The sequence below is a fragment of the Dryocola boscaweniae genome (assembly GCF_025215095.1).
Taxonomy (GTDB): Bacteria; Pseudomonadota; Gammaproteobacteria; order Enterobacterales; family Enterobacteriaceae; genus Dryocola; species Dryocola boscaweniae.
The window spans coordinates 57,672-111,666 of the sequence record NZ_JALHAP010000072.1; the positions used below are offsets into that span (position 1 = coordinate 57,672).

A 53,995-nucleotide genomic window follows, 5' to 3' on the forward strand; every position below is an offset into this window, starting at 1 on the left:
ATGATTGAGCAGACCACTAAATCGCTTGCTGAAAGCCAGCGCACCATGCAGCGCTTACAACAAACGATTGATAGCCTGAACAAGTTAATGAACAACCAGTCAACCCAGTCGCTGCCGGAAAATATGCAATCAACGCTGCGTGAACTGAACCGCAGCATGCAGGGCTTCCAGCCGGGTTCCGCGGCCTATAACAAGATGGTGGCGGACATGCAGCGTCTTGATCAGGTTCTGCGTGAACTTCAACCGGTGCTGCGCACGCTGAATGATAAGAGCAATTCGCTGATCTTTGAGGCGAAGGATAAAAAGGATCCCCAGCCGAAGAGGGCTAAAGAATGAAAAAGTGGCTAACGGTTATCGCGGCGCTGGCGTTGAGCGCCTGTAGCAGCAGCGACGACGGCAAAACGTATTACCAGCTTCCTCAAAGCTCTATGCCTGCTATGCAGGCTGCAAGCCAGCCTGGAACCCATCTTTTGTGGGTAGAGCAGGTTGCGGTTCCTGATTACCTCGCCGGTAACGGCGTGGTTTATCAGACCAGCGATGTGCAGTTCGTTATCGCAACCAGCAATTTATGGGCAAGCCCGCTGGATCAGCAACTGCGTAATACTCTGGTAAGCAATCTCAGCAGCGCCTTACCCGGCTGGGTGGTCGCTTCTCAGCCGCTGGGCAACGATCAGGATATTCTGAATGTGAACGTCACGGGCTTCCACGGCCGCTACGACGGCAAAGTTATCGTCAGCGGCGAGTGGTTGCTCAATCATCAGGGACAACTGATAAAACGCCCGTTCCATCTTGAACTGAAACAGCAAGAAGATGGCTACGATGCGATGGTCAAAACTCTGGCCCAGGTGTGGCAGCAAGAGGCTCAGAGCATAGCAAGCCAGTTAACTCGTCTGAATTAATTTTGCCTTATCGCACAAAAAAGCTGCGTTCTTCGTTTTAATCGCGAAGCGCAGCTTTTCTTTTATCCTGAGTCTATTACCTGTGCGACATCACATTTTTTGTACAAATGATATCCCGCGTAGCTCACATTTATGACACTGGCGTGAATTTTGCGCATTGACGATGCCATCATTTACGGGTATTCGTTAGATGTGATTGCACATTTTGTAATCACTGTTTTCTTTCCACCAGATCCATTTGATAGATCAAGAAATGAGGGAAACGAGGCATGAAGAGACAAAAACGAGATCGCCTGGAACGGGCTCATCAACGTGGTTATCAAGCAGGTATCGCCGGACGCTCCAAAGAGATATGTCCTTATCAGGCACTAAATCAGAGGTCGTACTGGATGGGAGGCTGGCGAGAAGCCATGGAAGACAGGGCGGTTACCGCATAATCACTGTCTCTTTAGAAAAGAAACCTCCGCGCCGCGGAGGTTTCACGTTTTCGGGGATTAGAAAGCGGTGGTGTCTTTGAAGAGGCCCACTTTCATGTCGGTGGCGGTATAAATCACACGGCCATCGACCAGCACTTCACCGTCTGCCATGCCCATAATCAGGCGACGATTAATGACGCGCTTGAAGTGGATACGATAGGTAACTTTTTTCGCGGCAGGCAGGATTTGTCCTGCAAGCTTAACTTCACCCACGCCAAGCGCACGACCTTTACCTTCGCCGCCCAGCCAGCCGAGGTAAAAGCCTACCAGTTGCCACATTGCATCCAGGCCCAGACAGCCAGGCATCACCGGATCGCCGATAAAGTGGCAAGCGAAGAACCACAAATCTGGATTAATATCTAATTCAGCTTCAACGTAACCTTTATCGAAGTTACCGCCGTCTTCGGTCATTTTGACCACGCGGTCCATCATCAGCATGGGTGGCGCGGGTAAGCGTGGGCCTTCAGCACCAAACAGTTCGCCACGACCAGAGGCAAGAAGATCTTCTTTTGTATAGGATTCGCGTTTATCTACCATGTCTACAGTAAGCCTTTTTATAAAGAAGCACGCAGGTTAGCTAACACGTGTACGCTCAACAAGTCCGATCAGTTGTGGTTGAACCAGTTGAGCCAACGCAGCGGCCAGGGATAGCGGTGCCGAATGTCCTGAGCGGAGGCCTGAGCGATTCGCTCCTGGACCGCACGCATCAGCGTATTTTGTCCTTCGCCATCCCATGGCAAATTCGTTAATAAGGGTAGCGCATCTGCAACATCGTCAATGGCCCAAATAGTGAATTGTCCTTTTTCTACCGCATCCAGCACATCCTGATGCAGGCAAAGATGACGTACGTTAGCCACAGGAATAATAACGCCCTGTAGCCCGGTCAGCTCTCGCTGCTGGCAAATACGGAAGAAACCTTCAATTTTTTCATTCAAACCGCCAACCGGCTGTACCCGACCAAACTGATCGACGGAGCCCGTTACCGCTATATGCTGATAAATAGGAACGTTTGCCAGGGCGCTTATCAGCGCGCAAAGCTCGGCCATTGAAGCGCTGTCGCCGTCGACTTCGCTGTATGACTGCTCAAAAGTGATGGAAGCGGAGAAAGGAATTTGCTGTTCTAGCTGCAGCTCAGACATTAAAAACGCCTGCATTATCATCATGCCTTTGGCGTGGATGTTACCGCCTAGCTCAGCTTTGCGCTCAACGTCTGTGAACTCGCCGTCGCCAATATGTACGACGCAGCTAATACGTGAAGGCTCACCAAAAGCGCGGGGGTGGCCCGGGAATTCAATCACCGACAGCGCGTTGATTTGCCCAACCATTTCGCCTTCGGTTTCGATAAGAATTTGCTCAAGCAGAATCTCATCCTGCATGCGTTCAGCAAGGTAACCTTCGCGCCATTCGCGCTGTATCAGCATTTGTGTAAGTTGTTCTCCACTGAAGGTATCTTCCTCAGTGAAGGCGGCAACTTCACGCAACTGCCGGGTGAGCCACAAAGGGCATAATGGCAACGTTTCCTGATCGCCGGTATAACGCACGGCTTCGCGAATCAGGACGGTCCATGCATCCTGAGCAGGCGATGGAAGTTGCTTCGCTTGCGCAGTCGCGTGGATCCATTGGCGCCACAGCGCAATATCTTCCGGAGCGGTAATTTGCAGGTTTTCTTCAAACTCGCTGTAAATGGCCTGCTCAGCCAACTCAGGCTCCATATCCTGAAAATCAGCCAGAGATTCGCGTTCACCTACAAGAATAAGCTTCAACTCCAGCGGCAAAGAGGGAATGCTTACCGGCAGCGGACGCGTTTCATCAGGCGAAATCCAGTCGAAACGTTTCTGGGTGACCATTTGTTTAAGGCGTAACCAAAGCAGAGGTTGCGCCAGCACGCTGCGTAAAGAGAGCACCAGCACGCCGCCATTAGCACGGTGAATGACGCCAGGCGTCAGGTTTATCTCCCCGGCGAACTGGCGAACGCAGCCAAAAAGCTGCTCGGCTTCAACCCAGTCAGCAACGACAACGTCGCCATGACCTGTAAAGGCTTCATCATTTTCCTGCGCTGGACGGAGCGTGACGCGGCTGCCTTCAATCACATAATGACCGCCGGTCAACGTTTCGGCAGTCTGCCAGACTTCACGCGCGGCGGCGGCAATAAGGTTAAGGTACTCGGACTCTTCAGCGGCTTTTACCAGCATCAGATCAGCCGAGGCTACCGGTTGGCTCAGCTGTTCCAGGCCGTAAAACAGCCGTGACTGGACAGAGGAGAAGGGAGCAGAGTCGGTGTCATAAGGCTGCGCAAACAGTTCCTGATAACTCTCGGTATCGGGAACAAGGGCACGCCATTCAAGTCGATTAGTCGTCAAAGTCGCTATTTATTAATTAGATGTCAAAGGCGCGATTATACAAGAATAGGCCGGGCAGCACACGGTTAATGCTCGATTACAGGTTTACCCGGCTCACAGCTTTAATTTTTCAGGTGAGCGAAAGCGGTAAAAACTGTTATCCTGATGTAAGTTACACGGTCACACTGAGATCGCGATGAAATATCAACAGTTAGAAAATCTCGAGAGCGGCTGGAAGTGGAAATATCTGGTGAAGAAACACCGTGAAGGTGAGCTTATTACACGGTATATCGAAGCCAGTGCGGCAAAAGAGGCCGTAGATGCGCTGCTAAGCCTTGAAAACGAACCTGTACAGGTGCTGAGCTGGATCGGACAGCATATGAATCCAGTGCTTCATAATCGCATGAAGCAAACTATACGCGCCCGCCGTAAACGCTACTTTAATGCGGAACATCAGCATACTCGTAAGAAATCCATCGATCTGGAATATCTGGTCTGGCAAAGACTGGCAGGGCTTGCTCAACGTCGCGGTTGCACGCTTTCTGAAACCATAGTGCAGTTGATTGAAGATGCGGAGCGTAAAGAGAAATACGCCAGTCAGATGTCGAACCTGAAACAGGATCTGCAGGCTTTACTTGGCAAGGAATAAAACGTTTCCTGATCCATTTGTCGCGATTTTGCTTTCTTCAGATAATAAAAAACCCCGCCGAAGCGGGGTTTTTTTATAACGGTAACTTATGCCGCAGGCTGAGTTACAACGTCTTTGATACCTTTAACTTCGATCTCTACGCGACGATCTGGAGCCAGGCAATCAATCAGTTTAGCGCGTGGCGCTACGTTATCACAGGTGTTGCCAGTTACCGGGTTAGATTCGCCCATACCACGTGGGGAGATCTTGTTAGCCGGGATACCTTTAGAGATCAGGTAATCAACAACAGACTGTGCACGTTGGTCAGACAGTTTCTGGTTGTACTGGTCAGAACCGATACGGTCGGTGAAGCCCAGAACAACAACAGAACCATCTTTCGGATCCAGGTTGCTCAGCTGGGTGTACAGCTGATCCAGTGCCTGTTGACCTTCAGGTTTCAGAGTAGATTTGTTGAAGTTGAACAGAACGTCAGACTTCAGAGTGAAGTGCTTGGTCTGTACTTCTGGAGCTGGAGCCGGAGCTGGAGCTACAACTGGAGCAGCTTCTTCCTGACCGAAACGGTAGGAAACACCCAGGCTCAGCATGCCGTTGTCTGGACGAGTGCCAACAGTTTGCGCGTCACCGATGTTGTTAACCCACTGGTATTCCAGACGAGTTGCGATATCACGGGTAACTGCCCACTCAACGCCGCCTGCGAATACTGGGGAAACGCCAGTATCGTGCTCGCTACGGGTAACGCCGGTAGAACCGTAGTTGCCTTTAGCATCTGCACGCCAAACCATACCACCCAGACGAGTGTAAACATCCAGATCGTCAGCTACTGGGTAGCTCAGTTTAGCTGTCAGTTGAACGCCCTGAGCTTTGAAAGCACCGTTATCAACGCTGCCTTTGTATGGCATACGACCTAACCAGTCATAACCCATTTCAAAACCAACGTACGGGTTAACCTGATAACCACCGAAGGCACCTGCGCCCAGCTGGCTTTCATGGGTAGGGCCATTGTTGTTCTGGAAACCGTTACCGTAGAAGCCAGTATCATGGAACTGAGACCAGCCCAGTTTACCACCTGCGTACCAGGTATTATCTTTCGGTGCGGCCTGCGCTACGGTAGCGAAGCCAGCCAGTGCCACTGCAATCGCGATAGCTGTCTTTTTCATTTTTTGCGCCTCATTATCATCCAAATAGGCCATGAGCCTTAAACATCGTCAAAGCCCAGGGTTAAATCCTTCGCCCGGGTTTACGCTCAATTGTTACTCTACCGATTAGTCGGCGTTATGAAGAGCAACCCTGGCGAGCTAAAGTCTACAACGTAGTTGAAAACTTACAAGTGTGAACTCTGTCAGGCATATGAAAAAAAACGACTTGCATACACATTTAGTAACAGCTCTGCTTGTATTTCAGCCACGCCGTTTCGTTCAGAGTGGCGTCAGAAGCGGCTTGCGAAGGGGATTCGTGATAAATGACAAGGCGTTGTAATTTTCGAAGAAAAAATGCCTGGATTTATCTTAAATTTACTTAATGATACAAACTAGAATGAATTTTTAGACCTGTACGTGGTCTGCAACCGGAGCCAGATGCCCTGGTTGGTCTCATAATAAACCCGATCGCGTTGCCTTTTTCGGCTGCATTTGAGAAGCGAGAATACTCTTCATCAGTCAGTTCTTCAGATAACCAACCGATAACCACGCTGTAATTTCCTGTCTGCAGTGCTTTTACCATAGCATCAACTGTGAAAAGTGGATCTAACTGGCTAACCTGCATCACTTTTGTGAGAGGTAATCCCGATGCCTGCACCCACTGCCGACTTAATTTCTGTTGCGGCGTTAGCCAAAGCTGCCAGCGAGACTGCTGACCAAGCTGCTGCAGCAAAGGTAATAAAACCATTTGAGTCATCCACGGCTGATCTTCACTGTAAACCACTTCACTAATCAACCCTCTGGCATCGTTTCCTGCAAAGGATTCCGCAGGAGTAAGCGCAACGGATGAGCTGCTGGCAATATGAGTACGATAGTTTGGTGTATGCATAGTGAATCCCGCCTGATGGGTTACTGTATGTTTATACAGTAATGCCTGTACGAGCAAAGATCAATCTAAATTTCTGAAAGCAACTCGCAAAATTTTTATGAAGTTCCCGGAATTGCTAAATTGTGATTGCAGCCAGCAATCAGGTTAATTATTGTTCTGTTAGAGGAACCGGTAAATAATAAATCCGGTGTTTAGTTCATGATAATCAAGGATTTGTTCATGAAATTTAAATCATATGACAGGATTCATAAATCTCAGGAATACCTCGCGCCGCTGGGCGATATTGACTATCGCTCGCAGTTTGGCGGTTATAGCCTGGCTATCGGGAATGTCGTGTTTGCAATGGTAGCGGAGGGAGAGCTTTACTTACGAGCATGTGAGGATAGCGAAACATATTTCGTCAACAAAGCCGCTCCGCCGCTTATTTTCAACAAACGTGGGAGACCTATTGTGCTTAATTACTATCAGGTGGATGAAGAACTTTGGCAGGATCCGGACAAGTTGCTTGAGCTTTCTTCGAATGCGCTCGCTAATGCTCGTCGTGAAAAATCAATCCGTAAAACCCAACGGCGACTTAAGGATCTGCCTAATCTTTCAGTAAATATCGAGATATGGCTATGGGAGGCGGGAATCGCGGATTTACGCACCTTACAGGCATATGGTGCCAAGCGTTCATGGATAAAACTGCGCAGCGTTAAGAAATTTGTTGGGGTAAAAATCCTTCTCGCCCTGGCGGGCGCCATCTCAGGCATTCATGAAGCAGCGCTCCCGGCAGTGACCCGTCAGGAGCTGCTGGATTGGTATCATCGCTACGAGCAACGACGCAGACGTTAATCGATGTGGTGTGCAATATGCTGCTGGAGACGCGATATTTCTGGCAAGAGAGAAACCAGCAGGCCAATTTGCTGAAGCACAAGCGGCTCCTTTGTATCAGGGCACGGATCGATATGAGCAATTCTTTCCGATAGCCCCATGAGCGCCTGTTGCACTCGTTGTTCATCGGCGGGTAAATGGTGAAGCGCATCATCAACGTAACAGACAGCATCATCCAGCAGCAGCAGGATCTCATCATTATCGAGCTTTTCACGATGCGCCCCCAACGCTGACACATAGCTGTTAAAAGTATGGTTGAGACACAATAAACGAAATGCGGTTTCTCGAGTTTCAGGTGAGACACGGGGTTCTGAAGACATATTAGAAACCACCGACGCGAGATCCGCATCGCGGTTGTGAGCATCACGGCGCGCTATACGATATGCGAGGCGATTATCTCGTCCCTGATGGTATTGCTCAAGAATAGCGTCCAGATAACGGCAGTTGGCGTTAAACGCACGTTCTACAACCAGAGGAAGGCGGCGAAAACGCCAGTCTGGCCAGATAAAACTAACCGCAGCCCATGCGATCGCACAGCCAAGCAGCGTGTCAATCACGCGTGGAAACGCGACTTCGAAACCTTCCCCGAGCAGATTGAAACACAGCAGTACAAGCAGAGTGATGAACATGGTGGCATGCGCGTACTGGACATTACGAAACGCGAAGAACAATACGCCGGTAATGACAATCAGAATCAGTTGGCCTTCCAGAGAAGGAACAAACCACAGGATAGGTAAACCTATCGCCACGCCAACGAGCGTACCGATGATACGCAAAGCAAGCCTTCTGCGGGTGGCGTTGTAGTTCGGCTGGCAGACAAACAAACTGGTTAACAGAATCCAGTAACCGTGTTGCAGGCCCGTAAACTGGATAAAAGCGTATCCCATACAAAGAACCACCGACATACGAACAGCGTGACGGAACAATGCGGACTCAGGCGTCAGGTTGCGGGTAAGACGCAGCCAGATATCACCAAAGCCCGTAAGTTTGTCGTCAGCAAGCCGGTTCTCAATATCATTTTGTGGGGCGGCCAGAGCCTGCTCGGATTCGATTGTGGCAAGCTGTGCATCAATGGCGCGCAGGTTACTCATCAGGTAACCCAGCGCTTTCATTTCGCTCCCTGAAGAACCTGCCGCATTTACCCTTTCGATTGCCGCATCAAGGTGGGTAAAGGCCCGTTCGAACCTTGGATCGTGCTGATAGGGTACGCGCAGAAGTACAGAGCGTGAAAGCTGTTGGCAAGCCTGTGATTGCAGAGTTAACAGGCGTTGGAAACGGAACATAATGTCGCTGTAGCGAAATTTATCCCGCAGGGCCTGATACTGAATATGTGAAGAGCTGGCCCGCTCGTGGATATCCTGGGCGACAAAATAATAGTGCAGGGTGCGTCGGGTGCCTCGCTGCCCGCGATCGCCACGTAAGCGAGTCAACAGCGATGCTTTTGTTTGGTTCAACGTGGTCACTAGCTGGCTGTTAGCCATCGCCAGCTCCAGCATTGGCGCCTGACTTTCCTCTTCGATATCAGGGTCGAACAGCGTTGCTTTAATTTCCAGATACTGCGCCAGATGGTCATAGCAGCGGGCCAGATTATCCTGCAGTGGCCGTATCGGGAAGATAAGATGTCCGGCAAGCGTGAGCAGGTTGTACCACACGGCGCCAGCTAACAGGAGTAAAGGCTGCTGATACCAGTGCTCATATAAAGATATGCCGAGCATCGTATAAATAGCGATAAGCAACGCGCCAAAGGCTATCGTTGCGTAACGCTGCCCCAGCCCGCCCAGCAGAATAAAACCGCTGGTAGAAAGCATCAGCCCCAATGCGAACAGCCACGGCCAGGGGAACAGCAATTCTACGGATGCTGAAGCAATGAAGAAGCTTACCAGCGTAATCAACAGATTTCGCAGACGTCCGGTCAGCCGATCATCCAAATCCGCCAGTGCTGCTGCAACCACGCCAAGCGTCAAGGGAATAGTAAGTTTGACCTCACCCAGCCACCACGGCAGAGCAGCCGTACCGGTGAGGGCAATAAAAATACGTAGGTTGTAAAGCCAGGTGCTGTTCCAGGTGTAGCGGCGCAGTAAGGGACTAAGCATTAGCTCGTAATTTCCTCTGCATTACTGAAAACGACGCTGCGCATTTGCAGTTCGCGCCGCCTGTGCAGTTTCAACGGAAACTACGCGACGGCCGACAGGCCACAGGGCAATGGCGGCGATTTTAAAATTCGCGATTCCCACCGGAATGCCGATGATAGTAATACATTGCGCGATACCCGTGAGAATGTGCATCACGCAAAGCCACCAGCCGAAGAAGACCAGCCAGAATATATTCAATAAGGTGCCGCCCGTATTCATTATCGCACTTCTGCCCTGCGGGTTGAGTTCGTCGACATGAACAGCTTCATTGCCGTACGGCACGAAGGAAAGCTTAGTTATTTCCCAGCAGGAACGAGTCAGCGGGAGCGTGAAAATAAAGATAATACTGACGAGAGTGGCCAGTAACCAGGAGAGGGTCGTCAGGAAACCACCCAGCACAAAGTTCAACACATTAAGGACTGTACGCATAAGCACTCTTCGTTGGTAAATGTCATAAAATAAATAACCGCAGCAATTGTAACGCGTTTTTACTCTGGAGCGTCATTCCTTCGGCGGGTAAACTTAGCGACAACTTCTTTCCTTGAGCAGACAAAGCGTAATGGAACTCAAAGCGACCTCCCTAGGCAAACATTTAGCACAGCATCCTTACAATCGCGTGAAATTACTGAGCGCGGGCGTAGAGGTAAAGGGCGATCGTCACGAATACCTCATCCCATTCAACCAACTGGTGGCGATTAACATCAAACGCGGCCTGGTCTGGGGGGAACTGGAATTTGTGCTGCCGGACGATAAAGTTGTGCGCCTGCACGGTACTGAATGGGGCGAAACCCAACGCTTTTATCATCATCTGAATACGCTATGGCAGACATGGAGCGTAGAGATGAGTGAAGTTGCAGCGCAGGTGCTTAATGAACAACATACCGAAATTATCCGTCGCACCCAGCAGGAAAAATGGTTTAAGCGCAGCGATATGGAAGCATTACAGCGCAACGTCAGGGCTGCATTTGCGGCTTTACCTCTGCCCCTGGCAAGGCTTGAAGAGTTTGATAACTGCCGCGAGGCGTGGCTTAACTGCAAGGCGTGGCTGGAACAGGGCGATTGCCGCCGCGACGAGCGCAACGCGACGTACACTGAACGCATGCTTGAAAAGTATGCCGATTTTTTCCAGCAGGTAGAAAGCTCTCCACTGAATCCTTCACAAGCGCGCGCCGTGGTAAACGGCGAAGATTCCGTATTAGTCCTGGCGGGAGCAGGGAGCGGCAAAACTTCCGTGCTGGTAGCTCGGGCAGGTTGGTTATTGCAACGGGGCGAGGCGACGGAAGATCAAATTCTGCTGTTGGCTTTTGGTCGTCAGGCGGCCCAGGAAATGGATCAGCGAATTGCTGAACGCCTGCATACAGATGCAATAACCGCGCGTACTTTTCACGCGCTTGCGCTGCATATCATTCAGCAGGGCGGGCGAAAAGCGCCGCGCATCAGCGAGCTGGAATCGGATACAGCCGCCCGGCATCAGCTTTTAATTGAAAGCTGGCGACAGCAGTGCCGTGAGAAAAAGGCCCAGGCAAAAGGGTGGCGCGAATGGTTAAGCGAAGAACTGGAATGGGACGTGCCCGAAGGCGAATATTGGCAGGATGAGCGTTTAGCCAGGCGTCTTGCCAGCAGGCTTGACCGTTGGTTAGGGCTCATGCGTATGCATGGCGGTTCGCAGGCAGGAATGATCGCGTCCTGTCCGGAAGAAGTACGGGACCTGTTTTCAAAACGCGTGAAATTGATGGCTCCTTTACTGAAAACGTGGAAAAGCGCGCTTAAAGCCGAAGAGGCGGTAGATTTCTCCGGCCTGATTCATCAGGCGGTGAACGTGCTGGAAAAAGGGCGTTTTATTAGCCCATGGAAGCACATACTGGTGGATGAATTCCAGGATATTTCCCCGCAACGCGCGGCATTGCTGGCGGCGCTACGCCGGCAAAACTCTCACACATCTCTTTATGCTGTAGGGGATGACTGGCAGGCCATTTACCGTTTCAGCGGTGCCGAAATGGCGCTTACAACGGCATTTGCGCATCATTTCGGCGAAGGCGATCGGTGCGCGTTGGACACCACCTATCGCTTTAACGATCGCATCGGTGAAATTGCTAATAGTTTTATTCAGCAAAACCCCAACCAGCTTGCTAAGCCTTTAAATAGCCTGTCAAAAGGGGATAAAAAGTCAGTTACGCTGCTGGCAGACGACAGGCTCGACAATCTTCTTGATAAGCTAAGTGGCTACGTTAAGCCAGAACAGCGCATTCTGGTGCTTGCCCGTTACCATCATTTGCGTCCGTCAAGCCTCGAAAAAGCGGCGACCCGCTGGCCAAAACTCAATATAGATTTTATGACCATCCACGCCAGCAAAGGGCAGCAGGCCGATTACGTTATCGTGCTGGGATTACAACAGGGCAAAGATGGCTTTCCGGCAGCGGCCAGGGAATCGGTTATGGAGCAGGCGTTGCTGCCGCAACCGGAAGACTATCTGGATGCGGAGGAGCGGAGGTTATTGTATGTCGCGATGACGCGTGCACGTCATCGCGTTTGGCTGCTCTTTAACAAAAAAGAGCCTTCTGATTTTGTCGATATTCTTAAGCGCCTGGGCGTACCCACGGCCAGTCGCCCTTAATTATTTCAGCCTTTCAGAAAGATAACGCTGATAGTCGGGAATGAGGATATCTATTTCCTGGTTAAAACCCGGCGACTGGATAATAAAATCAGCGGTGGACAGATTAGTCGCTACCGGAATATTCCAGACGGTGGCAAGGCGCAGAAGGGCCTTTACGTCCGGATCGTGCGGTACGGCGTTAAGCGGGTCCCAGAAGAAGATCAGCACATCGATTTTCCCTTCTGAAATCAACGCGCCCACCTGTTGATCGCCACCCATCGGGCCGCTAAGCATGGCATTTACATCCAGCCCGCTGGCCCGTTGAATCAAATTACCCGTGGTGCCTGTTGCATACAAAACATGCTTAGCCAGGGAAGGTTGATGACGTTCAACCCATTTCAGCAGTGCTTCTTTACAGTGATCGTGCGCCACCAGCGCAATGTGCTTCCTGGCCGCGAGAGTACGGGTAGTTGATTCCATGGAGAAAATCCTGATTGATTAACGTTGGCTACAGCTTACTGGAAGCCGCTGATGCTGCAAGGGAAGGCAATCAAAAATATGCTTAAAAATCGTAAGAATTAAGGTGAAGGATGCTCCTTTACCCATTGTAAGAAACGTTCGCGAGTCGTTTTGTCAGCCTGTACGAACCAGTATTTCAGCCGCTGTTCCGTCAGCGTTTCAGAGGGCAGAACCGGCGGGTCGAGTTCAGACGTTCTGGAAAGCAAAGCGCTGTCATCCGCCATCATAATGGCAAATTGCGGCATCGAGGCAAGGTTGCCTGCTTTGTTATAGCGCTGAGTATCATTTTCGTAATCAATCCCCTGCGGCGTAGTATTGACGGTTAAGACATCAAGCTTGACAGGGATAATTACCGCGCTGCCGTCAAGAAGCTGGATATGAGGGGCGCTGTCGAAAATCTCACTTTCTTTTTCGTTTTCAATACGTGGCAGATTAAAATTCACCTGGCTTATTTCTTTGGTATTAAAACTCACCACCAAAGGCGCGGAAATATAAAGTCTTTGTTCACGCACGCTTGTACGGATGTTTTTTTCGACGCGAAAAACTATCTGATGCGCACCATTATCCAGCTCTATGCTGTCCGCTCCTTTTAAGAGCGAGCTGGAAACTTTCTTGCCGTCAAGCACCAGCAAATCGATATCGGTAGAAAGCCGTAAAGTGGTCGCCCACCCGGACGAAGGCAGGAGAAGGGCGCACCAGAGCAACATGTAAGGCCCAATTTTCATTCTTTTCTCCTGCGCCACAGCGGCCTGAATTATCTGTTCCCGAATGTATCAAAAGTTTTCACAATAATGGTCCATTAACATATAGACATATTCTCAATATTTGCTCTCATACATCCGTATGGGAAAGATGGTGAGTCAGTAACGTATGACTTACACTTTTGATTACTTCATCAAGGCGGAGAGCGTCATGAAACAGATGGATATTGAAAATATTTTAAAAAATACGCATACCATCGCGCTGGTCGGCGCCAGCGATAAACCCGACCGCCCGAGCTATCGGGTAATGGCATATCTGTTAAATCAGGGCTACGAGGTGATTCCCGTCTCGCCAAAAGTGGCGGGCAAAACGCTGTTGGGCCAGCAGGGTTATGGCAGCCTTGCGGAAATCCCTAAAAAAGTGGATATGGTGGACGTGTTTCGCAATTCCGAAGCGGCATGGGATGTGACTAAAGAAGCAATCGCCATCGGGGCGAAAACGCTTTGGCTGCAGCTTGGCGTCATTAATGAGCAGGCGGCGGTGCTGGCCCAGGATGCAGGTCTGAACGTTGTGATGGATCGCTGTCCGGCGATTGAGATCCCACGGCTTGGACTGGCTAAATAAGAAAACCCCGCGGCGCGGGGTTTGAGACCATTGACAAAGTATCTTACGCTTAAAAGTTCGTTGATCCTGACTAATAAAAACAAAGGATTATGTCTTCTGGTTTATCTCAAACATCCGAAAACCACGTTTTTCGGATGTTTGTCATCAATCTGAAACCCCGCGGCGCGGGGTTTTTTCAGTTACGCAGGCGAGGCGCCTGAAGCTGTTGCCGTATTGACGCCGCCAGTTCATCCATTGAAGGCTGCTCAGGATGTTCATCCTGCGACTCCCAGCTTAGCTGGGCTTCAGCAAGATAAGTATGCACGGCCTGGCCATCATCATCTTCCATGACTACGTGATACCAGGGCGCGGTACGCAAAGCGTCATTATCAGCCAGTTCATCCTCTGCTGGTTCATCCAGTGAATACTCAGGGTCGATATCAACCACGACACCTAAATATCCCAACAGCGAATGGCGTACTTGCTGACCAATTCCGAATTTGCTGGCAATCATAGTCACCTCCCGGGAAACGTTACTCTGCAGAGTGATATGCGGGCAACTTTCCGATTTTCAAGCTACATGACGCGACAGGCAAACCCTTTCAGATAAAGACCTTCCGGATAGGTTGCGATCACCGGGTGATCGGCCGCCTGACGGAACTGTTCTATAAATTGTACATCACGCCCGGCATCTACGGCGGCATCGGCAATGATTTTCTGGAATAAATCTGTGGTCATCAGGCCGGAACAGGAGAAGGTCATCAGGATGCCGCCAGGATTCAGCAACTGGATGGCAAGCATATTAATGTCCTTGTAACCACGGCATGCGCCCATAAGCTGGTTTTTATTTTCCACAAACTTAGGCGGGTCCATCACGATGACATCGAACTTCTCGCCTGTGTCGCGGTATTTACGCAGCAGCTTAAAAACATCGTCGCGCAGAAATTCAGCTTTGCTGAGATCCAGTTTATTGAGCTCGACGTTTTGCTTTGCAACATCCAGAGCGTCCTGCGAGGTATCAACGCTCACAACCTGGCTACATCCGCCCATCAAAGCAGAAACCGCAAAACCGCCGGTGTAGGAGAAGCAGTTGAGTACTCGTTTATCTTTCACATACTGGCGAGTGGCGAAGCGGCTGTCGCGCTGGTCGAGATAATAACCTGTTTTATGTCCACCCTTGATATCCACCAGCAGTTTCATGCCGTGTTCTTCAATAGGCAGCAGGTCTGGCGGTAACTCACCGCTGACCGGGCCCTGCGTCAGTTCCATGCCTTCCTTTTTGCGCACGGCAACGTCTGAACGGTCATAGATAGCGCATTCCGGATAAAGGTTTTGCAGCGCCGCAACCAGGGCGGGACGCTGGTACTCTGCGCCAGCCGAGAGCAGTTGCAGCACAAGGAAATTGCCGAAGCGGTCGATTGTCACGCCCGGTAGCCCGTCAGACTCGCCGGCAATCAGGCGGTAGCTGTCCAGCCCGTCGCGCTTAGCGAGCCATTCACGCCACTGCTGCGCCTGCTGCAGACGACGAGTGAAAAAGGCGATATCGACGCTTTCATTGGCGTCAAAGGTCCACACGCGGGCACGAATTTGCGAAGAGGGGGACCAGGCTGCACGAGCTAACCACTTACCCTGGCTGTCGATGATATCAATGGTTTCGCCTGAATTGGCTTTTCCTTCCAGGCGAGCCACTGCACCAGAAAACACCCACGGATGACGGCGCAGTAGAGATTTTTCGCGCCCTTTGGTTAACACTAAACGGGGAAACCTTGTAAAATCTTTTTTTTGGCTTTGTTCTGAACTATTCATTAGGCGCTCCCATGGAAAAACGCAAGCTATACAGTTATATACGCTGGTCAAGTGATAAACAGGCTAAAGGTTCATCACTCCAACGCCAGCTAGAAACGGCGCGTAGGGTAGCACATGAGAATAGCCTGGAGCTTGTTGAAATCATCGATGCTGGATTATCTGCCTTCAAATCTAAGCATCTTGAACATGGCAATTTAGGCGCTTTTATCGCAGCGGTAAAAGCTGGACAGATTGCTAATGATTCATGGTTAACCGTCGAAAGCCTGGATCGCATTAGTCGCGATGAAATCCTGAAGGCCCAAAGGCTCTTCATGGAATTACTTGAATTGGGTATCACCATATATACGGGTATGGATAACCGTATATACACCAAAACAAGCGTGACGGATAACCCGATGGAATTGATGCTTTCCATTATGACCTTTTCACGGGCAAATCAAGAAAGCATGGTGAAGTCGCAGCGCCAGAAATCAGCCGCACAACTGAAAATCGATAAATTTAAAGCTGGTGGGCGTGCTGATAATGGCTACCCGTTCGCTATCCGTAGTTCTGGTGCGAGTGTTTTTTGGTCTGACGTTTCAGATGGAACAGTAAAGCCTCACCAATATTACTTCCCAATAGCAAAGTTGATAGTATCGCTGCGGTTGAAAGGTTGGGGTTACGTGCGGATAGCTAAGCACCTCAACGAAAATTTTACGCCACCTAAGGGGACAGCGAAGCGGAAGTATTTCAAAGATATGTGGTCTCCGAAGTTGGTATGTAATTTCTTACAATCCAGAACTCTCATGGGTGAGAAATCAATTCGGGTAGATGGTGTTGAGCACATTCTCAAAGACTACTATCCGCAGGTAATGACTGAATCGGAATTCTATGGTTTGCAAAGCGTAATCAATAGAAAACTGACAAACGAACCGCGAGACTACATACCATTGCTTTCAGGTATAAGGCGGTTTAAATGCGTATGTGGCGCTCCTATGGTTGCTTTTTATCAGTATGATAAAATTCGTTACCGATGTGATGGAATGAAGTCTTTAGATAAGCGTATGCATTGCGGGGCAAAATCTTTTAACGGTGCAGCTATTGAGAATGCGATTGTTCAGATTTGCGCTGATAAAATATTCAAGGATATAAAGCACCACGCTTCAAATGTCGATGCTATACAAGCAGAGCTTAACGATACCCAGAAGAAATATAAAAGAGGTATGGATATGATCTTGGAGGATAATGCTCCGAGTGGGTTAAATATTATGCTTGTTGAAATTGAGAAGAAGATAGAAGTGCTTCAACGTCAGTTGAACGAGGAACTAGTCAAAGATACGGAGGTTGATACTTCTGTTAGTTGGGATGCTGTGCCGGAAAATTATAAGGACGTTAGCAATATTGAAAGATTAGAAATCAAACAGAAAATTCAGGCTAGCACCCTATCTATAATTTGCAAGACAGCTAAAGCGAAAGGGCATCTTTTTGATATCACATTTAAGGATGGTGATTTGATTCGTTTTTACTGTGATAAAAAAGTTGTACATGTGGATTATAAAAGTATAAACAATGCTGCTGCCATGAGGGCAGAGGATATCGTGCTACATAATCACTTCGATATCTTAATTGACAAAGATAAATTTATCGAGCGTGTACAAATGGAGCATAAAATAGCGAAGTTGCTAAAAGAGCGTACTCTGGAGGATTTATTTGATATATGATCTTCTATTAATGATGAATAATCTGTCGCAATCTGTCGCAATCTGTCGCAATCTGTCGCAATCTGTCGCAATCTGTCGCAATCTGTCGCAATCTGTCGCAATCTGTCGCAATATGTAGCAACTTTAATCGCTTTCAAAAGTGGGTTTAAGCAAAGAAGATAAATTTACCTTAAGGAAATAGGGCATTTTTTTGACTAATAACTATAAAGCAATGTGATTCATAGGGATGCGGAAGAGTTTTTTGATTAAATGACAATGGAGAAAAAGGCATTCATATGAGCAATAAAGATTTTATTGGAATTTTGCGATTCACCTCCGAAACATACGCAAACGAACTAATTGCAGGACAAGTTTATTTTGGTGCCGCAGAAAATTATCGGCATCGTGAAGATGGAAATTATATGCCTGGGATTACAGATTTCAACGAAAGCTGTATTTTTAGTTATCGTTCAGATAGAGATTCTGAGCCATTTATCCTTGAGTTCGGCATACCTAATTCTGATGGGACAATTCCAGAAGTACTTATTCCTATAAAAACAGTAACAAAGTTTGATTTTAAAAAAGGTAGCAATGACTACTGGTTATCATGTTGGTATTCTTTATTTATAAAAAATGATAACTTGGAAAAATCTATTGAACAAGCTCAAAAAGAAATAAATGATATGCGGCATGAATTTGGGGTGGTTCCAGTATTTATTTTTAGAGATGATATTTTGAAATTAGTTGATTTATTAAAAGATAAGGTTGATATTCGTTATGGATTTGTCAAGTATACAAGTAATGATTTGGAGTGTGATGTATTTACTAAACGTTTGAATTTCAACTACCAAAGAGAATATCGATTTGCGATTGCAGGTTGCCCTTCCAGAAGCAAAGAAAACAAATTTGTTGATCTTAGAGGTAAAGCTGATGGTTTAATTAAAAAAATTAACAGGCTCATGATTAAAGACGGAGAAATATTTTATATGTAACTTTTATAGCTCTGGTTGTTTAGCGATGGAAATATATTATTATCAGAGTAAAAATATTCTTGATAAAATGGTTTTCTATAATCTTTTCTTTTGCCAAGTATTCTTCTATTTTCCTTGGCTCATAACTCGAGTTACTCTTAACCAAGATAACCACTCGCTGCATTTTAACGCGTTTTATCTCAGTAATTCCAATGCCTACAACTTGCAACATTTCATGATTTTATTTTCCTCTAAAAACATCCTACTTTATTTGCTAAGAACCTCATGTAGTCAGGCTTGTAGCCATTCCCCTCATTAACACTCACCACGTTTATTCTACGGGTTATTAAATAATATCTAAATGATCAAGCTTTAGGAAAATCCTTGGTTACTTGTTTATTTTTTATTCATTCATTAGCTGCACCAACAATTGTTCGGCGTGGTGTGTTTGTTCTTGGGATTGTTTTGATATGTGTGTATTTTTAAAGAAAAGAAAGTGTGTTGAGCTCATTGAGTCAGGGCTCTATAACCATGAGGGAATGGTATTTAATGTCCATACTAAGAAAGGTAGCAAACTATCTCCGCTTAGCACTGAAATATTAAGTAAATTCGTCGATGAAATACTTGCTATGCGTCAGATCTATAGCCGTGTCTGCGCTATTAGATTCGATTTACGTGTGCCTGAAGGAATGCCGGTTATACAATCAAATATATTGATCAGTAAGTTCTTCGCAAAACTGAAAGACAAGTTTAAAGCGAAGAAATGGGACAACCAGCCTATTAAACAGTTTGTTTACGGCTGGGTCTGGGAAATAGAGACAGCGGCACAAGCTCATTATCACCTCTGGATTGCGCTGCCGGGTAATCAGGTCAAAAATGCAGGGCACTACGATTATGGTATTTTCAGTCTTATAAAAGACATATGGTTTGAGTTAACCAATGAAGACGGACTGGCCTATTTACCCAAAAATCCAGACTATATGATTAGAAGGGATGATGATGCAGAGTTACGAGAATTTGTTTACCGCAATTCTTATCTGGCAAAAGAAAAAGGAAAGTACTCTTTAGGAACGAATACGAAGTGTTTCGATGGGTCCAGGCTACATAACGCGATGAAGAAAGCGGAGTCCCTGAAACTTGCTGCATAACTCCCTCTGTTTACTACTGCTATGGCATTGAAGAAAGCAATGCATCTAAAACGCGCTGTAAGACGCGTAGAGAAGCTTTCACTCTCCAGCAATGCAAGTGCCTTCACTTTAGCGAGAAAAGCTCTTGTAAGTGATTGTGTGAAGCCTGGGGTGGGGTTGTGGTTGTCACTTCCAACTATTATGAAAGCTTACAGGTAAAATAATGCCAGAATAGCGTCATTACTAAAACGCTCTGTAATACGATTTAAGCCACGTTAGCGTTCAGGCAATAGGTAATGATGTCTTTTGTCTAAAAACGTCTCAGGTTCAATTCTGCGTAGCATGATAAAGCATTACACTGTGGTATCGGATTTGATAAAACCAAAATAACTAAAATACGGGCGTAGCCCGTTCCATCGTAGCGAAGCGGAGATGGATGGTAACCGTCAATGTCCATGTCCTATTTCCTAGTATATATATTATATAAGGGAAAAGTGGACATTTTAGTCTAAAAAGTAACCAAATTGGTTATCACTTGTTTGCTTCGCTCACTGCGTGAAACTTCGTCGCTCTGCGACTCGTAGTAATGGGTTTTTTTATTAAATTAGATCTGATTTTGCAGTTTCGTTACCCGGCTAATCGTTGACCTGGCTACGCCAGTTGTTTCATGAATATCAGTATATGACATGCCCGCAGCTCGAAGCTTTAATATACGCTTATGCATTTCAGTATCGGACTGGCGGCCACGGAACTTACCCTCAGCTTTAGCCTTGCTTATACCTTGTGCCTGTCTGCGCTTTCTGTCCGAGTAATCTTTACGTGCTATTGCAGCAAGCATATCCAGCATCATGCTATTGAGGGCATCCATCATACGGCTGGTAAATTCATCTCCATTCTGTATCAGCATATGTGAGGTAGGTAAATCCAGCGCCACCACGCGTATGCCCTTGAACTTAATAAGACTGGATAATTTTTCCCAGTCTTCAGCATTTAAGCGGCTCAGACGATCAACCTGTTCCACCAGAAGTACGTCACCTGGTTGAGCAACGTCGATTAGCCTGAGCAACTCAGGGCGGGCAAGCGAAGCCCCGGATTCATTTTCGATAAACCATTTCGCGATTGTAATGGATTTTTCATGAGCAAAAGCCTCTAGCTCAGATTTCGCTCTCGCTGCATCCTGCTCTTTTGTCGATGCTCTCAAATATGCGTATACGCGACTTGTCATACCATTATGTCTCTTTGGTAGCATTTAACTGGTAGTAATCATACCGGTAGCATAAAGATAGTAGCAATGATTTTTTTGTATGGATTTAGATAATGAGAAAGGCGGTAGCGTTGGTGTATACCTTAATGAATAGTCATTGAGCTTTCTGATTGGAGGCTTCTATCGTGGACAATTGTCTGATGACTTAGAAGGTTTTTTTAAGTGCGATGAATTACTGTTTGGAACTCGCTTTATATCTGAAGATTTTCATAGCAGATGTACCGCATTTTTAAACATGATGGGCCAAGCGATATTTTTTAGGCGAGTAGTTATGTTTTATTCAATGCAGATAACTATACAGCTCAGATAGATACCAATGTGCGTTAGACACAACCATATCTTACTGTGTTATGTAGCAAGGCAAGATTAGATCTGACCATCTGCTAAGAGCGAGGATCGGACGTAAAACAACTGTAAAAAAACTATTTAACTCAGGCAGACATGTCAAGATTCAGTGAAAATGTCTAATCACTGGCTCGTTAGAAATGCCCATATGTTGAAAAGGCCGCTGCAAAAAAGTCTCTCGCAGCGGCCTCTTTAATATAACGTCATTGTGTGCATCATCTTTAATTATGGGTTTAACTCAAATTGTTCCCCGTTTATTAATTTTCGCAATAAGTCAAGTGCCTCAGATGAGTATTTTCCGACACCACTTTTCCCAGATTTAATGAAAACATGATAATTGTTGTCTGATGCTTTAACGTTGAAGTCGGTTAGTTTTCTTAATTTTTCGAATTCTTGATTAACATAGTGCCACGATCCCATGTCGAGAATCCTTGCCAGATCAGTCATTGTATATGGGAAACTAGCATTTAGTGCCTGCCCATTATTGAGTTCAGCGATACCATACATTTTTGCTAATGCATCATCATGCTCTGCAATATTGCGGAACATCTCAAAATCGTATGGAAGCTCTTGTTTAACAAGGGATTCTGATGCGAATGTGTACGTTCTGGCTAGAAATGCACGCACAAGTTTTGGATTAATGCTAATTTCCGGTGTATTAGATGATAACGCATCAAAAATCCAACCAAAATCATTCGCGTATATCACCTTGATTCGAACGCTTTTATTCTCACCAACACCGATTAGTAATTCCTTCTGATGAGAACCAGTGGCCTCGCAGTCCTTACTGAAGGAGACAAGATAAATATTTGGAATCAATGCATTATTGGGAGCGATGATTTCATCTATATCAGAGAGAATTGCCTTTATGTTTTCATCATTGATACTGTACCCAAAGAAAAACAAGGGGTGTTCAGCAAAATATGTTAGCAACTTAGCACTGATATATTTCTTACGTTTATAGAAATCAACATAATCTTCATTTGTAATAACAATACTTTCAACTTCATGACTGCTACCATGAATTTTCATGATTTCGCCATAAGATGAATAATTCACTTTAACAACGTTATGACCAACTATTGCCTGATAATTGTCAAATATTTTTTCTAATGTGTCGTCATAATTTGTTGTGATTATTGCATGAGGTTTTACTTTCCTTAATTTCTGAACTTCCTCTGTATATTCCATGTTCGAGAAATCAACGGAGTTTGATAATTCATTCAGAATGGATGCAATTTCATGCTTAATATAAATATCTTTTGGAGTCGTTCCTTCAAAGTATGTCTCTGGATAGCGATCCTTGCCATCATCCCAAGCCCATTCAGCATAGAAGTCACAAAAATCGCTAGCAATCAATGGCTTGTTATCACCTTTTGTTTGGCTGTAGTAACCATAAGGGCGTTTGATCAAGGGGCATATTTCCGCTAGTTGCTTTAATAGACCTTCCCAGTCAGGCGCTTTTATATATCGTTGTGAAATACCTGCACCCATGAATAAAATGGGTTGGACTTGTAAGTTTTCAAGGCAAGATTTAACATCTTCGATTATTTCTTCTTGATATTCCGTAAAGTCCATATAGTTACCTCAGGGATGGGTGATTGCTATGTGATGCACCGCGAAACGGTTCGGGGCTTTGTGACACCCAAACTTTACCCCGGTTTACCAGCGTTTCCTTTGTATATAATATCATTGAAGTTAATTGCGTTTCTCAGAAATCTTCTTAGGATGTGATTGCAATAACGGCAACACAGCGCACACATCGCGGCTGATCAGTGAGTATGAAGTGGTTTACTGAATTTGGCCGCCTGAATCGAGAGACAACATGTCCGCTCCTGGCACAAAGCAAACAGGCTCGCGGACACCGTCCGTTATGAGCGAAGTATAGACTTTCACACCCTGAAACTTACGCTATTAGGTGATTCAGGGTATGCGCTTACTGGTTACGAATATTGAGCGAGAATCATGCGCTGGATGGCAATAAACAGGGAGTTGCAAGAATAACCTTAGCGGTTGTAACCTATGGTGTTTGCATTTGGGCCGAGCTGAAAAAATCCAAAGATGGTTTTTTAGACTGTGCTTTTAAGAACCTAAGAGTTTCATTTCCCAGGCAACTATATGACAGATGATTTTGGAGCGAACGAGTGGATACTGATTTCTGGAAAGATTTTTTTGATTGTTTCTTAAACAGTTGGCTTCCCGGTATTGTTACCTTTGCCCTTGGTATTTTGTATTCAAGTATCGTTGAGAAAAGAAAGCTTAGGCAGAAGTTGAAGAATGATCTTTTAGAAATTTTCATACCTGTATTTAACTCTGGTAATAAAATCACTTTTGAGATTGCAGAGAACACTTACAAGAAAATGAATGGTACCTTCAATACCTACCAGAGAATTTACCCCGGAATATTCAAACGTGAAGCAGAAAAGAGACTCAGTGAATTGCTTACCGAAGGTTTCATCATAAAAGGTAATATCAATAAAAAATTCTTTGAACCCGATGATATTGAGAAGTTGATTAAGGCGTTATAGGATTCACTGTCCTGCGCTAGAGTCCTATAGGTTTTCGACATTCAACGCTATAGCCTCTGCGTGAGAATGACGGAACCAACGAATTTATCTTATCTAAAATTATCGGCAATGTTTATCAAATCTCTATGGCGCCTAACTCTCTGAAAATGATACAATGTCTTATATATTATTTATCCCGTCTTCCGGTTTCATTAATTAATATTACTCCTGTTGTCTATGACCTGTTTTATTATAGTGATAATAAGAAATTGCGCTAGCAAAATAGGATTTTGTTATCATCAAGAAAAAATTCAACAAGTCTGCCATGTTATCAATGTCAATATCTGGTTTGGTTTGGCTTCCTTTGGTAATTTTCATGTAGAAGTCAACAAATTTGCTTTTTTCCTTATCCGTGATTTGATAATTTAATTGATGGCTAATTTTATTTCTAATGTTATTAAAGTCTTTTATTCTTAAGTATATTTCATTATATGGGGTTTCTGCAGGCTCATGTTGTATTAAAGCTATTTTTTGTGAAAATGTGAGTTTTGCATCAACCCAAGATAACGAAGGATATCTTAACCTGAGATAGTCACTGATATACTTTTCAAGACTCAAGTGCGCAGTAAGAAATGCACCTATGAACTCAACGTCAACCCCATCAACATGTTCCCATATACTTTCGTTTTCATTAGTTATACCTGTATACACAGCGGTTGACGCCAGATCTTTCCAGTCCATATTTAATCCTTATAAGTACGATATTGGCAGGTTAATATTTTTCTTAAATCAATAATCATCTCAAAATCAATGAGTAGATATTATAGTTGCCCGCAATACAATTAAATACAATACTTGTTAAAGAAGAATCTTCCCTTCCATAAGCTTTTGTCTAAGATACAATTGTAAATCAAGACAATACTAAAATTTTTATAATTACACTGTTGACACAAAACGAATAAGTTTTGAGCCCTTGAATGACTGCTAAGAGCCAGGGTCGAACGTTGAAATATCTAATGAATTATCTCAACTTTTACTTTATAATTATCTAACGATCAGTCTTTGCGCACTCATACATTTCACTTTTAATCTTATCTAATATCTCGTCTGTTAAGCCGTATTTAAGCGAAGCATTACGTGATATTGGATTTAAAATATCTTCGGCGGAGTTAAATATATCTATTGAATCATTAAGTTCCTTAATCATGTTATTGCGGCCATTTTCACTTATGAAATCAATTGCATGTTCGACAAAAAAAGAATGGGCTAACCAGTTCCGTTTTTTTAAGGCTGAAGAAAGTTTAACTTCAATATCATTATCTAGTATTTCAAGTTTTCTGATTAGCTTAAAAAGCTGTCCCATCGTTTTCTCAGACAACCCTTTATCAAACCTATCAAAGTCTGCTTCCCACTTATCACGAGTAGAAAATGCAGTTACATTTTTTGTAAAGAAATCGAAGAAAATCAGCAGTTGAACTATCGACTGCTCTACACACTGTGCTCTATACATCGCAAGACCAAAGTATGCGTAGACCTCTTTACAATGTTCTGAAGTATCCATGGCAACCTTATTAATTCAATTTATCTTCACTCTATACATTAACATAGCATGATGTTGGCAATGTCTGCTTCTGGCACAAAGCCAACTGTCAGATCTGATTATACCCAGAAAACGAAGTACCGTATTAAGTATGAATCATTACACATGCTGTGCTTGTGCCGAAGAGGCTCGGAACAGGAAGCGAGCCTCTTCGGCGAGATTGTCAGTTTCTCATAAACTGTTAAGAGGTTGATCGAGACCTAATTTTTCTGCAAGCCGATGCAATGTATTTATTGTTACAGTTTCTTCTGCTTCTTTAAAAAATTCATTCCAATGTTTTCCGATAAACCACGAAAGTAATTCAAGTTCCTGCTCTGAAAATCTAATGTCCATTTTTACTCCATCTTTTTAATAATATTAAATCACATATATCTATTTTATTTGCCTGAATGTTTTACTCTCGATAACAACGATGCATCACGTAAATGAATACTTCCAAAAGGATTGAGAGAAACATCATTACTAGTGACTGTTACATAATCGCCAACATCTACATTAGATATTCTGCCCGCTTTTTCGCTATCGAAAAATACCTGAATTGTGCTGTCGCTATCTGGAATCACAATTTCAATGACAGGATTTCCCAGAGATAGTCTGATCCCCCCAACTTCGCCTCTTAATTCTAATGTATTACCTTTTAGCTTATGAGTAATTCTGACTTCATTTGTATTGAATTCGCGGTATAATTTTTGAGGTGTATAGGTGTAAGTCTCGACTTTAGGTCTTCTGTCTTCAATAACCGGAGGAGGGGAGATATGAGCATGAGTCTCAGTAGCTAAACGTGCTTTTATCTGCTTATCATTCTCTTCTGTTTTAGCTAGTACCCAACCCATCACGATAAAAAGCACTGCGAATATTCCTACAGCTTTAATTGCTTTTACATACCCGATGTTTTTATTATTGAAGCCCATGATAATTGTCCTTGTATATTCCGGTAATCACATTTTCTCTTTGTAAGATGATGAAGCCATCTTTAGGATGCTTAATCATATTCCGCATATTTACTAATACCGTGTTGTCAATGATGCCGTAATGTTCCAGATACGCAATGGCATTCTCTGTTGACGAGAGGGCTGAAGTATCATCCCGATAGTTATCTAAGCTGATCGGTAGGTTGTGAACTATATGCATATACTGAAACATGAAGTCATAACCCATTGTGTAACGACCTACATTATATTTTCCCCGATAGGGTAAATCTGAGTCGCAACTCCTCCAGTCGCCAGTATTGACGAGGGTTTGTCCATCGCTGGGAATTACCTGAATCATTCGCTGGCCTTGCGGTTGCTAAGGTCTGCGATACGTTTATTCGTCATATCGGTAAGGCAGTTAATATCTGTCTTGCAAAAATTATCTTTCTGTTTAATCCACTTACGCTGTTCCGGTAGTAGTTTCTTGCGTGTATCAGAACTAAAGCTTTTCCATAATACATTTAATTTTTTATCTGATTCATTAAATTTTTCTTGTACGTCTGATATTGTGTTTTTAGTATTATTTGTATTAATGGGGGGCGTTATATCAGCTTCGGATTTAGACTGTTTAGTACAGGCAATTTCCCAATTTTTTGCTGTATTGATAGCGATGTCATTAAACATAAGATTGCGAACAGATGTTCCTTTTACTTTCGCTCCCTCTTCCATAATTGTACGAACTTCTGGAGGGGCTTCGTTTATTTCCTTATCGAACTTAGCATTAAATTCTTTATCTTCTCTCATGAGTGCCAATAATTCAGCTTTGGTAGGTGCCCCTTGTGCGCACACTTCGCTTTCACTCATATTCTTAAGTGTTCTTATGCTATCCCATCTATGCGCAGGTATGTCGGAGACGGTAGCTGTACATTGCTTGTCAATATTGGCTTTAATCTCATCTGCCTGCTTACGAATGATCATGCGGGCGTTTGCTGGGTCATTGCTGTACATCGATAAGGCCAGAGGTTCATTCAACAGGATAAGGTTAATTTCCCCCATGTTCGGGCCACCGTTGGCACAAAGTTTGGCGGTTGGTAAGTTCATCAGCTCTGCAACGGAACCGATATTTTGAAACCCTCCAGCGTTATGAGAGTTGCCTGTCGCTAATACAGGTCCGGGTAGCATCATGCCAGTTAACACGCTGTATCTCAGTATGTCTCGTAAGTTCAAATGCTTCTCTCCATGCCGTTGTTTAATCATGTAGCTGCAGGTAATTGCCGCATGCTTAGCGTATCGAGTTTGAAGTGATAGTCAGCGTCATGCGTGTCCCTGATTTTACCTGATTGATCTGTTAAATCTATTAATAATCGATAATTGATCTATAAAAACGATCAATTGGTGAGGCAAGTACGCTAAGACTTGCGCTTAATGGATTGCGACTAGTTGATGTTTAATGTGGAGACCATAGTGTTGACTGCTTTAACGGAGGCCACGGCACAAGGTGTCACGAACATGAAGGAAGGGGATTGTGATGGGCTATCTTTAGTATTGAAAACGGGAGGATGGAGTACGCAGAACAACTAACATGATTTTGTAAGGTTTGTATGTTTCGCTAACACTAAACGTACGGTCATATTTTGCTATGCTGTTTTGCTAAGAATTGGGCGTCATTTTCCGGGTTACACAAAGGAAATGCAACGCAAGAACCCTAAACGGAGGAAGTTATGGCATCAGTATGTACGCTTGCCTGGGTCCACGGCATGGTTCAGGGGGTTGGATTTCGCTACAGCACGCAGCGCGAGGCGCAAAAGCTGGGACTGAATGGCTACGTCCGAAATATGGATGACGGGAGCGTTGAAGTGCTGGCCTGTGGTGAAGCGGAACAGGTGGAACAGCTTGTCGACTGGCTGAAAGCGGGAGGGCCGCGCAGCGCCAGGGTTGATAAAGTGCTCACAGAACCTCATCAACCCGACAGAGAATGGTCCAACTTCGGGATTCGCTATTAAATACACTTCACCGGTTTTGGCAGGCCGGCAATTTTTGTGGCCTGCTTAGCCGGGCCTTTTGGGAAGAGGCGGTACAAGTAACGGCTGTTGCCTTTTTCCTCGCCGAATTTGTTAGCCATGGCTTTGACCAGCATGCGGATCGCCGGAGAGGTATTGAATTCCAGATAAAAATCTCGCACAAAACGCACCACTTCCCAGTGTTCAACGGCAAGTGTAATCCCTTCTTTTTCGGCAATAATTACCGCAAGCTGCTCGCTCCACTCAGCGCTATTTTTCAGATACCCATCGGTATCTGTTTCGATAACTTTTCCTTCGAACGTCAACATAGTAATCCGGACTCTTATTCAAACTGGCCGCAGTGTAACAAATTTGGCTTGTCAGAAAAAACAAAGCCCCGCATGAGCGAGGCCTGGATTTAGCTGAGAAGCGCTGCCGTTAATCGCGGCTGGCGAAGCCCAGAATGCTCAGCAGGCTGATGAAGATATTGTACAGAGAAACGTACAGGCTCACCGTGGCACGAATATAGTTCGTTTCACCGCCGCGGATAATATTGCTGGTCTCAAACAAAATGGCGCCTGAGGAGATCAGAATAAACACTGCGCTGATAGCTAAATGCAACGCAGGCAACTGCAGGAAGATGTTCGCAACCATGCCAATCAGCACAACCACGATACCCGCCATCAGCATTCCGCCCAGGAAAGACATATCTTTACGGGTCGTCAGAACATAAGCAGAGCAGCAGAAAAATACCAGCGCAGTACCGCCCAGCGCCATGCCAATCACATCGCCCATACCGGCAGAAAGATAAGCATTAAGAATCGGCCCCAGGATATAACCCAGGAAGCCGGTAAACGCAAAGGCGGCAATAATCCCGGTTGGCTTATTTGCCAGACGGTAGGTCAGGAACATCAGGCCATACATGCCGACCAGCGTCAGAATCAGACCCGGAGAAGGCAGCATCAGCACGGTGCTGGCGGTGGCGACCAGCGCAGAAAAGGCGAGCGTCAGGCTGAGCAGAAAATAGGTATTACGGAGCACCTTGTGAGTGCTTAGCAGTGACGAACGGTCACGCGAGGAAGTAATTATGCGATCCATTCAGAAACTCTCTCTTATTACAGGTGTATATGGTGATGGAGAATAAGCGGCACCTTTATTGCGCGAAAGCTTTTTTACCCATCTTTACCTGTTGATATCAAACCATGCGTTCAGAAAATATTCCATAGCTCTAACTTATAGGTTGCTGAAAATTATTGCGTTATCGCGCGGTCATGACTAAGAGTGATAGCCCTACCGTCGTTAATAACTCAAATAAGGCGTGTTTAATGAAAGCAACCCACCACAACACATTTATCAAATCGTTTGTCGCCCTGAGCCTGATGAGCGCAGCTTCTGGCGCCTGGGCCGCTAACGTACCGGCAGGAACAGAGCTTGCAGCAAAACAGGAGCTTGTTCGCAACAACGGCAGCGAACCCGCTTCTCTCGATCCCCACAAAGTCGAAAGCGACGTCGAATTTAATCTCATTAGCGATTTTTTCGACGGACTGGTAGCAGTACGCAACGACGGTTCAATTGAGCCGCGTCTGGCGGAAAAATGGGAGGAGAAGGGCAACACCGTCTGGACCTTCCATTTACGCCCGGGCATTAAATGGTCGAACGGTCAGCCGATCACGGCTGAAGATGTTGTCTGGAGCTGGCAGCGTCTGGTTGACCCAAAAACAGCCTCCCCGTACGCAAGCTATCCCGGCAATATGCATCTTGAGAATGCGGCTGAAATTGCGCAGGGCACTAAAACGGCGGATACGCTTGGCATCAAAGCGCTGGACGACAGCACGCTACAGATAACCCTCACCCAGCCAACTGCCGCTTTTCTTTCCATGCTGGCACACCCGTCACTCGTACCTGTCGATAGAGCCCTTATTGAAAAATTCGGCGAGAAGTGGACCCAGCCGGGTAATTTCGCCGGCAGCGGAGCATATACCCCTACCCAGTGGATAGTGAATGAAAAAATCGTTGCTGAGAGAAACGCTCAATACTGGGATAATAAACATACCGTCATTAATAAGGTAACGTATCTGCCGATAAGCTCTGAAACGGCTGATATCAATCGCTACAAAGCGGGTGAAATAGATATTGTTTACACCCTGCCGCAAACCCTGTTCGCTTCCCTGAAAAAATCCATACCGGACCAGGTTCACGTTACGCCTAAGCTTGCGACCTATTACTTTGAGTTCAACACCACCAAAGCGCCATTTAATGACGCACGGGTGCGCAGAGCGCTGAACATGGCGCTGGACAAAGACATTATTGCGGACAAAGTTCTGGGGCAGGGGCAAATCCCCGCCTGGGTTATCAGCCAGAAGAAAATAGGTGGGGTGGAACTAAAATCGCCGGACTACGCAAGCTGGAGCCATGAGAAACGAGTCGAAGAAGCGAAAAAGCTTCTCGAACAGGCAGGGTACAATGCTTCGCATCCGTTAAGCTTCAATCTGCTGTACAACACGTCTGAAAACCATAAGCGCATTGCTATCGCAGTCAGTTCTATGTGGAGCAAAAACCTGGGCGTAGAAGCGAAGCTGCAAAATCAGGAATGGAAAACCATGCTTGATACCATGCACAGCGGCAATTTCGACGCGGTGCGCTACGCGTGGATTGCGGATTACGATGACGCCTCTACTTTCCTGAACAACTTCCGCACCGGTGACAGCGAAAACACTTCTCAATACACCAACGCCAAATTTGATGAAGCTTTAAGGAACGCCGCGAAAGCGGATAACGTTCAAGCGCGCGGTAAATTTTATCAGCAGGCGGAAAATCAGCTTGCCGAAGATGTACCGGCCATCCCGGTCTACCACTACGTGCTGGCTCAGTTGGTAAAACCTTTCGTGGGAGGATACGCGCCGAGTAACCTTGGCTTCTACTACACGAAAGATATGTACATCAAAAAACACTAAGTCCGCGCGTGAAAGGTGTTGTTAAACTAATCAAATTGTTGGCGTTTCAGTCAAATAACACAAAGTTGGCTGTTTTTCAGGCGAACGAACAAAATCGTGCTTTACATGAAGTATGGGTATGTTTATAGTTCGCCTCGTTGGAAGTGTGGCCGAGCGGTTGAAGGCACCGGTCTTGAAAACCGGCGACCCGAAAGGGTTCCAGAGTTCGAATCTCTGCGCTTCCGCCAACATTATCAAGGGGTTGCCGAAAGGCGACCCCTTTTGCTTTTGGGGTGTTGGTATAGTGTTGGTATATTCACTTGGTATATTTTTTAGTTTTTCCTCGTCTCCCTTAATTATCATTTAGTTTGTGTCATAACATATCTTTTACAACTTCCCATACTCCTCCTCGATTTGTTATTTGGTATACTAGCCACACTCTTTTGAAATGGAATGGAAGAATGCAAAAGCCAGGCTTAACTTATGCACAGATTCACGATCTTAGCATTAACACAGTCCAGATCGCCGCTGAGACTTATGGCTGGAAGCTTGGTTATGGCAAACTCAAAGAAGAGGATATACGCCTTCTTGAATCAGGTTCGTTTGGTAAGCTGCCGTGGGATGTTGTGTTGCGTGAAATGGGTAAGCCTGATGGACAAAATATAATTGATCTATCAATGCGCATTGTCGGCACTAATGATGTTTTTCCAGGTGGCGCGGCTCTCTGCCGGATTGATCAAAAAAGAGGGCGTTTTGAAATCTGTATGGTAGAGAATTTTTTGAAAACGCACGTAACGGTTCTTAGCCAGAAGGTGTGGTTATCAACGTTGATTTTTGCACATACCATGGCTAAGGCCACTCGGCATGATGAAATTCACATAATGAATCCCAAGCAACGTTATGTACGTCTTTATCGAAAGTATGGTTTTTTTGAAGATGCTACATGCTCTCCCAATCTAAGTGCTTCACTGGTGGATGTTGAAGAGGCTATACGCCGCGCCATGGAAGGGAAACTGTAATTTTTCTGCGCGGACCTTGCTCCACAAGGCATCTGCGATTGTCAACAACAGTTGATAAATACTATATAACCCTTATACTGCAACCAACAAGTTAACGAATCCGTTAACCCAGCAATTGACATATAAGGATCGCAATGATGAGCAATCAGGAAACCAAGTTCGATACGGTCGAAACGCTGGCCTTGATTGGTAGTGCTACAGCGTTCTGGCAGAGTGTTGATCCTGCGGTACTGGAAGCAATGTGCGAACCCGGAATGGATGATATCGGTGAGTTAGAGGCACATAAAGCTGCATAAGCTTCGTCGTACACACAATTAAAACCCACATATAGTGGGTTTTTTTATATCTGTTTTAATCATTTTCTCGTACCAGCGGAACATTCAGAGTCGGTGTTATCTTCACTTTGCGATCGTAGGTGTTCACCTGGCTTTCAGTCTTATGGCCAGAGAACAACTGCTTATCCCGGGTGCTTCCTTCATAGTCAGAAATCGCTTTGGCCTTGATGTCATGAAACGTTCCTGGAATTGAACGACCAATCTTCATTGCTGCTGCTTTCTTGGCTTTATTCCACCATGTATTGAACGTTTTCTTATTCATTTTTCCGCCGGATGGCCCTGGGATCAGATAACCGGCCGCTGACCGGTTAACCAGTTTTTGGGTGGCGATATCCACGGCCGTCCGCAAACGCGGCGACCACTGCTTAATTTGCTTTTTGCCCGTTTTGTTTTGCTCGATAAAAAGACCTTCGTCCCGTATATCTGACTGCAGCACATCAAGCACATCCCCCTCGCGCGCCGCGCACAGATAAGAGATCTCCATGGCAACCTGAATTTCTACGGGGGCACATTCATATATCGCCAAATAATCTTCATCCGGGATATAAACGTCCCGGTCTACCAGTGTGAACTTCCTGATCCCTTTACATGGATTTCCTTTGGTATAACCACGCTCAAACCCCCAACCAAACACACGTGACATGCTTGCTACTTCCTGGTTCGCCTGGTTCTTACTGCTTAGCCCGCGTTTATCCATGAAGATACGCACCTGTTCTATCTTTATGTCATCAGCCCGCATCTTTCCGAAAACGGCAAGCAACTGGCGCTGGTGCTGGTGATAATCTTTCTGGGTTCGTGGAGCTAGTTCGGTAAAAGCGGGGCTTTCAATAAACATTCCCCACAACTTGGCAAACGTCATCACGTCATGGCGCTTTGCTTTCTCTTCTTCATATCGCTGCCACAGTTTAGCAATGCTCGTCTCACGAATTTTCCCTAGTGAAACGCTATTCTTGGTACCCTTTGGTTTCCAGACATAGCTGTATTTATTTTTTGTAACACGTGGCGGGAGATGAGTATCTTTCGGATCTTTTCTTGGCCTGCCCATAGATAGCGTCGAAGTCTGGTTCTGTTGCAACATATTCATCAACCTTTGGTAATTCGGAAGTCCCCGGCAACATATTCCTGCGTAATACGATTGGGCGATTTCGACCATCCGTAGTGAATGGAATCCCATGACAGCGCAGTTGGCGTTGTTGCTGCGTATAACGCCTGTATCCGGTGATCTCCGCAATTTCCTGAGGTGACAGCGTAAGTTCATGCATGGGTCATCCCTCTGATGACCGGCCAGTTAAATTTAACTGACCGGATGTTTATTTGCTGAAAAAGGAAAATCAGTTTTGGATAAGGCGTTGCCAGATAGCTGAAACATATTTGGCCTGGTGATAAGCGTCGGCCAGAGCGTTATGTTGATCCCCTTCAAATGGAATCTCATAGCGCGGATTGATGCCCACGGCTTTTCCCATTTCTACGATGGTGCGCACGTCGCGGTCGTTCCGGAATTTCCACAGGCATGGAATATTTGCGCGATGATAAGACTGGCGAAGTAAAACGTTATCGAATGTAGCACCGTTGCCCCATATTTGGACGGTGCCAGGGCCATTGGCTGAATTTTCGCTGATAAAGTCATTAAACTGCAGAAGTGCATCATCTAGCGGGATGGCATCATCAATGAGTAGAGCTGAACGCGCTTCTGAAGATTGCTTCATCCACCAAAGTATCGTACCGGCGTCAGGTACACCGCCAAATTCCATAGCCGACTCAAGACCTATGACTTTGTAAAACTCTGAACCTGTCCGACCCGTATTCGGGTCAAAGAATACAGCGCCAATAGAAATAATCGGTGCGTCAGGATTAGATCCCATTGTTTCCGTATCTACCATCAAATGCGTGTAAAACTCGCTTTCTTCAATTTGATGACCAGTATCATTATTCAAGGGATCTGCCTGCTCACCAATTCCAGCACCGCTTTCAATTGTGTCATCTGCTGTTTCGCCCACTTGCACTTCATTGTCAGCTTCGGCTTCATCACCGTTATTTTCTTCCATCTGCACATTTTCGGCGGTCTCCGCTGGGGAAATTGCTTCGTTGATTTCATTCTTTGGCGCGGCATTAAACAGAGCGCTTGCGTCGAAAACGCCAGCGGAAATTTTCACAAGCTGATCTTCTGCAGGAGAGGCTGCAGGTGAAGGCTGTTTGGGTTCCGTTTTCACTGCGCCGCAAGCAATAGCTACGGTTTCAGCGGATGGGTTTGCATGGTTGGTTTCAACCAGGGTTGAGTTGATATAACCCTGCAATGCACCTGGTGTGCGCCAGAGTTCATCTGGGGCGGTTTTGATCATGGCAATGATGGCTGCGCGAGAGTAGTCCAGAATGCCAGCGCATTTATTCAGCCTGCCCAACCAGGCAAGATATTCGTCGTGAGAGTTAGGACGGGTGTCTCGAATCTCTTTGGCCCTGCGGTAAACACCTCCCTCAAGGTTGTAGATATCGAAATCCATAGATCGAGAAATAACTCCAAGGGCAATATCTAACTGCAGCGATTTCATGTCGTGAGTAAATTCGCTGCCACGGTCAGTCAGTTGTCCACCGCCAGCAGTTGTACCTGTCTCGGTTTTGAGTTTTTCACTGGCTGCTTCCTCGCGAACGGCATCGACCACTGAAAGGGGAGGTGCTGCTTTCATCATTGGAGTTACGGAGGAAATCCGGTTGCCGGCGACCCACTCTTTAACCAGTAGTCCGCGATCAATATGTGGAGTTTGCATCCAGGCTTTCATGAACTGCATCAACAAGCCCAGCTCAGGACGGGAATCTACCAGGAAAACCTTTTTCACCGCATCGGTAAATTTCCAGATACTGTTCGTCGAGAGGCTTTTAACCTCAGGCGTATTTTCGGCGGCCAGAAGCATGTTCTGGACATAATAGTTGTCCTGATCCAGTTCCAGTTCGGCTATCTGGATACGCTGAGCATGGTTTACGTGATGAGTAATATCATGGCAGATGAATTGGGATAGCAGCTTTTTGCGGAAGGATAGCTGCGCGACTGGGTGCTCCAGTTCATCCTCTGCTGGTGGCGGAGACACGCTTTCTGCAGCATTATTGTTTGGTTCGGTAGCTTCAATATTTTCTTCTGGCTCGCTAACAGGCGGCGTTTGCAAGATAGCCTGCCATGATGTTCCGTTCTCTGCCAGTTGGTAACGTTCGCACCAGGTGTCATCCAGCACACCTTCTTCCGGCAAATCGTCGACAACATGCCAATCTGTACGAACAGGAAGCTGGTGGTCGGCACCGCGACCCACTTCGATTCCGTTATCTTCCAGAATATTCAAAATTTCTCGCTCGGCACGGGAATCTGATTTTGCAGAGAGCCAGCAAAAGAGACTTTTGGCTTCAGTAGCTTTTGCTTTAGCTTTAATGAGATACGCGTATGTGTTCATTGCGTTTGGGTTCCTTAAGGTTGTAAGATACCCGCAGCCAGTGATTGCCGCCTTGGGTAGTGGTCATTGGTCAAAACTCGATTCCGGAAAGCTTTGGTCGGCTGACCGGGTACTTAACCCGCCTTGCGCGGGTTTTGTGCTTTATGGGGAGGGGCTTTTCCCGCTATGCAACTGCGACACCAGAACACCACTCAGTGCATTCAGGACAGGTTCAAAAGTGCTGTTCGTGGGTATTTTGCTGACCGCGCGAATAACTTCCGATACTGAAATTTCTTTATCACAAAGGCTGTAACCGCCGCCCGGGCCTCTTTGCGAGACAACTATTTTCCCGGCGCGCAGCTTCTTGAAAATCTGCTCGAGGTAAGAAACAGACAGCTTCGTTTCTTTGCTCAGTTCGGTGAGCGGCACAGGTGTGCCGGTATACATACGATTCATGGTTGCAACAACTTGCACCGAAGCCATTACTCTTTTCATTCCAAATTCCATGATATTCCTCGCTTTGGCCAGTTTGGCCATTGGTCAAAACTCGATTACTTCTTTACTTCAGACTGTTGGTCGGCAGTCGGATCGCCCTTCTGGGCCAGTACATAGCAGAGCTTGCGAATCAGAACCTCAACGAGGTTGAGCTGGACTGCCTGGCAGCGTGCTGGTTTGCGTGCGAAATCAATCATGTCTTTCCCCTTACCAAACTTCAGGCCAGCCTTTGATAACGGCGGCCGTGCCTATTTCCGATGGATTTTCATCGGGGTTTAATCTGCGGTGCATGCCATCAGCGATAAAATCCGCCTCTTTCCAGTCATGCGCCTTGACGCGGTAAGTGCTGTAACCTGAATCGCCGCTGATCACGACTGTAAATTGTTTCTTGGCCATGGTTATCTCTCGTCGTTTTGCCCTTATCGCCAGGCTGGCGGAACGTTACTAAACCTGCTGCGCGTTAAACTGTGCCATCTCATCCGGTGCTTCATATGCCGCCGGCAGCTACTCTCGTGGGCATCCTGCCTTGATGACTCGTTACTGCGTTTTGTGTTTATAGTTAACCCTAAAATGTGTTTACGTGTCAACACGTGTTGTGTTGGTGACGAGTAAATTTATTCTATGATTATTTTTTCGGGAGGAAGGGACGAAAAAAAACCAGCACATTGGCTGGCTTAGAGGCAGAAGGAAGAGTTATTCATCGGCTGGCTTGTATCGCCCGCGAAGATATTTTTCTACATAGTCATCAATCTCTTTCAGACGCACCTGGAACAAATCGTACATTCTGTCTTGCTCCGCCTCCGGCAGTTGATCGTACAGCGCTAGTAGCTTTCGATGTTTGGGGGTGAGCCAAGATTCAGTAATATTTTCACCAAAGACCAGTTCTACCGGGCTTATACCAAGCGCCTTGGCAATAGTCGCCGCATCATCTATGCCAATGTTGCGGCTGCCTGATTCATAGTTCCCTATGCGTGACTGAGCCCACCCACATAGATCAGCGAGTTTCTTTTGGGATATTCCCTTTTGTTCTCTCGCCTGTTTCAGACGAGCAGCAATCGTCGCATTCGTATTCATAACCATTTTTTACCACGTACTGTGTTATCTCACAAAAAACGTTATGTGTTGACATTCTAACACGACGCGTGTTTAATCTTCGCAAACAGACATTGTGAGGGGTTTATGAACAACATCGCAAAAGAAAGACTGGCGCTTGGATTGACTCAGGATCAGTTAGCTTCCTTGTTTGGTTGGCGCCAGTCGAGAATCTCTAACTACGAGAATGGTTCTCGTAAACCTACGTTAAGTGATTGCCGCCTAATCGTGGAGAAACTTAATTCATTAGGCAGCAATTGCACGCTCGATAGTATCTTCCCGCCCGAGCAAGAGGAGATTTAACCGTGCATTTAATAACTGTCGAACATCATAACCAGCGGAATACATTTTCGCTGAAAACAGAAAATCAGTTTAAACCCCGTCGCCGCGATAACGGTAAGCGCCAGGTATTTTACAACGCCGTTCGTGAGTGGGAGCAGGTTCTGCCGGGTCAGGCTCAGGAGCGGATTGCTCAGCTAGTTGCGGCGCAGTGGGAGAAGATGCAAGGGAAGGGCATCACAGTAAACAAGCAGAACCTATTCCGCTATCTGAAAAATGAAACTGCTTCGGACAAATACAACAGCTATGTGATGCAGCTTGCCCCGGCGATCGCACAGGCCATGCCAATTGAGATCGCACGAAAATATGGTTTGCGAAAGGGGATGACTGAAGCGGAGCTGGTGGCTCAGGCAATCAAAGAATGTAGCGAAGCACATCAGGCAAAGTTACTCGGTGCGCCCTTGCAAAAACTGGAAAAAGAAGTGCGCGAGGCGGCGGTTTCTCTATTTAACATGCTGCCCGCAGAAGCTGTGGCACCGCTACTGGCGAGCCTTAGTGCTGTAACACAGCAGTTGTTTTAATCGAGTTTTGATCAATGACCAATAAGCCCAGCACCACCGGGCATCAGGAGTAAACATGGCCGCGCTGCCTTACATGCAACTTTACATTGCTGATTACCTGGCGGACACCATGCATCTGTCAACGGAAGAGCACGGTGCATACCTGCTTCTCATGTTCAATTACTGGCAGACGGGCCGGGCTATTCCCAAAAGCCGTCTTGGGAAGATTGCTCGCCTCAGTAACGACCGTTGGATTTCCGTTGAAAGTTCGTTGGCTGAGTTTTTCAACGACAACGGCACCGAATGGGTACATGAACGAATTGAACGTGACCTTGAGGGCGTCCGATCATCGCTTGAGCAAAAGTCAGCAGCAGGAAAAGCGTCTGCAATGGCGAGAAAAGCCAAAAAAACAACACCAACCCAACGGGGCGCTAACGGTCGTTCAACGGTCGTTGATTCCCCGTTACAACGAGAGGGCAACGAGAACCCAACGAATAAAGATCCAGATAAAGATACAGATATAAAACATAAAAACATTATGTCCGGAGCTGAAAAAAATCAGCACCAGACAAGAGCGGCAATCCCGCCGGAAGAGATTTTTATTTCTCTGCCGCTGATCGGTGGAATGGCTTATCCGGTAACGCTGGAGTACCTCACCAGCAGATCCAAACTGTACCCCGCTGTCGATGTTCAGCAGGAGTTTCGCAATATGTTTGGCTGGCTGGAAAGCAACCCCGCCAAACGCAAGACGCCAAACGGCATTAAAAAATTCATCACAACGTGGCTCCAGAGGTGCCAGGACACCCCACGAAACAGGCAGGTGACAAATGGGCAAAATAATTCAGGTTCCGGCGGTTCAGCAGCAAACGCAGTTCGCGCTGAGCGAGAGCGGAGGGAGCGGCAGCAACCTCAGCACGGCGGAACAGAGCGCGTGGAAGGTATGGGAAACGCTGGCGGAAGTGTATGGGAATCGCTGGGTAACGAAGAATGGATTGAGTCCGTCAACGCTATGGGTGAGGCAAGTTTCCGGGATGACGGCAAATCATCTGAGTGAAGTGTGCTCGCGGCTGGTTGAGCAATGCTCAGCGGGTAATACATGGCCGCCTGACTTGTCGGAATTTATAGCGCTGGCCTCCCAGTGTGCAGGAGGAACGTTTGGGTTAAGCATGGCGGATGTGACAGCAGAGTATGCGCGCTGGAAAAGCGAAGGCTGGAGATTCAGTTCTTCAGAGGAGTTCCCCTGGAAACATCCGGTTCTGTATCACATCTGCGTTGAGATGCGCCGGGAATGCGTTGAGCGAAAGCTGTCGCAGCAGGAAATGGACAAACTGGCCGCTCTCAAGTTGACCAGGTGGGAGAAGAAAGTTGCGGCAGGGTATTCAATCCCGCCTATCAGGAGAAAAATCGAGGCCAAAGCGGCAGCCGGCGCCCCGACTCCAGCACAGAAGTTGCACGAAGAGTATTTACGACGAAAGGCTGCAGGAAAGATTTAACCAATCGAGTTTTGACCAATGACCAAGGACTATTTCATGAAAACTGAGAAGCGTCAGAAGATAACCAAACCAACTGGCCGCCAGATGGTTGAAGCATACATTCGCAAGCACGAAGGTTGCACGCATACCGAAATCGCCAAAGCGCTGAAACTTAGAACGGTCACCGTCGGTTCAGCCCTGGCTCTGCTTAAACGTGACCGAATTATCGAGAATCGCGGCATACAGGGACAAATGACCTATCACCTGATCCCCGCAGCGAAAGAAACAAACCAGCCCGTATTCGGATTGAGCCCCAACATGGCCCTGTTAAATCGCTTACTCGCTGAGGTGCGCGCATGAACAACCAGAGCAATAGCGAAATAATCAAAGCAACCCGCGAATTCCGCGATGTGATGACCGCTGACACTGCGATTATTGAGATCGCGAAAATGCTTAGCACTTCGGCTGATCGGCTTGACGTGACGACCGCGGCGCTGCGTGAGAAGACCAGGCAGTGTGACGCGCTGGCGGAGGCCAATCAGCAACTGGCAGCGGAGAATGCAGGGTTGAAGGAAATTATCGAGCAACACGCAAATAGCATTGCTGTATGCCCAAACTGCTCCCATGAAGAGCCATGCGAAACTGACGATATCGTTTCGTCTTACCGAAACATGGAAACCCCGACCACCGCCGCCGCTATTGCAGAGGTTCAGGCGCAGGGCGTGGAGATGTTCGCTGCGTTCTGCTCTACAGCAAACAGCGGACATGAAATCCACCCTGACATTGAAGAGATTATGTTGTTCGCCGCCGAGCTGCGCAAAGGAGCTGCCGTATGAGCAATAACATCGAGCTTATGCAGCACGCGCTTGGCATCAATGAGCGCAACCGCGAACCGTACCGCAACTATTTCCTCGCTGGCGATGGGCATACGGATGATTCGAAGTGGCAGGAACTGGTTTCACATGGTTTCGCTACCTCACGGCCTGCACCTGATTTTGTTGGTGGCGGAGTTCTTTATCACGTTACAGATAAAGGCGAAGCATTGGCGATTTCAGCCCTGCCAGATCCGAAGAAGCGGACGCGATATGGCGAATATCTGCATGCTGATTACGGTCACTCGTTTGCTGAATGGCTTGGCATAAATCTCCCCGAATTTGAGTATCGGGAAACCGGCTTTCTGACCGGCAAATATGAATACCGCATGCTGCGACGCTGCTGGGATTACAGCACTGATATAGCCGGCGACTGGTGCGAGACAAAGAAAGTGGCAAAGGCAAGCTACAAAGAAGCTTTGAGAAAGCGTCGGGAGGATATGCAGCATGACTAACACAGCAGAGGTGAAGCCGTTAAGTGAAGAAAATGCGTTGCGCGAGCAGGTTCGCCAGCAGCACGCAGAGTGGTCGCAGGCTACTTTTGGCAATGTCGGGCCGGTTGGCCCGTTGAAGCATCTCAGTAAAGAGGCGCTGGAAGCCGCGGCGGAACCAGGCGACTTGTCTGAATGGGCCGATATGCAATTCCTGCTTTGGGACGCCCAGCGCCGCGCTGGCATCACAGACGAGCAAATTACCCTGGCGATGATTGAAAAGCTCGCTGTGAACAAGTCTCGCCAGTGGCCTGAGCCAAAAGACGGCGAACCACGTCTGCACATCAAAGGAGCAAGCCATGAATAAGGGAACAGAAGCGCTGATTGCCAGAATCAAAAGGCAGACCGAAAGCTTTGACACTGTGGTGCTGAAAGAGGATGAAGCTAACGCGCTGATAGCGGTGCTGGAGCAGGCGCAGATGCGTATCGCCAACCCCGATAAATGGACGCGCGACCTGGAAGAAACCCTAATTGCGGCTACTGACCGTAACACTGAGATGGAGGCCCGCTTAGCAGAACTGGAGATATCATGCGACAGAAACTACATAGACGGCATGAACGCTGGATGGGGATACTGTGAAACAGGTAATAAAGAGCGCTTCGATGACAGTATATCACTGCGTTCTTACCTGATACGCGCTGCTGGCGCCCGGGTGGAGGGCGAGTGATGTTATCAATCATCTACGCAGTTGTGATTATCTTCTTGCTAGTGCTGTGCTGGAAAAAAGGATGAATGATATGGATGCAATGCTGCAGTACGCCACTCGTCGCATCGTCGAGCTTGAGGCTCTCCTGCTGGTGGACGTGCAGGTAACAGTATGGCCCGCCGAAGTAAGCATGGTTTATTCGCAAATCGAAAGCGCCGGGAATCTGCCGGCGCACCACCAGCGCCGCCTGAAGCACCACATCAACAGAATGTGGCTTGAAGAAATGCCGGTACCGTCAATTGTCACTGCTGCCCGTTTGCTGGCCGCCGCAATGGAGAACTACGCGTGAGAGAAATTATTGTTGATAACTTTGCCGGCGGCGGCGGGGCCAGTACAGGAATAGAGATGGCTACAGGACGGAGCGTGGATATAGCGATTAACCACGATGTGAATGCCGTTGCTATGCACACAACGAATCACCCGGACACGCTGCATTATTGCGAATCGGTCTTTGATGTTAATCCCCTGGCAGCGACCGCTGGCCGCCCGGTAGGTCTTGCCTGGTTCAGTCCGGACTGTCGGCACTTTTCAAAAGCCAAAGGCGCAAAACCTGTTGAGAAGGAAATCCGCGGTCTGGCGTGGATCGTCATTCGCTGGGCGCTCGCAGTGCGGCCGCGCGTGATGATGCTTGAGAACGTGGAAGAGTTCAAAACGTGGGGGCCATTGCTGGCTGCTGAAATGCGTCCGGACCCGGCGCGCGTCGGCGAAACATTCCAGGCATTTGTCGGCATGCTGACTGCCGGCATTCCGGCAGATCACCCGGCGCTGGCGGAATGTTGTGAGTTTCTGGCTATGTCACCGGAAAGCGTGCAGGCGCAGCGGCTGGTTTCCGGGCTGGGTTATGATGTCGATTGCCGTGAGCTGCGGGCATGTGACTACGGCGCGCCGACTATCCGCAAAAGATTTTTCATGGTCATGCGCTGCGACGGGCAGCCGATTACCTGGCCGGAAAAAACGCATGGAGACCCGAAGTCAGCAGATGTTATTTCCGGCGTGCTGGCACCGTGGCGAACGGCAGCGGAATGCATCGACTGGTCGCTGGATTGCCCATCCATCTTCGACCGCAAACGCCCGCTGGCGGAAAACACGCTGAAACGCATTGCGCGTGGAATACAGCGTTTCGTTATCGACAGCGCATCACCGTTTATCGTGAAGTGCAATCACACCAGCACCCGCAGCGAATATGATTGTTTCAGGGGGCAGGAACTGGCGACGCCGCTGCAGACGATTACCAAAACACACGGCTTCGCAATCGCGGTACCGCATCTTACAAAGTTCCGTACTGGCGCGACCGGGCAGGAAGTAACGGAGCCAGTACCGACAGTAACCGCTGGTACGTCAGTGCGGCCCGGCGGCAATGGTCACGCGCTGGGGATGGTAAATGCTTCGCTGGTGCCATTTATCGCTGGCGCTGGTGGACCGAAATATTCGGCAAAGCCGCGTAGTGTGGAGCAGCCGATGCATACACTCGTCAATACTAATCATTCCTGCGTCATAGCGCCGGTTATCGCCCGGCAGTTCGGTAACAGCATCGGGCATCGCGCTGATGAACCGAGCGCGACGGTCACGGCTGGCGGTGGCGGTAAATCGCAGTTAGTGACGCCTACATTGATCCAGATGGGTTACGGCGAACGCCCGGGGCAAGAGCCGCGCGTGCCTGGACTGCATAAGCCGCTGGGTACCGTGGTCGCTGGCGGTGGTAAGTTCGGGCTGGTGGCCGCGAATCTGGTTAAGCACTTCGGCGGGAACTATAGCGGGCCGGGCGCCGCGATGGATGCTCCGACGCACACGGTCACCACCACGGATCACCATGGTCTGCTGACATCACATTTGGTGATGTTGCGCGGTACCTGTAAAGACGGGCGTGTAGTTGATGCCCCGTCGCCGGGCCTAACTGCTGGTGGCCTGCACGTTGGAAATATCGAAACTCATCTGGCGGTTGAAGCCTACGACGAACAGCGCGCCGAGCAGGCGCTGGCGTTCCTGCGGGAATACTGCGGGGAGGATAGTACCGGGCTGGTGGATATTGACGGCGTGACGTATCGAATCGTTGATATCGGAATGCGCATGCTGCAGCCGCATGAACTCTATCGCGCACAGGGATTCCCGGAGTGGTACATCATCAACATGGACTATCGCGGCGTGAAGTATGCGAAGGATAAGCAAGTCGCCCGCTGCGGCAATGCGGTGCCGCCACCGTTCGCCGAAGCGCTGGTGCGGGCCAATCTGCCAGAGCTATGCCGGTGCGATATGTTCGCAGCATAATCCCAGCCCCTTTAGGGCTTTTAAGTGCTTTGCGGGAGTGCATATCACTTTTGAAACGTTCACTTAATTAAACTAAATCAACAATCTTCTTCTGTTTTATTCTTGTTCATTCGAAAAAATGCTGGTAGCAGGACTGAATAACTGGGGTACATCACATGGAGATTGTGACACTCGCGAGCAGGTACAGGCTATATTCAAAGCCATACTCGCCACAGCCCAACAACAGGAAAATTATGAGCACACTAACAAAAGAATGGCTACTGCAGACAATCGCAGATCTGGAAAAAGAGTGCAATGCGATACCCGGCGTTCAGAATCATGATGCGAATAATGCTCTGGAGGCAATGAAGCTGGCTCTGAGTGTGTTAGAAGCGCGGGGTGAGTTACCTCTTCCGGATTCGCCGCAGCAAGGAGAAGTGGACTTCGCTACAAAAGTGAAAGCGGCGCTGAGTGGAATGGGTGATCGTCAGAAGTAGGCTTCCGAATGCAGACATTGAAGTTAATAACCTGCTGAAAATATTAAAAAACAAAACCAAAGGCCCTTCGGGGTCTTTTTAATTGCATTCGTAAAAGATAGCGTTAATAATAACTGTATATTCATACAGTGATGCGATTCAGGAGGAACCATGAAAGTTGAAGTCACGATCGACAGAACCAAAAAATTACCCGCTGGCGCTATCCCCGCACTGCAGGAAGAACTGCAAAAAAGACTGGCGCGACGCTACGAAGATTGCCACATCATAGTCCGTCAGGCGGGTTCTGATGGATTGTCCGTTACTGGCGTTGAAAAAGACGATAAAAAACTGGTCGAGGAAATTCTTAAGGAAACCTGGGAGAGTGCGGACGACTGGTTTGAGGTTCATTAAAAAAATAAGCAGGTCAGTTTCATCCAGGATTAGTCAGGCTTGAAGGGGGTTAGTTTGATAGTACAAGAAGAATTACCAGAGACAGGCTACGCGGTTATACGCTGCCACGATTATGCTGTGGTGGCGAAGTTCGGGAGTTTCCCGGACGGATGCCGCGCCCTGATGTATCGTCGTGGTGACGAGATATCCTTTGTCCCCCTTCATCCGGAAGACATTGTTGGAACGCCCACACTGTTTACTCAGATGCTTGAAAAAGCGGGCTACAGAATTACACACCGCTTTGATACACTTCATTCGTAGGCCTGAACAACCTGCACCTGCTGCGCCACGGAGACTACCATGGCGCAAAAATCTTTCCAGAATACCTCCTCTCTGACGCTTTCCGGCGCCAGTGAATTTTTGCATGCCGCATCCGGACGAGGTGCGTCATGAAACAAGGCTGGTTCCAACACTCATACCTTTCTGAAGAGCAGGCTAACGAGCTGGTGGAGCGCTACGGCGCAAAAAACATCAAGACTGAGAAAAGCCTTTCTGCCGATTATAAAACCTGGACTGTCAGCGCGTTGCTGCCGGAATCTGCTAACCCGCCACGGGTAGACAGAACATACCAGAATCGATACTGGGGGTGAGCGTGAAAATCTACGACATCACACCGATTGGCAAGCCCCGAATGACGCAGCGCGACCGCTGGCACAAACGCCCGGCCACAACCGCGTACTGGGCATACAAAGACCAGGTTCGGTTGCTTGGCGTCACACTTCCCGAATCCGGATATCACATCACATTCGTTATTCCGATGCCAAAAAGCTGGAGTAAGAAGAAGCGCCAGCAGTTCGACGGCCAGCCGCACCAGGCAAAGCCGGACAAAGATAATCTTGAAAAAGCGCTGCTGGACGCCGTGTTCGATGAGGACAGCCACGTCTGGGATGGCCGTGTAACAAAGGTCTGGGGTGAAATCGGGCAAATCATTATTCGGGAGTGCGCTAAATGCGAGCTTTACTAAGACCGGTTGTTGTCCGTGAGCTGGGCATTGTTATGTTTCGCCCGGGCGCCGAACTACTGCCGCTGTTCTATGACCGCGTTCTTATCGACCGTGCGCCGGAGTACATGACAGAGTTGCCATCCGGCGAGCTGCCGGCGGCGCGGCAAACCCTGGCGGACGATGATGCATTACTCGGATTTTTCGACAATGAAAAGGTCATCAGCGCCGCTGGTGGCATTAACACGCTTGAATCCTGGCTGATGCGCCAGCCCTGCGGCTGCCAGTGGTCGCACTCCGATTATCACCATCACGAACTGAAAACGGCCCGGCTTCATAACGGCGCTTTAAAGCTGTGCTGGCACTGCGACACCAGGCTGGATGGTCACTATACCGAGCAACTGGTGAATATGGTCCGGGCGAACGTGTCAGCGTGGATTATCGATACGGCTCGAATCTCGTTTGGTTTTGATGAAAGCCACGTGCTGACACTGCCGGAACTTTGCTGGTGGGCAACGAAGCTTGAAGTGGTTGACGCTCTGCCGGAGGGCATGGCCAGGCGTGCGCTGCGTATGCCACAGGTGGTGGTGCGCTCAGTGACCCGCGAATCGGACGCTACACCGGAGTTGCCTGCCACCAGCATCGTGCAGGAAAAAGCTAAGCGCGTGCTGGCGCTAAAGGTTGACCCGGAAACCCCTGAATCCTTCATGCTGCGCCCGAAACGCCGCCGCTGGACAAGCGAGAAATACACACGCTGGGTAAAGCAGCAGACGTGCGCATGCTGCGGCCAACCGGCAGACGACCCGCATCATATAACCGGACTCGGCATGGGCGGTATGGCGACAAAAGCGCATGACTTATTCGTGATCCCTTTGTGCAGAAAGCATCACGATGAGTTACACGCAGACACTGTGGCATTTGAAAATAAATACGGCACGCAGCCAGAGCTGGTGCTGAAGACATTAGACCGTTCGCTCGCTATCGGCGTGCTGGCATAAGGAAAAAAGTCATGACACCTCGTCAACGTAGAGCTCACCGAACTGCGGTAGAACGCTTAGCAGTTGCACCACGTAAAAGTTATCTGGGCCGATTCACGCCACTCAATACTATTCAGTCTGCGTGGATTAAATCATTACTCACTACCTGGGGGGAATGTGTTGGCGGTAAAACAAGCGCCCAGTATCGTCTGGAAAACTGCAACCGCTTTATATTAAAAGCAAAAGAAGATAAATGGTCAGACAGCCAGCTTTCTCGCATCACAGGTGCGATAGAGCAGGCGCGAAAAGAGGGTTACAAGGGCAGGGAGGCGGTGCGCCGGGCGCATACGATTTTGTGGTCTGTCACGCTTAGCGACATGATTGCCGAGGCGGGCTGGCGGGACGATGCGGATCTGGTTGAAAAAGCTGTTTTGCAGACGTTTAAATCAGACGACCCGGTTTACATGATCGGTGTGAACTATTACACCACGCGCGCAAAAATTTCTGATATTGCGCGAGAGTTACAGCAAGCGGCACCCTGGCTGACAGCAGATAAAGCGCGTGAACGGGTGAAATGGTGTTTGCAGATATTTAGAGCGAAGGTTTTTCTATCCGTTAAGAATCTCCCTGACCCGGATAATTCTTAATAAAAGACTTGAAATTTACCCAGAAAAGTAAATAATCCCTTCATGCTTGGCAGAGCTGCGCCACGATGGCAGCGTCGAAAAGCTCACATATATTTAAAAACAAGAACCCGCTACGGCGGGTTTTTGTTTTTGGTATATCAAGGCAGCAATAATTTTCGATACTCTTTACCCCGAGTGTCGTTGTACTGATCTGTCATCTGCTGATACTTGTGTCCAAGAAGAGTTCGCGTGTCTATACCCTGAGCGCGATATAACCGCTCAGCTAACGAACGTTGTTCACGAAAGGGGGGCGGGGTGCGGTCTTCCTCAATACTTATTCCTGCCTGCTCCCTGCAGATTTTGAACCATCTGGAAATAGACCATGTGTTTACTCTTTTTCTGCGTGCACATTGCAGAAGTGGTCCCGAACTGCTGCACATGTCAACGACCTCGGAAAGGGATGTCGAAATAGCATCAAGCTTAAGGGAAAGTGGCAGCGCTATTTTCTCTCCGGTTTTTGCCTGTTCGATATGCAGGAAACCATCTTTTATATCGAGTTTTTTCATTTTCACAATATCGGAAGGGCGCTGAGCAGTGATCAGGGCCAGCAACATTGCGTTCTGGAAATATTCTGGTGCACGATATTTTGCGCAGCGGAATATTCGAAGCCACTCATCCAGCGATAGCCGAACTGTCTTAACGCTGGTTCTGGGAAATTTTGAAACCAGTGCGGGGTTGTGGCCGAGTGGAACGAACGATTCTCTCTGTGCCTCGATGAAGAGGTTCGATAAATTTATACGCAGGCGACGCGCAGAATGAGGTGTTTCGATAGCTTTTGAGTGAATAGCTTCGGTGATTTCTGAAACGGTGATGCTTGTAAGGAGCCTGCTCCCCCAGACATCTGAGCAAAAGCTGATGAGCCGCTGATAGTCAGAAAGGGTTTTGAGCTTTATTTCTCCGCGCTGGTGCCGAAAATTAACAATTGCTTCATAGCGAGTGAGCCAGTTTTTCATTTCAAATCTCCTTTAGTTTAAGATCTGCCTGTACGGCAGTATGGAGATCAGTGTTGAGAATCAAGACCGGCTAAAATCACGCGTCGTAGTGCAATGAAAAATGCCTGCACTCCTCCTTCTTCGTGTATTTCATCAACCGCGGTTTGCAGAAAAATTTCGGCATACGCCGGATCGGCGCGCAATTCCTCAATCATTGCGGCCTCGTGCCCAACGGCTGGATCGAATTCTTTATCGGGCTTCATAATTAACCCCATATCAACAATAACGTGGAACAATTTTTCCGTCAGGTCCGATAATCTCGCCATCGCTGTTGATGCTGTGATTATCTACCAGGCCCCGGCGAATATACTCGATAGAGCGCTTACTTCCGTAACGGGCCAAGGTCAAAGTGCAGTAATCACGGCCGCGATATTGTAGGGATGCCTGAATTGCTTTAAGGGCAGCCTGCGCGGTTTTACCCTGGGCACTGCCTGCATCGCATTCTGATTCATACAGAGCGATAAGCTCGGCAATTCTTATTTCAGAATTCATTTTAGCCATGCTCGCTAGGGAAGAATCTACCGTTCTGACACGATCGCCGAGCAGGGCAACCAGTTCTATGTCTATATTTTCTGGCAATGAGCGGCTGCCTTCGAGCCAGTACCTTATTGTGCGATCAGAAACGTTAAGCGCCTTTGCTACGTCGCTCGTAAAGTTAGAGCCATACGCTGCCTGGCAAATATTGCGGAATTCTTCTTTAGTCATTTTTGAGGGCCTTGATAATGTCGTCCAGGGTTTTTCTTTTTGAAAGCGATGGCAAATCTTTAAGTGTGTCGATTAAAGTACCGGCATAACCGCGGTAAAAATCGATAGCCTCAATTGTGGAATGTGCAACAGGCGCATACCCGGTAACACCCTGCTTTTCCGCGTATTCCATCATGTCGATAATATCATTGATGACTTTTGAGCATAGGTCGGCGGCATATAATTTTTGCTTAGCCGTGCCGCTCATTATCCCTTTAGCGCGAGCCCATTGAAGGCGGAGGCAGTAAGCAAAGTATTCTGATTTTTTACCGCCATGAATACTGGCTGCGTAGTCGGCTTGTTTCCATGCGTCGGTAGTAATGCGCTGATAATTAAATTTAGAAGTTTTCATTTTAAAGTCCTTTGACTGTTGGAGTGAGCTATCTCACCTCCCTTGAATACAATAATACAATGTTCCGAAATTCGGAACAAGAGATGTTTATCACAAATTAGCAAGGCTGCCGCATGGTGGCCTTTTTTATTCCCCTCATTCTGAGAGGACCACAGCAATAGAGGGGGCTTAATGTCCGAACCATTATCCGGCACCGTTGCGGCTGCCAGTGCATTAACCGGCGCCAGCCTTTATGGCCTTCTGACCGGAACAGATTACGGCGTTGTTTTTGGCGCATTTGCTGGTGCTGTTTTCTATGTGGCAACTGCCGCCGACCTGACAATCCTGCGAAGGTCGGCTTATTTCATCGTTTCTTACTTTGCGGGCGTATACGGTTCAGGCTTGGCAGGTTCGGCACTGGCTAGCCTGACGCACTACACAGAAAAGCCGCTGGATGCGCTCGGGGCAGTAATCCTTTCTGCTGTGGCAATCAAATTTCTGACTTTCTTCAGTGAGCAGGACCCGTTCGCGCTGCTTCAGAGGTGGAGAGGAGGGGCAAATGGTAAATGATCCTCTGGTGCTTACCAACGTTGTGGCATCCACGGCGATTGTTCTTCGCCTGATGATGTTTCGGAAGCCTGGCGGGAAACATAACTGGTGGGCGTCGTGGCTGGCCTACCTGATTATTCTGGCTTACGCGTCCGTGCCATTCCGTTTCCTGTTCGATTACTACCTTCACGTCCACTGGGCGTCGGTAATTATCAACTTAATCATCTGCGCCGCCGTGTTCCGTGCCCGGGGCAATGTGGCGCGGCTGTTCCAGGTACTGAGGCCAGAATGAACCAACAAAAATTTCAAAAGGCGGCTGGGTTAAGCGCCGGGTTAGCTGCGCGCTGGTTTCCACACATTGATGCAGCGATGCGCGAATTTGGCATTACCGCACCGGCAGACCAGGCGATGTTTATCGCGCAGGTCGGGCATGAGTCTGTTGGCTTTACCCGTCTGGTGGAAAGCTTTGACTACAGCATCAAAGGTCTGGACGGCTTCATCAAGGTAAAGCGAATCACCCAGGATCAGGCCAGTGCGTTAGGGCGTAAGGCGTATGAGAAAGTTTTGCCCCTCGAGCGTCAGCGGGCCATTGCGAACCTGGTGTACAGCAATCGACTCGGCAATAAAGCCGCTGGCGATGGCTGGAAATTTCGCGGTCGTGGGTTGATTCAGATTACCGGGCTGGAGAATTACCGCACCTGCGGCGCCGCGCTGAAGCTCGACCTCGTGACGTCACCGGAGTTGCTGGAGCAGGAGCAACACGCGGCACGCTCGGCTGCCTGGTTCTATACATCAAAAGGCTGCATGGCCTACGGCGCTGATATCCTCCGCGTCACGCGCATTATCAACGGTGGCCTGAACGGCATTGATGACCGCAAAGCCCGCTATAACAAAGCGCGGGCGGCGCTGCTGGTATGAAACTGCGATACCAGCTCATGATTGCGGCATTCGTCGTCAGCCTGGCTGGTGGGCTTGTCTGGGCTGCACTGCACTACCACGGCAAATATCTGGATGAGCAGCAGCGGGCCGACACAGCAGAGCACAGCCTGAGCCTGGCGAATGCCACAATTACCGACATGCAGGTGCGCCAGCGCGACGTGGCAGCCCTTGATGCTAAATACACACAGGAACTTGCTGATGCGAATGCTCAGAATGCTGCTTTGCAGCGCAGGCTTGATAATGGTGGCCGGGTGCTCGTCAAAGGAAAATGTCCAGTGCCAGCCTCAAACCAGTCCACCAGCTCCGGCAGCGTGGGCAATGATGCCAGTATCGAACTCTCAGACGTTGCTGGACGAAACGTTCTCAGTATCCGATCCGGAATTATCAGCGACCAGGCAAAAGTGAAATATCTGCAGGACTACATCAGGCAGCAGTGCTTGAAATAGGATAACCATGAACGAACAAGCAAACAAAATTCTCGCTGACCTGTTGCAGAAGGCCAGTAACGGCATTGATGCTGCGGTGTCATTCAGTCAGGCACAGATTCCAGACGTTGTGCACCAGTTGCTGGTGTGGAACTTTGCAGTAAGCATCATTTTTAGTCTGTTGGGTTCAGCGCTATTTGTGGCGGCTCAGTATGCGGTATGGCGCGGGATTAAGTATCTCCGAAAGCAGTGGGAAGGCGATGACATTATTGACCACCCTGAAGTGATTCCGATGGTCATGGCGTGGTTCCTGACATTAAGTCCTTTAGTGTGGGTTGATTTGGTATGGCTGAAAATCTGGCTCGCTCCAAAGCTTTACCTGATTGAGTACGCATCTCACCTGCTGAAGTAAATAATTCTCCGACAAGGGATAACGGTTAGCCACGCTGTGAAGCGTCGCGAAGCTGGCCCATCAACGGCAAGGATCATGAAATGATTGCTACTATCGGGACCATCCTCGTCTGGTCCATTATCGTTATTGCGGGCGCTGCTGGCCTACTGTTCGCATTCATCGGCTTTATGTTCTTTATCAACTGGCCGAAGTGACGCCGACGGCTAAGGCATTCACTGAGTGCCTGTGATAATGCTAGAGATTGTTATTGAGGTGGGTTGCTTTGGGCTACCGGACGACACCGATAAATACGCGCAAATGATATTCATTATCATTCACGGGTCCTTTCCGGCAAATCGACAGGCTACGGGGCGGCGTCCGCGCAGATTCTCGCTATTTATGAGATTTTCTGAGTTTTAGTCGTTTCCGTTCTTCTTCTTCGTAACCTGCTGAATTGATTAAATTCACCCCTTGTAAAGAAAGGAAGCCAGAAAGCCGCTCGGGTGCGGAATTGGTTGTGATCGTTTCCTTACCCCGTTTTTCGAGAAGGAGCGGTTCTTGAACGTCAATAAAAAACAACTTTCCGATATTTTTGGCGTCAGTGTTCGCACAATCCAGAACTGGCAGGATCAGGGTATGCCGGTTGCGAGCGGCGGCGGAAAAGGGAACGAGGTTCTTTATGATTCTGCCGCCGCAATCGAGTGGTACTCCGCAAGGGATGCTTCGATAGAAAACGAAAAACTCCGTAAGGAAGTTGAAGAGCTTCGTATTGCCGGAGAATCTGAACTTCAGCCCGGAACGATAGAGTACGAGCGATATCGACTCACCCGTGCACAGGCTGATGCTCAGGAATTAAAAAATGCCAAAGAATCCGCTGAAGTGGTGGAAACCGCATTCTGCACGTTCGTGCTGTCGCGGATAGCCGGAGAAATTGCCAGCATTCTCGACGGGATACCCCTGTCGGTACAGCGACGCTTTCCGGAGCTGGAAAACCGACACATTGATTTCCTGAAGAAGGACATCATTAAAGCCATGAACAAAGCTGCTGCGCTGGATGAAATGATACCGGGGTTGCTGAGTGACTATATCGAACAGTCAGGTTAACGGGCTACAGCACTCCGCACGTGCGGGGCTTCACTCGCTGTACCGGCCAGAACCGCAAACAGCGGTTGAATGGGCAGATGACAATTACTATCTTCCAAAAGAATCTGCTTATCAGGAAGGGCGATGGGAGACCCTGCCTTTTCAGCGCGCAATCATGAATGCAATGGGCAACGACTACATCCGTGAGGTTAACGTCGTTAAATCTGCCCGCGTCGGCTATTCAAAGATGTTGCTTGGCGTGTACGCCTACTTTATTGAACACAAGCAACGCAATTCGCTTATCTGGTTGCCCACTGATGGTGACGCCGAAAACTTCATGAAGTCCCATGTCGAACCCACCATACGCGATATTCCATCTTTGCTGGCCCTGGCACCGTGGTATGGCAAAAAGAACCGTAACAATACGCTGAGCATGAAGCGATTTTCGAACGGTCGGGGCTTCTGGTGCCTGGGCGGTAAAGCGGCAAAGAATTATCGTGAAAAATCGGTCGATGTTGCTGGCTATGATGAACTGGCAGCATTTGATGATGATATTGAAAAAGAAGGCTCGCCAACATTTCTGGGTGACAAGCGTATTGAGGGTTCGGTATGGCCCAAATCGATACGTGGTTCAACACCAAAGGTGCGTGGCACATGCCAGATAGAGCGCGCGGCCAGTGAGTCTCAGCATTACATGCGCTTTCACGTCGCCTGTCCGCACTGTGGAGAAGAGCAGTTTCTTAAATTTGGTGACAAGGAAACGCCGTTCGGGTTCAAGTGGGCCCCGGGCGAACCCTCCGGTGTTTTTTATCTCTGCGAGCATAACGCCTGCGTTATTAAACAACAGGAACTGGATTTCACCGATGCCCGTTACATTTGTGACATTACAGGCATCTGGACGCGCGACGGTCTGAACTGGTTTTCTTCATCAGGTACCGAGATTGATCCCCCTGACAGTGTAACGTTTCACATCTGGACCGCGTACAGCCCGTTCACCACATGGGTTCAGATCGTCAAAGACTGGATGAAAACGAAAGGCGATACCGGCAAACGCAAAACGTTCGTAAACACCACGTTGGG

Annotated in this window: 69 protein-coding genes, 1 tRNA gene and 2 pseudogenes (2 of these 72 only partly in view); 40 read left to right on the forward strand and 32 right to left on the reverse strand. The window is 47.9% G+C overall.

All coding sequences use genetic code 11. From position 1 onward, the window contains the following. The 3 genes from pqiB to rmf all read left to right on the forward strand — a co-directional run. Positions 1-336, forward strand: the 3' end of a protein-coding gene (gene pqiB / locus MUA00_RS04900; RefSeq protein WP_271122031.1) for an intermembrane transport protein PqiB. The gene continues 1,305 nt to the left of window position 1, outside the view; 336 of the gene's 1,641 nt are visible here — the last part of the coding sequence; its start codon lies beyond the left edge, outside the window; its stop codon occupies positions 334-336. After that, positions 333-899 carry a membrane integrity-associated transporter subunit PqiC gene (pqiC, locus tag MUA00_RS04905; protein ID WP_271122030.1) on the forward strand — a complete coding sequence of 189 codons (567 nt, stop codon included), beginning with the start codon at positions 333-335 and terminating at the stop codon, positions 897-899. Before pqiB ends, pqiC begins: the two co-directional genes overlap by 4 nt. A 269-nt stretch (positions 900-1,168) precedes the next feature. Then, on the forward strand, positions 1,169-1,336 hold the full coding sequence (gene rmf, locus MUA00_RS04910; RefSeq protein ID WP_167608359.1) for a ribosome modulation factor: 168 nt from the start codon (positions 1,169-1,171) through the stop codon (positions 1,334-1,336). Between the two features lie 57 nt (positions 1,337-1,393). Here rmf and fabA read toward each other — a convergent pair whose 3' ends face one another. After that, positions 1,394-1,912 carry a bifunctional 3-hydroxydecanoyl-ACP dehydratase/trans-2-decenoyl-ACP isomerase gene (gene fabA / locus MUA00_RS04915; RefSeq protein ID WP_271122029.1) on the reverse strand — a complete coding sequence of 173 codons (519 nt, stop codon included), beginning with the start codon at positions 1,910-1,912 and terminating at the stop codon, positions 1,394-1,396. Between the two features lie 68 nt (positions 1,913-1,980). Beyond that, entirely contained in the window at positions 1,981-3,735 is a 1,755-nt protein-coding gene (locus tag MUA00_RS04920; RefSeq protein WP_271122028.1) for a Lon protease family protein, read from the reverse strand. A 175-nt stretch (positions 3,736-3,910) separates the two neighbouring features. Here MUA00_RS04920 and matP point away from each other — a divergent pair, with 175 nt between their 5' ends. Continuing rightward, the gene (gene matP / locus MUA00_RS04925) at positions 3,911-4,363 is read left to right on the forward strand and encodes a macrodomain Ter protein MatP (protein WP_271122027.1); all 453 of its coding nucleotides are present in this window, start codon (positions 3,911-3,913) and stop codon (positions 4,361-4,363) included. 86 nt (positions 4,364-4,449) lie between these two features. Here matP and ompA read toward each other — a convergent pair whose 3' ends face one another. Both ompA and sulA read right to left on the reverse strand, forming a co-directional pair. Next, positions 4,450-5,520, reverse strand: coding sequence for a porin OmpA (gene ompA / locus MUA00_RS04930; protein WP_271122026.1), 1,071 nt, complete (start codon positions 5,518-5,520; stop codon positions 4,450-4,452). Between the two features lie 358 nt (positions 5,521-5,878). After that, entirely contained in the window at positions 5,879-6,388 is a 510-nt protein-coding gene (gene sulA / locus MUA00_RS04935; RefSeq protein ID WP_271122025.1) for an SOS-induced cell division inhibitor SulA, read from the reverse strand. Between the two features lie 219 nt (positions 6,389-6,607). Between sulA and MUA00_RS04940 the strand changes: the two genes are divergently transcribed. Continuing rightward, complete coding sequence (locus MUA00_RS04940; protein WP_271122024.1) at positions 6,608-7,222, forward strand: TfoX/Sxy family DNA transformation protein; 615 nt, start codon at positions 6,608-6,610, stop codon at positions 7,220-7,222. On the opposite strand, the gene yccS is transcribed toward MUA00_RS04940, so the two are convergent. After that, complete coding sequence (gene yccS, locus MUA00_RS04945; RefSeq protein ID WP_271122023.1) at positions 7,219-9,354, reverse strand: YccS family putative transporter; 2,136 nt, start codon at positions 9,352-9,354, stop codon at positions 7,219-7,221. The two genes, MUA00_RS04940 and yccS, sit on opposite strands and share 4 nt — an antisense overlap. Positions 9,355-9,375: 21 nt before the next feature. Beyond that, positions 9,376-9,822: a YccF domain-containing protein gene (locus MUA00_RS04950; RefSeq protein WP_271122022.1), complete on the reverse strand. Its 447-nt coding sequence runs from the start codon at positions 9,820-9,822 to the stop codon at positions 9,376-9,378. A gap of 130 nt (positions 9,823-9,952) precedes the next feature. Here MUA00_RS04950 and helD point away from each other — a divergent pair, with 130 nt between their 5' ends. Then, positions 9,953-12,007, forward strand: coding sequence for a DNA helicase IV (gene helD / locus MUA00_RS04955; RefSeq protein ID WP_271122021.1), 2,055 nt, complete (start codon positions 9,953-9,955; stop codon positions 12,005-12,007). On the opposite strand, the gene mgsA is transcribed toward helD, so the two are convergent. Both mgsA and csgI read right to left on the reverse strand, forming a co-directional pair. Next, positions 12,008-12,466, reverse strand: a complete 459-nt coding sequence (gene mgsA, locus MUA00_RS04960) for a methylglyoxal synthase (protein ID WP_271122020.1) — start codon at positions 12,464-12,466, stop codon at positions 12,008-12,010. Between the two features lie 98 nt (positions 12,467-12,564). Continuing rightward, complete coding sequence (gene csgI, locus MUA00_RS04965; protein ID WP_271122019.1) at positions 12,565-13,230, reverse strand: curli synthesis inhibitor; 666 nt, start codon at positions 13,228-13,230, stop codon at positions 12,565-12,567. A 187-nt stretch (positions 13,231-13,417) separates the two neighbouring features. Between csgI and MUA00_RS04970 the strand changes: the two genes are divergently transcribed. After that, positions 13,418-13,831: a CoA-binding protein gene (locus MUA00_RS04970; RefSeq protein ID WP_271122018.1), complete on the forward strand. Its 414-nt coding sequence runs from the start codon at positions 13,418-13,420 to the stop codon at positions 13,829-13,831. A 175-nt stretch (positions 13,832-14,006) separates the two neighbouring features. Here MUA00_RS04970 and hspQ read toward each other — a convergent pair whose 3' ends face one another. Beyond that, a complete protein-coding gene (hspQ, locus tag MUA00_RS04975) occupies positions 14,007-14,324 on the reverse strand; it encodes a heat shock protein HspQ (protein ID WP_271122017.1) in 318 nt (105 codons plus the stop codon). Positions 14,325-14,386: 62 nt separating this feature from the next. After that, positions 14,387-15,616: a 23S rRNA (cytosine(1962)-C(5))-methyltransferase RlmI gene (rlmI, locus tag MUA00_RS04980; protein ID WP_271122016.1), complete on the reverse strand. Its 1,230-nt coding sequence runs from the start codon at positions 15,614-15,616 to the stop codon at positions 14,387-14,389. An 11-nt stretch (positions 15,617-15,627) separates the two neighbouring features. On the opposite strand from rlmI, the gene MUA00_RS04985 reads away from it, so the two are divergent. From MUA00_RS04985 to MUA00_RS04995, 3 genes are all read left to right on the forward strand, one after another. After that, positions 15,628-17,316 carry a recombinase family protein gene (locus MUA00_RS04985; protein ID WP_271122015.1) on the forward strand — a complete coding sequence of 563 codons (1,689 nt, stop codon included), beginning with the start codon at positions 15,628-15,630 and terminating at the stop codon, positions 17,314-17,316. Positions 17,317-17,591: 275 nt separating this feature from the next. Continuing rightward, a complete protein-coding gene (locus tag MUA00_RS04990; RefSeq protein WP_271122014.1) occupies positions 17,592-18,287 on the forward strand; it encodes a hypothetical protein in 696 nt (231 codons plus the stop codon). Between the two features lie 608 nt (positions 18,288-18,895). Next, positions 18,896-19,414 (forward strand): YagK/YfjJ domain-containing protein, encoded by a 519-nt coding sequence (locus MUA00_RS04995; protein WP_271122013.1) that lies wholly within the window; start codon positions 18,896-18,898, stop codon positions 19,412-19,414. Positions 19,415-19,997: 583 nt separating this feature from the next. Here the strand turns inward: MUA00_RS04995 and MUA00_RS05000 are convergent. Together MUA00_RS05000 and MUA00_RS05005 are read right to left on the reverse strand one after the other, a co-directional pair. Further along, positions 19,998-20,618, reverse strand: coding sequence for a recombinase family protein (locus MUA00_RS05000; protein ID WP_271122012.1), 621 nt, complete (start codon positions 20,616-20,618; stop codon positions 19,998-20,000). Between the two features lie 609 nt (positions 20,619-21,227). Further along, the gene (locus MUA00_RS05005; RefSeq protein ID WP_271122011.1) at positions 21,228-22,580 is read right to left on the reverse strand and encodes an SIR2 family NAD-dependent protein deacylase; all 1,353 of its coding nucleotides are present in this window, start codon (positions 22,578-22,580) and stop codon (positions 21,228-21,230) included. 566 nt (positions 22,581-23,146) lie between these two features. Between MUA00_RS05005 and MUA00_RS05010 the strand changes: the two genes are divergently transcribed. After that, positions 23,147-23,530: a hypothetical protein gene (locus MUA00_RS05010; protein ID WP_271122010.1), complete on the forward strand. Its 384-nt coding sequence runs from the start codon at positions 23,147-23,149 to the stop codon at positions 23,528-23,530. Between the two features lie 201 nt (positions 23,531-23,731). Here the strand turns inward: MUA00_RS05010 and MUA00_RS05015 are convergent, their stop codons facing one another. The 6 genes from MUA00_RS05015 to MUA00_RS05040 all read right to left on the reverse strand — a co-directional run bounded on the left by MUA00_RS05015 (position 23,732) and on the right by MUA00_RS05040 (position 27,217). Then, positions 23,732-24,250 carry a hypothetical protein gene (locus MUA00_RS05015; protein ID WP_271122009.1) on the reverse strand — a complete coding sequence of 173 codons (519 nt, stop codon included), beginning with the start codon at positions 24,248-24,250 and terminating at the stop codon, positions 23,732-23,734. A 307-nt stretch (positions 24,251-24,557) separates the two neighbouring features. Continuing rightward, complete coding sequence (locus MUA00_RS05020) at positions 24,558-25,070, reverse strand: hypothetical protein (protein ID WP_271122008.1); 513 nt, start codon at positions 25,068-25,070, stop codon at positions 24,558-24,560. A 210-nt stretch (positions 25,071-25,280) separates the two neighbouring features. After that, entirely contained in the window at positions 25,281-25,442 is a 162-nt protein-coding gene (locus MUA00_RS05025; RefSeq protein ID WP_271122007.1) for a hypothetical protein, read from the reverse strand. A gap of 44 nt (positions 25,443-25,486) precedes the next feature. Then, the gene (locus MUA00_RS05030; RefSeq protein WP_271122006.1) at positions 25,487-26,020 is read right to left on the reverse strand and encodes an OB-fold protein; all 534 of its coding nucleotides are present in this window, start codon (positions 26,018-26,020) and stop codon (positions 25,487-25,489) included. Beyond that, entirely contained in the window at positions 26,007-26,378 is a 372-nt protein-coding gene (locus tag MUA00_RS05035; RefSeq protein WP_271122005.1) for a hypothetical protein, read from the reverse strand. The genes MUA00_RS05030 and MUA00_RS05035 overlap by 14 nt, the downstream gene beginning before the upstream one ends. Further along, positions 26,375-27,217, reverse strand: coding sequence for a lysozyme inhibitor LprI family protein (locus MUA00_RS05040; protein WP_271122004.1), 843 nt, complete (start codon positions 27,215-27,217; stop codon positions 26,375-26,377). Before MUA00_RS05040 ends, MUA00_RS05035 begins: the two co-directional genes overlap by 4 nt. A 524-nt stretch (positions 27,218-27,741) precedes the next feature. Here MUA00_RS05040 and yccX point away from each other — a divergent pair. Then, positions 27,742-28,023 carry an acylphosphatase gene (gene yccX / locus MUA00_RS05045; RefSeq protein ID WP_271122003.1) on the forward strand — a complete coding sequence of 94 codons (282 nt, stop codon included), beginning with the start codon at positions 27,742-27,744 and terminating at the stop codon, positions 28,021-28,023. On the opposite strand, the gene tusE is transcribed toward yccX, so the two are convergent. Then, a complete protein-coding gene (tusE, locus tag MUA00_RS05050; protein WP_271122002.1) occupies positions 28,020-28,349 on the reverse strand; it encodes a sulfurtransferase TusE in 330 nt (109 codons plus the stop codon). The two genes, yccX and tusE, sit on opposite strands and share 4 nt — an antisense overlap. 109 nt (positions 28,350-28,458) lie before the next feature. Further along, positions 28,459-29,118 carry an FtsH protease modulator YccA gene (gene yccA, locus MUA00_RS05055; RefSeq protein ID WP_271122001.1) on the reverse strand — a complete coding sequence of 220 codons (660 nt, stop codon included), beginning with the start codon at positions 29,116-29,118 and terminating at the stop codon, positions 28,459-28,461. A gap of 281 nt (positions 29,119-29,399) precedes the next feature. Here yccA and MUA00_RS05060 point away from each other — a divergent pair, with 281 nt between their 5' ends. From MUA00_RS05060 to MUA00_RS05075, 4 genes are all read left to right on the forward strand, one after another. Then, positions 29,400-30,974 carry an ABC transporter substrate-binding protein gene (locus MUA00_RS05060; RefSeq protein WP_271122072.1) on the forward strand — a complete coding sequence of 525 codons (1,575 nt, stop codon included), beginning with the start codon at positions 29,400-29,402 and terminating at the stop codon, positions 30,972-30,974. Between the two features lie 139 nt (positions 30,975-31,113). Then, positions 31,114-31,201 (forward strand) — tRNA-Ser (locus MUA00_RS05065). A 213-nt stretch (positions 31,202-31,414) separates the two neighbouring features. Continuing rightward, positions 31,415-31,972 (forward strand): hypothetical protein, encoded by a 558-nt coding sequence (locus tag MUA00_RS05070; protein WP_271122000.1) that lies wholly within the window; start codon positions 31,415-31,417, stop codon positions 31,970-31,972. Positions 31,973-32,106: 134 nt separating this feature from the next. Continuing rightward, the gene (locus MUA00_RS05075) at positions 32,107-32,268 is read left to right on the forward strand and encodes a hypothetical protein (protein WP_271121999.1); all 162 of its coding nucleotides are present in this window, start codon (positions 32,107-32,109) and stop codon (positions 32,266-32,268) included. Positions 32,269-32,323: 55 nt separating this feature from the next. Here the strand turns inward: MUA00_RS05075 and MUA00_RS05080 are convergent, their stop codons facing one another. The 7 genes and pseudogenes from MUA00_RS05080 to MUA00_RS05110 form a co-directional block, all read right to left on the reverse strand. Next, entirely contained in the window at positions 32,324-33,352 is a 1,029-nt protein-coding gene (locus tag MUA00_RS05080) for a tyrosine-type recombinase/integrase (RefSeq protein ID WP_271122071.1), read from the reverse strand. Further along, positions 33,291-33,569: a DUF4224 domain-containing protein gene (locus MUA00_RS05085; protein WP_271121998.1), complete on the reverse strand. Its 279-nt coding sequence runs from the start codon at positions 33,567-33,569 to the stop codon at positions 33,291-33,293. The genes MUA00_RS05080 and MUA00_RS05085 overlap by 62 nt, the downstream gene beginning before the upstream one ends. A gap of 69 nt (positions 33,570-33,638) precedes the next feature. Continuing rightward, a complete protein-coding gene (locus MUA00_RS05090; protein ID WP_271121997.1) occupies positions 33,639-35,741 on the reverse strand; it encodes an exonuclease in 2,103 nt (700 codons plus the stop codon). Positions 35,742-35,882: 141 nt separating this feature from the next. Then, complete coding sequence (locus tag MUA00_RS05095; protein WP_271130460.1) at positions 35,883-36,227, reverse strand: RrF2 family transcriptional regulator; 345 nt, start codon at positions 36,225-36,227, stop codon at positions 35,883-35,885. 44 nt (positions 36,228-36,271) lie between these two features. Next, positions 36,272-36,412: pseudogene (locus MUA00_RS05100) on the reverse strand (hypothetical protein); the annotation flags it as partial. Positions 36,413-36,422: 10 nt separating this feature from the next. Beyond that, positions 36,423-36,611, reverse strand: a complete 189-nt coding sequence (locus MUA00_RS05105) for a hypothetical protein (RefSeq protein WP_271121995.1) — start codon at positions 36,609-36,611, stop codon at positions 36,423-36,425. 297 nt (positions 36,612-36,908) lie between these two features. Continuing rightward, a complete protein-coding gene (locus tag MUA00_RS05110; RefSeq protein ID WP_271121994.1) occupies positions 36,909-37,289 on the reverse strand; it encodes a helix-turn-helix domain-containing protein in 381 nt (126 codons plus the stop codon). A gap of 105 nt (positions 37,290-37,394) precedes the next feature. Between MUA00_RS05110 and MUA00_RS05115 the strand changes: the two genes are divergently transcribed. The 13 genes and pseudogenes from MUA00_RS05115 (at position 37,395) to MUA00_RS05175 (ending at position 44,819) form a co-directional block, all read left to right on the forward strand. Beyond that, positions 37,395-37,610: a helix-turn-helix transcriptional regulator gene (locus tag MUA00_RS05115; protein WP_271121993.1), complete on the forward strand. Its 216-nt coding sequence runs from the start codon at positions 37,395-37,397 to the stop codon at positions 37,608-37,610. A 2-nt stretch (positions 37,611-37,612) separates the two neighbouring features. Beyond that, positions 37,613-38,167 carry a toxin YdaT family protein gene (locus tag MUA00_RS05120; protein ID WP_271121992.1) on the forward strand — a complete coding sequence of 185 codons (555 nt, stop codon included), beginning with the start codon at positions 37,613-37,615 and terminating at the stop codon, positions 38,165-38,167. 55 nt (positions 38,168-38,222) lie between these two features. After that, on the forward strand, positions 38,223-39,200 hold the full coding sequence (locus MUA00_RS05125) for a YdaU family protein (protein ID WP_271121991.1): 978 nt from the start codon (positions 38,223-38,225) through the stop codon (positions 39,198-39,200). Continuing rightward, entirely contained in the window at positions 39,178-39,639 is a 462-nt protein-coding gene (locus MUA00_RS05130; protein WP_271121990.1) for a replication protein P, read from the forward strand. The genes MUA00_RS05125 and MUA00_RS05130 overlap by 23 nt, the downstream gene beginning before the upstream one ends. Positions 39,640-39,675: 36 nt before the next feature. Continuing rightward, on the forward strand, positions 39,676-39,978 hold the full coding sequence (locus MUA00_RS05135; RefSeq protein ID WP_271121989.1) for a hypothetical protein: 303 nt from the start codon (positions 39,676-39,678) through the stop codon (positions 39,976-39,978). Then, on the forward strand, positions 39,975-40,454 hold the full coding sequence (locus MUA00_RS05140; RefSeq protein ID WP_271121988.1) for a hypothetical protein: 480 nt from the start codon (positions 39,975-39,977) through the stop codon (positions 40,452-40,454). Before MUA00_RS05135 ends, MUA00_RS05140 begins: the two co-directional genes overlap by 4 nt. Next, entirely contained in the window at positions 40,451-40,945 is a 495-nt protein-coding gene (locus tag MUA00_RS05145) for a hypothetical protein (protein ID WP_271121987.1), read from the forward strand. Before MUA00_RS05140 ends, MUA00_RS05145 begins: the two co-directional genes overlap by 4 nt. Beyond that, positions 40,938-41,270 (forward strand): annotated as a pseudogene (locus tag MUA00_RS05150) (DUF550 domain-containing protein); the annotation flags it as partial. The gene MUA00_RS05145 and the pseudogene MUA00_RS05150, both read left to right, overlap by 8 nt. Before the next feature lie 10 nt (positions 41,271-41,280). Continuing rightward, positions 41,281-41,649, forward strand: a complete 369-nt coding sequence (locus MUA00_RS05155; RefSeq protein ID WP_271121986.1) for a hypothetical protein — start codon at positions 41,281-41,283, stop codon at positions 41,647-41,649. 70 nt (positions 41,650-41,719) lie between these two features. Continuing rightward, positions 41,720-41,977 carry a hypothetical protein gene (locus MUA00_RS05160; RefSeq protein WP_271122070.1) on the forward strand — a complete coding sequence of 86 codons (258 nt, stop codon included), beginning with the start codon at positions 41,720-41,722 and terminating at the stop codon, positions 41,975-41,977. Next, complete coding sequence (locus MUA00_RS05165) at positions 41,974-43,953, forward strand: DNA cytosine methyltransferase (protein ID WP_271121985.1); 1,980 nt, start codon at positions 41,974-41,976, stop codon at positions 43,951-43,953. The genes MUA00_RS05160 and MUA00_RS05165 overlap by 4 nt, the downstream gene beginning before the upstream one ends. A 233-nt stretch (positions 43,954-44,186) precedes the next feature. Further along, on the forward strand, positions 44,187-44,429 hold the full coding sequence (locus MUA00_RS05170; protein ID WP_271121984.1) for a hypothetical protein: 243 nt from the start codon (positions 44,187-44,189) through the stop codon (positions 44,427-44,429). Positions 44,430-44,579: 150 nt separating this feature from the next. Further along, complete coding sequence (locus tag MUA00_RS05175) at positions 44,580-44,819, forward strand: DinI-like family protein (RefSeq protein ID WP_271121983.1); 240 nt, start codon at positions 44,580-44,582, stop codon at positions 44,817-44,819. 290 nt (positions 44,820-45,109) lie between these two features. Here the strand turns inward: MUA00_RS05175 and MUA00_RS05180 are convergent, their stop codons facing one another. After that, a complete protein-coding gene (locus MUA00_RS05180; RefSeq protein ID WP_271121982.1) occupies positions 45,110-45,256 on the reverse strand; it encodes a hypothetical protein in 147 nt (48 codons plus the stop codon). On the opposite strand from MUA00_RS05180, the gene MUA00_RS05185 reads away from it, so the two are divergent. The 4 genes from MUA00_RS05185 to MUA00_RS05200 are packed head-to-tail and all read left to right on the forward strand — an operon-like array spanning position 45,248 to position 47,422. Next, positions 45,248-45,448, forward strand: a complete 201-nt coding sequence (locus MUA00_RS05185; protein WP_271121981.1) for a hypothetical protein — start codon at positions 45,248-45,250, stop codon at positions 45,446-45,448. The genes MUA00_RS05180 and MUA00_RS05185 overlap by 9 nt on opposite strands. Before the next feature lie 2 nt (positions 45,449-45,450). After that, positions 45,451-45,822, forward strand: coding sequence for a RusA family crossover junction endodeoxyribonuclease (locus MUA00_RS05190; RefSeq protein ID WP_271121980.1), 372 nt, complete (start codon positions 45,451-45,453; stop codon positions 45,820-45,822). Next, complete coding sequence (locus MUA00_RS05195) at positions 45,807-46,796, forward strand: DUF968 domain-containing protein (protein ID WP_271121979.1); 990 nt, start codon at positions 45,807-45,809, stop codon at positions 46,794-46,796. The genes MUA00_RS05190 and MUA00_RS05195 overlap by 16 nt, the downstream gene beginning before the upstream one ends. An 11-nt stretch (positions 46,797-46,807) precedes the next feature. Next, positions 46,808-47,422 carry a hypothetical protein gene (locus MUA00_RS05200; RefSeq protein ID WP_271121978.1) on the forward strand — a complete coding sequence of 205 codons (615 nt, stop codon included), beginning with the start codon at positions 46,808-46,810 and terminating at the stop codon, positions 47,420-47,422. Positions 47,423-47,559: 137 nt separating this feature from the next. Here the strand turns inward: MUA00_RS05200 and MUA00_RS05205 are convergent, their stop codons facing one another. The 4 genes from MUA00_RS05205 to MUA00_RS05220 are packed head-to-tail and all read right to left on the reverse strand — an operon-like array spanning position 47,560 to position 49,549. Beyond that, positions 47,560-48,414 carry a tyrosine-type recombinase/integrase gene (locus tag MUA00_RS05205; RefSeq protein WP_271121977.1) on the reverse strand — a complete coding sequence of 285 codons (855 nt, stop codon included), beginning with the start codon at positions 48,412-48,414 and terminating at the stop codon, positions 47,560-47,562. Between the two features lie 47 nt (positions 48,415-48,461). Further along, positions 48,462-48,656, reverse strand: a complete 195-nt coding sequence (locus MUA00_RS05210; protein WP_271121976.1) for a hypothetical protein — start codon at positions 48,654-48,656, stop codon at positions 48,462-48,464. Positions 48,657-48,669: 13 nt separating this feature from the next. After that, positions 48,670-49,158, reverse strand: a complete 489-nt coding sequence (locus MUA00_RS05215) for a hypothetical protein (RefSeq protein WP_271121975.1) — start codon at positions 49,156-49,158, stop codon at positions 48,670-48,672. Next, positions 49,151-49,549: a hypothetical protein gene (locus MUA00_RS05220; RefSeq protein ID WP_271121974.1), complete on the reverse strand. Its 399-nt coding sequence runs from the start codon at positions 49,547-49,549 to the stop codon at positions 49,151-49,153. The genes MUA00_RS05215 and MUA00_RS05220 overlap by 8 nt, the downstream gene beginning before the upstream one ends. Before the next feature lie 171 nt (positions 49,550-49,720). Between MUA00_RS05220 and MUA00_RS05225 the strand changes: the two genes are divergently transcribed. The 7 genes from MUA00_RS05225 to MUA00_RS05255 form a co-directional block, all read left to right on the forward strand. After that, the gene (locus MUA00_RS05225) at positions 49,721-50,098 is read left to right on the forward strand and encodes a phage holin family protein (RefSeq protein WP_271121973.1); all 378 of its coding nucleotides are present in this window, start codon (positions 49,721-49,723) and stop codon (positions 50,096-50,098) included. Beyond that, positions 50,088-50,369, forward strand: coding sequence for a phage holin family protein (locus tag MUA00_RS05230; protein WP_271121972.1), 282 nt, complete (start codon positions 50,088-50,090; stop codon positions 50,367-50,369). Before MUA00_RS05225 ends, MUA00_RS05230 begins: the two co-directional genes overlap by 11 nt. Next, the gene (locus MUA00_RS05235) at positions 50,366-50,995 is read left to right on the forward strand and encodes a glycoside hydrolase family 19 protein (protein ID WP_271121971.1); all 630 of its coding nucleotides are present in this window, start codon (positions 50,366-50,368) and stop codon (positions 50,993-50,995) included. The genes MUA00_RS05230 and MUA00_RS05235 overlap by 4 nt, the downstream gene beginning before the upstream one ends. Then, the gene (locus MUA00_RS05240; RefSeq protein ID WP_271121970.1) at positions 50,992-51,462 is read left to right on the forward strand and encodes a lysis protein; all 471 of its coding nucleotides are present in this window, start codon (positions 50,992-50,994) and stop codon (positions 51,460-51,462) included. Before MUA00_RS05235 ends, MUA00_RS05240 begins: the two co-directional genes overlap by 4 nt. A gap of 7 nt (positions 51,463-51,469) precedes the next feature. Next, positions 51,470-51,853, forward strand: a complete 384-nt coding sequence (locus tag MUA00_RS05245; protein WP_271121969.1) for a hypothetical protein — start codon at positions 51,470-51,472, stop codon at positions 51,851-51,853. Positions 51,854-52,390: 537 nt separating this feature from the next. Then, positions 52,391-52,936, forward strand: coding sequence for a terminase small subunit (locus MUA00_RS05250; protein WP_271121968.1), 546 nt, complete (start codon positions 52,391-52,393; stop codon positions 52,934-52,936). Next, a protein-coding gene (locus MUA00_RS05255) for a phage terminase large subunit family protein (RefSeq protein ID WP_271121967.1) crosses the window boundary here: on the forward strand, positions 52,911-53,995 show its 5' portion. Its footprint extends 838 nt past the window's final position; only the first 1,085 of its 1,923 coding nucleotides appear in the window; it begins with the start codon at positions 52,911-52,913; the stop codon falls past the right edge of the window. Before MUA00_RS05250 ends, MUA00_RS05255 begins: the two co-directional genes overlap by 26 nt.

Bases quoted from the DNA above. Each gene is read 5' to 3' on its own strand.
- pqiC (WP_271122030.1), top strand. From the start codon at position 333: ATGAAAAAGTGGCTAACGGTTATCGCGGCGCTGGCGTTGAGCGCCTGT.
- rmf (WP_167608359.1), top strand. From the start codon at position 1,169: ATGAAGAGACAAAAACGAGATCGCCTGGAACGGGCTCATCAACGTGGT.
- fabA (WP_271122029.1), bottom strand. From the start codon at position 1,912: ATGGTAGATAAACGCGAATCCTATACAAAAGAAGATCTTCTTGCCTCT.
- matP (WP_271122027.1), top strand. From the start codon at position 3,911: ATGAAATATCAACAGTTAGAAAATCTCGAGAGCGGCTGGAAGTGGAAA.
- ompA (WP_271122026.1), bottom strand. From the start codon at position 5,520: ATGAAAAAGACAGCTATCGCGATTGCAGTGGCACTGGCTGGCTTCGCT.
- sulA (WP_271122025.1), bottom strand. From the start codon at position 6,388: ATGCATACACCAAACTATCGTACTCATATTGCCAGCAGCTCATCCGTT.
- MUA00_RS04940 (WP_271122024.1), top strand. From the start codon at position 6,608: ATGAAATTTAAATCATATGACAGGATTCATAAATCTCAGGAATACCTC.
- yccS (WP_271122023.1), bottom strand. From the start codon at position 9,354: ATGCTTAGTCCCTTACTGCGCCGCTACACCTGGAACAGCACCTGGCTT.
- MUA00_RS04950 (WP_271122022.1), bottom strand. From the start codon at position 9,822: ATGCGTACAGTCCTTAATGTGTTGAACTTTGTGCTGGGTGGTTTCCTG.
- helD (WP_271122021.1), top strand. From the start codon at position 9,953: ATGGAACTCAAAGCGACCTCCCTAGGCAAACATTTAGCACAGCATCCT.
- mgsA (WP_271122020.1), bottom strand. From the start codon at position 12,466: ATGGAATCAACTACCCGTACTCTCGCGGCCAGGAAGCACATTGCGCTG.
- csgI (WP_271122019.1), bottom strand. From the start codon at position 13,230: ATGAAAATTGGGCCTTACATGTTGCTCTGGTGCGCCCTTCTCCTGCCT.
- MUA00_RS04970 (WP_271122018.1), top strand. From the start codon at position 13,418: ATGAAACAGATGGATATTGAAAATATTTTAAAAAATACGCATACCATC.
- hspQ (WP_271122017.1), bottom strand. From the start codon at position 14,324: ATGATTGCCAGCAAATTCGGAATTGGTCAGCAAGTACGCCATTCGCTG.
- rlmI (WP_271122016.1), bottom strand. From the start codon at position 15,616: ATGAATAGTTCAGAACAAAGCCAAAAAAAAGATTTTACAAGGTTTCCC.
- MUA00_RS04985 (WP_271122015.1), top strand. From the start codon at position 15,628: ATGGAAAAACGCAAGCTATACAGTTATATACGCTGGTCAAGTGATAAA.
- MUA00_RS04990 (WP_271122014.1), top strand. From the start codon at position 17,592: ATGAGCAATAAAGATTTTATTGGAATTTTGCGATTCACCTCCGAAACA.
- MUA00_RS04995 (WP_271122013.1), top strand. From the start codon at position 18,896: ATGCGTCAGATCTATAGCCGTGTCTGCGCTATTAGATTCGATTTACGT.
- MUA00_RS05000 (WP_271122012.1), bottom strand. From the start codon at position 20,618: ATGACAAGTCGCGTATACGCATATTTGAGAGCATCGACAAAAGAGCAG.
- MUA00_RS05005 (WP_271122011.1), bottom strand. From the start codon at position 22,580: ATGGACTTTACGGAATATCAAGAAGAAATAATCGAAGATGTTAAATCT.
- MUA00_RS05015 (WP_271122009.1), bottom strand. From the start codon at position 24,250: ATGGACTGGAAAGATCTGGCGTCAACCGCTGTGTATACAGGTATAACT.
- MUA00_RS05020 (WP_271122008.1), bottom strand. From the start codon at position 25,070: ATGGATACTTCAGAACATTGTAAAGAGGTCTACGCATACTTTGGTCTT.
- MUA00_RS05025 (WP_271122007.1), bottom strand. From the start codon at position 25,442: ATGGACATTAGATTTTCAGAGCAGGAACTTGAATTACTTTCGTGGTTT.
- MUA00_RS05030 (WP_271122006.1), bottom strand. From the start codon at position 26,020: ATGGGCTTCAATAATAAAAACATCGGGTATGTAAAAGCAATTAAAGCT.
- MUA00_RS05035 (WP_271122005.1), bottom strand. From the start codon at position 26,378: ATGATTCAGGTAATTCCCAGCGATGGACAAACCCTCGTCAATACTGGC.
- yccX (WP_271122003.1), top strand. From the start codon at position 27,742: ATGGCATCAGTATGTACGCTTGCCTGGGTCCACGGCATGGTTCAGGGG.
- tusE (WP_271122002.1), bottom strand. From the start codon at position 28,349: ATGTTGACGTTCGAAGGAAAAGTTATCGAAACAGATACCGATGGGTAT.
- yccA (WP_271122001.1), bottom strand. From the start codon at position 29,118: ATGGATCGCATAATTACTTCCTCGCGTGACCGTTCGTCACTGCTAAGC.
- MUA00_RS05060 (WP_271122072.1), top strand. From the start codon at position 29,400: ATGAGCGCAGCTTCTGGCGCCTGGGCCGCTAACGTACCGGCAGGAACA.
- MUA00_RS05070 (WP_271122000.1), top strand. From the start codon at position 31,415: ATGCAAAAGCCAGGCTTAACTTATGCACAGATTCACGATCTTAGCATT.
- MUA00_RS05075 (WP_271121999.1), top strand. From the start codon at position 32,107: ATGATGAGCAATCAGGAAACCAAGTTCGATACGGTCGAAACGCTGGCC.
- MUA00_RS05080 (WP_271122071.1), bottom strand. From the start codon at position 33,352: ATGGGCAGGCCAAGAAAAGATCCGAAAGATACTCATCTCCCGCCACGT.
- MUA00_RS05085 (WP_271121998.1), bottom strand. From the start codon at position 33,569: ATGCATGAACTTACGCTGTCACCTCAGGAAATTGCGGAGATCACCGGA.
- MUA00_RS05090 (WP_271121997.1), bottom strand. From the start codon at position 35,741: ATGAACACATACGCGTATCTCATTAAAGCTAAAGCAAAAGCTACTGAA.
- MUA00_RS05095 (WP_271130460.1), bottom strand. From the start codon at position 36,227: ATGGAATTTGGAATGAAAAGAGTAATGGCTTCGGTGCAAGTTGTTGCA.
- MUA00_RS05105 (WP_271121995.1), bottom strand. From the start codon at position 36,611: ATGGCCAAGAAACAATTTACAGTCGTGATCAGCGGCGATTCAGGTTAC.
- MUA00_RS05110 (WP_271121994.1), bottom strand. From the start codon at position 37,289: ATGAATACGAATGCGACGATTGCTGCTCGTCTGAAACAGGCGAGAGAA.
- MUA00_RS05115 (WP_271121993.1), top strand. From the start codon at position 37,395: ATGAACAACATCGCAAAAGAAAGACTGGCGCTTGGATTGACTCAGGAT.
- MUA00_RS05125 (WP_271121991.1), top strand. From the start codon at position 38,223: ATGGCCGCGCTGCCTTACATGCAACTTTACATTGCTGATTACCTGGCG.
- MUA00_RS05130 (WP_271121990.1), top strand. From the start codon at position 39,178: ATGACGGCAAATCATCTGAGTGAAGTGTGCTCGCGGCTGGTTGAGCAA.
- MUA00_RS05135 (WP_271121989.1), top strand. From the start codon at position 39,676: ATGAAAACTGAGAAGCGTCAGAAGATAACCAAACCAACTGGCCGCCAG.
- MUA00_RS05140 (WP_271121988.1), top strand. From the start codon at position 39,975: ATGAACAACCAGAGCAATAGCGAAATAATCAAAGCAACCCGCGAATTC.
- MUA00_RS05145 (WP_271121987.1), top strand. From the start codon at position 40,451: ATGAGCAATAACATCGAGCTTATGCAGCACGCGCTTGGCATCAATGAG.
- MUA00_RS05155 (WP_271121986.1), top strand. From the start codon at position 41,281: ATGAATAAGGGAACAGAAGCGCTGATTGCCAGAATCAAAAGGCAGACC.
- MUA00_RS05160 (WP_271122070.1), top strand. From the start codon at position 41,720: ATGGATGCAATGCTGCAGTACGCCACTCGTCGCATCGTCGAGCTTGAG.
- MUA00_RS05170 (WP_271121984.1), top strand. From the start codon at position 44,187: ATGAGCACACTAACAAAAGAATGGCTACTGCAGACAATCGCAGATCTG.
- MUA00_RS05175 (WP_271121983.1), top strand. From the start codon at position 44,580: ATGAAAGTTGAAGTCACGATCGACAGAACCAAAAAATTACCCGCTGGC.
- MUA00_RS05185 (WP_271121981.1), top strand. From the start codon at position 45,248: ATGAAACAAGGCTGGTTCCAACACTCATACCTTTCTGAAGAGCAGGCT.
- MUA00_RS05195 (WP_271121979.1), top strand. From the start codon at position 45,807: ATGCGAGCTTTACTAAGACCGGTTGTTGTCCGTGAGCTGGGCATTGTT.
- MUA00_RS05200 (WP_271121978.1), top strand. From the start codon at position 46,808: ATGACACCTCGTCAACGTAGAGCTCACCGAACTGCGGTAGAACGCTTA.
- MUA00_RS05205 (WP_271121977.1), bottom strand. From the start codon at position 48,414: ATGAAAAACTGGCTCACTCGCTATGAAGCAATTGTTAATTTTCGGCAC.
- MUA00_RS05210 (WP_271121976.1), bottom strand. From the start codon at position 48,656: ATGAAGCCCGATAAAGAATTCGATCCAGCCGTTGGGCACGAGGCCGCA.
- MUA00_RS05215 (WP_271121975.1), bottom strand. From the start codon at position 49,158: ATGACTAAAGAAGAATTCCGCAATATTTGCCAGGCAGCGTATGGCTCT.
- MUA00_RS05220 (WP_271121974.1), bottom strand. From the start codon at position 49,549: ATGAAAACTTCTAAATTTAATTATCAGCGCATTACTACCGACGCATGG.
- MUA00_RS05225 (WP_271121973.1), top strand. From the start codon at position 49,721: ATGTCCGAACCATTATCCGGCACCGTTGCGGCTGCCAGTGCATTAACC.
- MUA00_RS05230 (WP_271121972.1), top strand. From the start codon at position 50,088: ATGGTAAATGATCCTCTGGTGCTTACCAACGTTGTGGCATCCACGGCG.
- MUA00_RS05235 (WP_271121971.1), top strand. From the start codon at position 50,366: ATGAACCAACAAAAATTTCAAAAGGCGGCTGGGTTAAGCGCCGGGTTA.
- MUA00_RS05240 (WP_271121970.1), top strand. From the start codon at position 50,992: ATGAAACTGCGATACCAGCTCATGATTGCGGCATTCGTCGTCAGCCTG.
- MUA00_RS05245 (WP_271121969.1), top strand. From the start codon at position 51,470: ATGAACGAACAAGCAAACAAAATTCTCGCTGACCTGTTGCAGAAGGCC.